57 protein-coding genes, 1 other RNA gene and 3 pseudogenes are annotated in these 57,671 nt (G+C 38.1%); 8 read left to right on the forward strand and 53 right to left on the reverse strand.

The window, feature by feature from the left end; genetic code table 11:
- Positions 1 to 104: 104 nt before the first annotated feature.
- The 8 genes and pseudogenes from gltX to ACEE75_RS09585 form a co-directional block, all read right to left on the reverse strand.
- A complete protein-coding gene (gltX, locus tag ACEE75_RS09550) occupies positions 105 to 1,559 on the reverse strand; it encodes a glutamate--tRNA ligase (protein WP_449164766.1) in 1,455 nt (484 codons plus the stop codon).
- A gap of 223 nt (positions 1,560 to 1,782) precedes the next feature.
- Entirely contained in the window at positions 1,783 to 2,541 is a 759-nt protein-coding gene (locus tag ACEE75_RS09555; protein WP_354367736.1) for a TIGR00266 family protein, read from the reverse strand.
- Positions 2,542 to 3,011: 470 nt separating this feature from the next.
- Positions 3,012 to 3,272, reverse strand: a complete 261-nt coding sequence (locus tag ACEE75_RS09560; RefSeq protein WP_447575003.1) for a type II toxin-antitoxin system RelE family toxin — start codon at positions 3,270 to 3,272, stop codon at positions 3,012 to 3,014.
- A gap of 1 nt (position 3,273) precedes the next feature.
- Positions 3,274 to 3,495, reverse strand: coding sequence for a type II toxin-antitoxin system RelB family antitoxin (relB, locus tag ACEE75_RS09565; RefSeq protein WP_447575001.1), 222 nt, complete (start codon positions 3,493 to 3,495; stop codon positions 3,274 to 3,276).
- A gap of 110 nt (positions 3,496 to 3,605) precedes the next feature.
- Complete coding sequence (locus ACEE75_RS09570; RefSeq protein WP_447575000.1) at positions 3,606 to 4,010, reverse strand: hypothetical protein; 405 nt, start codon at positions 4,008 to 4,010, stop codon at positions 3,606 to 3,608.
- Positions 4,007 to 4,822, reverse strand: a complete 816-nt coding sequence (locus ACEE75_RS09575; protein WP_447574998.1) for a hypothetical protein — start codon at positions 4,820 to 4,822, stop codon at positions 4,007 to 4,009. Before ACEE75_RS09575 ends, ACEE75_RS09570 begins: the two co-directional genes overlap by 4 nt.
- 8 nt (positions 4,823 to 4,830) lie before the next feature.
- The gene (locus ACEE75_RS09580; RefSeq protein WP_449164767.1) at positions 4,831 to 7,611 is read right to left on the reverse strand and encodes a DNA methyltransferase; all 2,781 of its coding nucleotides are present in this window, start codon (positions 7,609 to 7,611) and stop codon (positions 4,831 to 4,833) included.
- A gap of 123 nt (positions 7,612 to 7,734) precedes the next feature.
- Positions 7,735 to 7,944, reverse strand: a pseudogene (locus tag ACEE75_RS09585) (ABC transporter ATP-binding protein); the annotation flags it as partial.
- 21 nt (positions 7,945 to 7,965) lie between these two features.
- On the opposite strand from ACEE75_RS09585, the pseudogene ACEE75_RS09590 reads away from it, so the two are divergent.
- Positions 7,966 to 8,160, forward strand: a pseudogene (locus ACEE75_RS09590) (IS3 family transposase); the annotation flags it as partial.
- A gap of 64 nt (positions 8,161 to 8,224) precedes the next feature.
- On the opposite strand, the gene ACEE75_RS09595 reads toward ACEE75_RS09590, so the two are convergent.
- From ACEE75_RS09595 to ACEE75_RS09615, 5 genes are all read right to left on the reverse strand, one after another.
- Positions 8,225 to 8,725 carry a beta-class carbonic anhydrase gene (locus ACEE75_RS09595; protein WP_447575443.1) on the reverse strand — a complete coding sequence of 167 codons (501 nt, stop codon included), beginning with the start codon at positions 8,723 to 8,725 and terminating at the stop codon, positions 8,225 to 8,227.
- A 106-nt stretch (positions 8,726 to 8,831) separates the two neighbouring features.
- Positions 8,832 to 10,196: a DNA repair protein RadA gene (gene radA, locus ACEE75_RS09600; protein WP_447575479.1), complete on the reverse strand. Its 1,365-nt coding sequence runs from the start codon at positions 10,194 to 10,196 to the stop codon at positions 8,832 to 8,834.
- Between the two features lie 24 nt (positions 10,197 to 10,220).
- On the reverse strand, positions 10,221 to 10,667 hold the full coding sequence (locus tag ACEE75_RS09605) for a dUTP diphosphatase (RefSeq protein ID WP_447575444.1): 447 nt from the start codon (positions 10,665 to 10,667) through the stop codon (positions 10,221 to 10,223).
- A 116-nt stretch (positions 10,668 to 10,783) separates the two neighbouring features.
- A complete protein-coding gene (locus ACEE75_RS09610) occupies positions 10,784 to 12,580 on the reverse strand; it encodes an ABC transporter ATP-binding protein (RefSeq protein WP_447575445.1) in 1,797 nt (598 codons plus the stop codon).
- Positions 12,581 to 12,603: 23 nt separating this feature from the next.
- Positions 12,604 to 14,316 carry an ABC transporter ATP-binding protein gene (locus ACEE75_RS09615; protein WP_447575446.1) on the reverse strand — a complete coding sequence of 571 codons (1,713 nt, stop codon included), beginning with the start codon at positions 14,314 to 14,316 and terminating at the stop codon, positions 12,604 to 12,606.
- Positions 14,317 to 14,518: 202 nt separating this feature from the next.
- Here ACEE75_RS09615 and ACEE75_RS09620 point away from each other — a divergent pair, with 202 nt between their 5' ends.
- Positions 14,519 to 15,535: an NAD(P)H-dependent glycerol-3-phosphate dehydrogenase gene (locus ACEE75_RS09620; protein ID WP_447575447.1), complete on the forward strand. Its 1,017-nt coding sequence runs from the start codon at positions 14,519 to 14,521 to the stop codon at positions 15,533 to 15,535.
- A 57-nt stretch (positions 15,536 to 15,592) separates the two neighbouring features.
- On the opposite strand, the gene ACEE75_RS09625 is transcribed toward ACEE75_RS09620, so the two are convergent.
- The 4 genes from ACEE75_RS09625 to ACEE75_RS09640 all read right to left on the reverse strand — a co-directional run bounded on the left by ACEE75_RS09625 (position 15,593) and on the right by ACEE75_RS09640 (position 20,210).
- A complete protein-coding gene (locus tag ACEE75_RS09625; protein WP_447575448.1) occupies positions 15,593 to 17,077 on the reverse strand; it encodes a nucleotide sugar dehydrogenase in 1,485 nt (494 codons plus the stop codon).
- Between the two features lie 101 nt (positions 17,078 to 17,178).
- The gene (locus ACEE75_RS09630) at positions 17,179 to 18,579 is read right to left on the reverse strand and encodes a sugar transferase (RefSeq protein ID WP_447575449.1); all 1,401 of its coding nucleotides are present in this window, start codon (positions 18,577 to 18,579) and stop codon (positions 17,179 to 17,181) included.
- A gap of 59 nt (positions 18,580 to 18,638) precedes the next feature.
- Positions 18,639 to 19,430, reverse strand: a complete 792-nt coding sequence (locus ACEE75_RS09635; RefSeq protein WP_447575450.1) for a glycosyltransferase — start codon at positions 19,428 to 19,430, stop codon at positions 18,639 to 18,641.
- Between the two features lie 9 nt (positions 19,431 to 19,439).
- Entirely contained in the window at positions 19,440 to 20,210 is a 771-nt protein-coding gene (locus tag ACEE75_RS09640) for a glycosyltransferase family 2 protein (RefSeq protein WP_447575451.1), read from the reverse strand.
- Positions 20,211 to 20,296: 86 nt separating this feature from the next.
- Here ACEE75_RS09640 and ACEE75_RS09645 point away from each other — a divergent pair, with 86 nt between their 5' ends.
- Both ACEE75_RS09645 and ACEE75_RS09650 read left to right on the forward strand, forming a co-directional pair.
- Complete coding sequence (locus tag ACEE75_RS09645) at positions 20,297 to 21,223, forward strand: glycosyltransferase family 2 protein (RefSeq protein ID WP_447575452.1); 927 nt, start codon at positions 20,297 to 20,299, stop codon at positions 21,221 to 21,223.
- A gap of 244 nt (positions 21,224 to 21,467) precedes the next feature.
- Positions 21,468 to 22,835, forward strand: coding sequence for a hypothetical protein (locus ACEE75_RS09650; RefSeq protein ID WP_447575453.1), 1,368 nt, complete (start codon positions 21,468 to 21,470; stop codon positions 22,833 to 22,835).
- Between the two features lie 16 nt (positions 22,836 to 22,851).
- On the opposite strand, the gene ACEE75_RS09655 is transcribed toward ACEE75_RS09650, so the two are convergent.
- Entirely contained in the window at positions 22,852 to 24,051 is a 1,200-nt protein-coding gene (locus tag ACEE75_RS09655; protein ID WP_447575454.1) for a hypothetical protein, read from the reverse strand.
- A 20-nt stretch (positions 24,052 to 24,071) separates the two neighbouring features.
- Entirely contained in the window at positions 24,072 to 25,475 is a 1,404-nt protein-coding gene (locus ACEE75_RS09660) for a polysaccharide biosynthesis tyrosine autokinase (RefSeq protein WP_449164768.1), read from the reverse strand.
- 128 nt (positions 25,476 to 25,603) lie between these two features.
- On the opposite strand from ACEE75_RS09660, the gene ACEE75_RS09665 reads away from it, so the two are divergent.
- Positions 25,604 to 26,536 (forward strand): glycosyltransferase family 2 protein, encoded by a 933-nt coding sequence (locus ACEE75_RS09665; protein ID WP_447575456.1) that lies wholly within the window; start codon positions 25,604 to 25,606, stop codon positions 26,534 to 26,536.
- A gap of 65 nt (positions 26,537 to 26,601) precedes the next feature.
- Here the strand turns inward: ACEE75_RS09665 and galE are convergent, their stop codons facing one another.
- Positions 26,602 to 27,618, reverse strand: coding sequence for a UDP-glucose 4-epimerase GalE (galE, locus tag ACEE75_RS09670; protein ID WP_447575457.1), 1,017 nt, complete (start codon positions 27,616 to 27,618; stop codon positions 26,602 to 26,604).
- 195 nt (positions 27,619 to 27,813) lie between these two features.
- Here galE and galU point away from each other — a divergent pair, with 195 nt between their 5' ends.
- The gene (gene galU / locus ACEE75_RS09675) at positions 27,814 to 28,728 is read left to right on the forward strand and encodes a UTP--glucose-1-phosphate uridylyltransferase GalU (RefSeq protein ID WP_447575458.1); all 915 of its coding nucleotides are present in this window, start codon (positions 27,814 to 27,816) and stop codon (positions 28,726 to 28,728) included.
- 53 nt (positions 28,729 to 28,781) lie between these two features.
- Here the strand turns inward: galU and ACEE75_RS09680 are convergent, their stop codons facing one another.
- The 18 genes and pseudogenes from ACEE75_RS09680 to ACEE75_RS09765 all read right to left on the reverse strand — a co-directional run.
- Positions 28,782 to 29,459 carry a rhomboid family intramembrane serine protease gene (locus tag ACEE75_RS09680; protein WP_427895618.1) on the reverse strand — a complete coding sequence of 226 codons (678 nt, stop codon included), beginning with the start codon at positions 29,457 to 29,459 and terminating at the stop codon, positions 28,782 to 28,784.
- Positions 29,443 to 29,982: a 5-formyltetrahydrofolate cyclo-ligase gene (locus tag ACEE75_RS09685; RefSeq protein ID WP_447575459.1), complete on the reverse strand. Its 540-nt coding sequence runs from the start codon at positions 29,980 to 29,982 to the stop codon at positions 29,443 to 29,445. Before ACEE75_RS09685 ends, ACEE75_RS09680 begins: the two co-directional genes overlap by 17 nt.
- 78 nt (positions 29,983 to 30,060) lie before the next feature.
- Entirely contained in the window at positions 30,061 to 31,191 is a 1,131-nt protein-coding gene (locus ACEE75_RS09690) for an N-acetyldiaminopimelate deacetylase (protein ID WP_447575480.1), read from the reverse strand.
- A gap of 108 nt (positions 31,192 to 31,299) precedes the next feature.
- The gene (gene dapD / locus ACEE75_RS09695; protein ID WP_427895614.1) at positions 31,300 to 31,998 is read right to left on the reverse strand and encodes a 2,3,4,5-tetrahydropyridine-2,6-dicarboxylate N-acetyltransferase; all 699 of its coding nucleotides are present in this window, start codon (positions 31,996 to 31,998) and stop codon (positions 31,300 to 31,302) included.
- Positions 31,999 to 32,085: 87 nt separating this feature from the next.
- Entirely contained in the window at positions 32,086 to 33,201 is a 1,116-nt protein-coding gene (locus ACEE75_RS09700) for a glycoside hydrolase family 3 N-terminal domain-containing protein (RefSeq protein WP_427895612.1), read from the reverse strand.
- Between the two features lie 134 nt (positions 33,202 to 33,335).
- A complete protein-coding gene (locus tag ACEE75_RS09705) occupies positions 33,336 to 33,884 on the reverse strand; it encodes a DUF4352 domain-containing protein (protein ID WP_427895610.1) in 549 nt (182 codons plus the stop codon).
- A 130-nt stretch (positions 33,885 to 34,014) separates the two neighbouring features.
- On the reverse strand, positions 34,015 to 35,364 hold the full coding sequence (locus tag ACEE75_RS09710) for a glucose-6-phosphate isomerase (protein ID WP_354367784.1): 1,350 nt from the start codon (positions 35,362 to 35,364) through the stop codon (positions 34,015 to 34,017).
- Between the two features lie 126 nt (positions 35,365 to 35,490).
- Positions 35,491 to 36,039: a hypothetical protein gene (locus tag ACEE75_RS09715; protein WP_427895606.1), complete on the reverse strand. Its 549-nt coding sequence runs from the start codon at positions 36,037 to 36,039 to the stop codon at positions 35,491 to 35,493.
- Positions 36,040 to 36,211: 172 nt separating this feature from the next.
- An RNA gene (gene ffs, locus ACEE75_RS09720) (signal recognition particle sRNA small type) lies at positions 36,212 to 36,297 on the reverse strand.
- A gap of 32 nt (positions 36,298 to 36,329) precedes the next feature.
- The gene (gene tadA, locus ACEE75_RS09725; RefSeq protein WP_447575460.1) at positions 36,330 to 36,830 is read right to left on the reverse strand and encodes a tRNA adenosine(34) deaminase TadA; all 501 of its coding nucleotides are present in this window, start codon (positions 36,828 to 36,830) and stop codon (positions 36,330 to 36,332) included.
- Complete coding sequence (locus ACEE75_RS09730; protein ID WP_447575461.1) at positions 36,827 to 37,603, reverse strand: MBL fold metallo-hydrolase; 777 nt, start codon at positions 37,601 to 37,603, stop codon at positions 36,827 to 36,829. The genes tadA and ACEE75_RS09730 overlap by 4 nt, the downstream gene beginning before the upstream one ends.
- A 64-nt stretch (positions 37,604 to 37,667) precedes the next feature.
- Positions 37,668 to 38,192 (reverse strand): biotin transporter BioY, encoded by a 525-nt coding sequence (locus ACEE75_RS09735; RefSeq protein ID WP_354367792.1) that lies wholly within the window; start codon positions 38,190 to 38,192, stop codon positions 37,668 to 37,670.
- Between the two features lie 188 nt (positions 38,193 to 38,380).
- Positions 38,381 to 39,667, reverse strand: coding sequence for an iron reductase (locus ACEE75_RS09740; protein ID WP_447575462.1), 1,287 nt, complete (start codon positions 39,665 to 39,667; stop codon positions 38,381 to 38,383).
- Complete coding sequence (locus tag ACEE75_RS09745; protein ID WP_447575463.1) at positions 39,660 to 40,415, reverse strand: FAD:protein FMN transferase; 756 nt, start codon at positions 40,413 to 40,415, stop codon at positions 39,660 to 39,662. Before ACEE75_RS09745 ends, ACEE75_RS09740 begins: the two co-directional genes overlap by 8 nt.
- Positions 40,416 to 40,418: 3 nt before the next feature.
- Positions 40,419 to 40,886, reverse strand: coding sequence for an FMN-binding protein (locus ACEE75_RS09750; protein WP_447575464.1), 468 nt, complete (start codon positions 40,884 to 40,886; stop codon positions 40,419 to 40,421).
- Between the two features lie 158 nt (positions 40,887 to 41,044).
- Entirely contained in the window at positions 41,045 to 41,809 is a 765-nt protein-coding gene (locus ACEE75_RS09755) for a hypothetical protein (protein WP_447575465.1), read from the reverse strand.
- A gap of 176 nt (positions 41,810 to 41,985) precedes the next feature.
- Complete coding sequence (locus ACEE75_RS09760; RefSeq protein WP_354368455.1) at positions 41,986 to 43,275, reverse strand: adenylosuccinate synthase; 1,290 nt, start codon at positions 43,273 to 43,275, stop codon at positions 41,986 to 41,988.
- Between the two features lie 184 nt (positions 43,276 to 43,459).
- A pseudogene (locus ACEE75_RS09765) lies at positions 43,460 to 43,590 on the reverse strand (ABC transporter permease); the annotation flags it as partial.
- Positions 43,591 to 43,725: 135 nt separating this feature from the next.
- Here ACEE75_RS09765 and hslO point away from each other — a divergent pair.
- Both hslO and dusB read left to right on the forward strand, forming a co-directional pair.
- Positions 43,726 to 44,592, forward strand: coding sequence for an Hsp33 family molecular chaperone HslO (gene hslO, locus ACEE75_RS09770; RefSeq protein ID WP_447575466.1), 867 nt, complete (start codon positions 43,726 to 43,728; stop codon positions 44,590 to 44,592).
- A complete protein-coding gene (gene dusB / locus ACEE75_RS09775; protein WP_354368451.1) occupies positions 44,585 to 45,562 on the forward strand; it encodes a tRNA dihydrouridine synthase DusB in 978 nt (325 codons plus the stop codon). Before hslO ends, dusB begins: the two co-directional genes overlap by 8 nt.
- A 39-nt stretch (positions 45,563 to 45,601) precedes the next feature.
- Here dusB and ACEE75_RS09780 read toward each other — a convergent pair whose 3' ends face one another.
- The 15 genes from ACEE75_RS09780 to rpsB form a co-directional block, all read right to left on the reverse strand.
- Positions 45,602 to 45,970: a hypothetical protein gene (locus tag ACEE75_RS09780; protein WP_447575467.1), complete on the reverse strand. Its 369-nt coding sequence runs from the start codon at positions 45,968 to 45,970 to the stop codon at positions 45,602 to 45,604.
- 12 nt (positions 45,971 to 45,982) lie between these two features.
- Positions 45,983 to 46,297 carry a bacteriocin immunity protein gene (locus tag ACEE75_RS09785; RefSeq protein WP_427895580.1) on the reverse strand — a complete coding sequence of 105 codons (315 nt, stop codon included), beginning with the start codon at positions 46,295 to 46,297 and terminating at the stop codon, positions 45,983 to 45,985.
- Between the two features lie 16 nt (positions 46,298 to 46,313).
- Positions 46,314 to 46,526 carry a bacteriocin gene (locus ACEE75_RS09790; protein WP_447575468.1) on the reverse strand — a complete coding sequence of 71 codons (213 nt, stop codon included), beginning with the start codon at positions 46,524 to 46,526 and terminating at the stop codon, positions 46,314 to 46,316.
- 216 nt (positions 46,527 to 46,742) lie between these two features.
- Positions 46,743 to 46,880: a hypothetical protein gene (locus tag ACEE75_RS09795; RefSeq protein ID WP_447575469.1), complete on the reverse strand. Its 138-nt coding sequence runs from the start codon at positions 46,878 to 46,880 to the stop codon at positions 46,743 to 46,745.
- 16 nt (positions 46,881 to 46,896) lie between these two features.
- Entirely contained in the window at positions 46,897 to 47,076 is a 180-nt protein-coding gene (locus ACEE75_RS09800; RefSeq protein ID WP_447575470.1) for a hypothetical protein, read from the reverse strand.
- Positions 47,077 to 47,395: 319 nt separating this feature from the next.
- Positions 47,396 to 47,596 (reverse strand): helix-turn-helix domain-containing protein, encoded by a 201-nt coding sequence (locus ACEE75_RS09805; protein ID WP_447575471.1) that lies wholly within the window; start codon positions 47,594 to 47,596, stop codon positions 47,396 to 47,398.
- A gap of 2 nt (positions 47,597 to 47,598) precedes the next feature.
- Entirely contained in the window at positions 47,599 to 48,615 is a 1,017-nt protein-coding gene (locus ACEE75_RS09810) for an HlyD family efflux transporter periplasmic adaptor subunit (protein WP_447575472.1), read from the reverse strand.
- 11 nt (positions 48,616 to 48,626) lie between these two features.
- Positions 48,627 to 50,771 (reverse strand): peptide cleavage/export ABC transporter ComA, encoded by a 2,145-nt coding sequence (gene comA, locus ACEE75_RS09815; protein WP_447575473.1) that lies wholly within the window; start codon positions 50,769 to 50,771, stop codon positions 48,627 to 48,629.
- 73 nt (positions 50,772 to 50,844) lie between these two features.
- Positions 50,845 to 51,162, reverse strand: a complete 318-nt coding sequence (locus ACEE75_RS09820) for a bacteriocin immunity protein (protein ID WP_449164769.1) — start codon at positions 51,160 to 51,162, stop codon at positions 50,845 to 50,847.
- Positions 51,141 to 51,344, reverse strand: coding sequence for a leucocin A/sakacin P family class II bacteriocin (locus tag ACEE75_RS09825; RefSeq protein WP_447575475.1), 204 nt, complete (start codon positions 51,342 to 51,344; stop codon positions 51,141 to 51,143). Before ACEE75_RS09825 ends, ACEE75_RS09820 begins: the two co-directional genes overlap by 22 nt.
- Before the next feature lie 283 nt (positions 51,345 to 51,627).
- Positions 51,628 to 52,539 (reverse strand): helix-turn-helix domain-containing protein, encoded by a 912-nt coding sequence (locus ACEE75_RS09830; RefSeq protein WP_447575476.1) that lies wholly within the window; start codon positions 52,537 to 52,539, stop codon positions 51,628 to 51,630.
- Between the two features lie 56 nt (positions 52,540 to 52,595).
- A complete protein-coding gene (locus ACEE75_RS09835) occupies positions 52,596 to 55,025 on the reverse strand; it encodes an ATP-dependent Clp protease ATP-binding subunit (protein WP_447575477.1) in 2,430 nt (809 codons plus the stop codon).
- A gap of 1 nt (position 55,026) precedes the next feature.
- Positions 55,027 to 55,485 carry a CtsR family transcriptional regulator gene (locus ACEE75_RS09840; RefSeq protein ID WP_447575478.1) on the reverse strand — a complete coding sequence of 153 codons (459 nt, stop codon included), beginning with the start codon at positions 55,483 to 55,485 and terminating at the stop codon, positions 55,027 to 55,029.
- A gap of 146 nt (positions 55,486 to 55,631) precedes the next feature.
- Positions 55,632 to 56,672 carry a translation elongation factor Ts gene (gene tsf, locus ACEE75_RS09845; RefSeq protein WP_354368441.1) on the reverse strand — a complete coding sequence of 347 codons (1,041 nt, stop codon included), beginning with the start codon at positions 56,670 to 56,672 and terminating at the stop codon, positions 55,632 to 55,634.
- Between the two features lie 129 nt (positions 56,673 to 56,801).
- The gene (rpsB, locus tag ACEE75_RS09850; protein WP_354368439.1) at positions 56,802 to 57,581 is read right to left on the reverse strand and encodes a 30S ribosomal protein S2; all 780 of its coding nucleotides are present in this window, start codon (positions 57,579 to 57,581) and stop codon (positions 56,802 to 56,804) included.
- Between the last annotated feature and the right edge of the window lie 90 nt (positions 57,582 to 57,671).

Raw genomic sequence — 57,671 nt, forward strand, 5'->3', positions numbered from 1 at the left:
TCATATCATAGATTTTCAGAAACTGGTTATATCGTTTTCAACGTAACAATTATAACTGAAAACTATAACAAATCCCCACCGTCACAGGACAGCGGGGATTGTTTTTACAAACTCTTCAACATATTATCAATATGCTGGATGGATTTTTCACGACCGAGTAGGTAAATGGTATTTGGTAGCTCTGGTCCGTGCATTTCACCTGAGACGGCGATACGGATTGGCATGAAGAGGTTTTTGCCCTTGATGCCTGTTTCTTTTTGGACTGCCTTGATTTGTGGGAAGATATTGTCTGGTTGGAAATCTTCGTCGGTCATGGCTTCCAATTTTGCCTTAAGGGCATTCAGGACCGTTGGAACCGTTTCGCCTGCCATGACTTCTTTTTCAGCCTCTGTCAACTCTGGGAAATCAGAGAAGAAAAGATCTGTCAATGGCACGATTTCATCCGCAGATGACATCTGTGGCTTGTAGAGCTCTACTAATTTTTCTGCCTTATCTGTCAAACGACCAGCCTCTTCCAAGAATGGCTTAGCAAGATTAAAAACAGTCTCCAAATCAGCATTCTTGATGTACTCGTTGCTCATCCAATCCATTTTCTTCTGGTCAAAGGCTGCTGGCGATTTGCTGAGACGATTTTCATCAAAGAGTTGAATAAATTCCTCACGCGAGAAGATTTCGTCTTCGCCACCAGGGTTCCAGCCCAAAAGACCGATAAAGTTAAAGACAGCTTCTGGCATGTAACCTTTACGGCGGTAGTCTTCGATGAACTGAAGAGTATTGGTATCACGTTTGGACAACTTTTTACCAGTCTCAGAGTTGATAATCAAGGTCATGTGACCAAACTCTGGTGCTTGCCAACCAAGTGCTTCATAAACCATCAACTGTTTTGGCGTATTGGCAATGTGGTCATCCCCACGGATAACGTGCGAAATCTGCATATCATGGTCATCAATAACCACGGCAAAGTTGTAAGTTGGGTAACCATCACGTTTCTGGATGACCCAATCACCACCGATGTTAGCCCCTTCAAACTCAATGTCACCCTTGACCATGTCATTCCACTTGTAGATGCCTGCTTCATTAACTGCAAGACGTACCGTTGGAACAATGCCTGCTGCTTCACGCTCTGCAATGTAAGCTGCTTTTTCATCCTCAGACATGCCTAGAAACTCATTGATATAACGTGGTGTTTCCCCAGCTGCTTCTTGGCGCTCACGCTCTGCTGCCAGCTCTTCTTCGGTCACATAAGATTTATAGGCCTTGCCTTCTGCCAAGAGTTGATCAATATACTGTTGATACAGTTCCAAACGCTCTGACTGACGGTAGTTCTCATGAGTTTCTGGACTTTCATCCCAATCAATCCCCAACCAACGTAGGTTTTCCAGCTGAGAACGCTCACCATCTTCAACATGACGTTTGCGGTCAGTATCTTCGATACGGATGATAAAATCACCACCGTGATGACGAGCAAAAAGGTAGTTAAATAACGCTGTACGGGCATTACCGATGTGTAGTAATCCTGTTGGACTTGGTGCATAACGCACGCGAATAGTATTTGACATAATGTAAGATACCAAGACTAACTAAAACAGAAAACAAGCCGTTAATAAAAGTCATGCTCTAGCTACTTTTATTAATCATTGCAACTGATTTAGTCCCTTTCTCCTTAAAAGTTTCAATCTTCACTATTATAACATACCTTGAAAGCTTGCGACAAGAAAGTAGGATAAAACAAAAAGGAAAGAAAGGCATTTCAATCATTCCTTACTTTCCTACTATACTGTATTACATCAAGGCATCTAAGATAGAGGTGCTTCCACCGCCACCATCTCCTCCACCTGTAACAATGTGATTACCGATCACTTGAGCGAAGGTTTCAATATTTAAACTCTGAACATAAATTTCACCGTAGCCCGAGAAGGTATTAACAATTCCCTCACCAGTACCGATAGACTGCAGGAAGCCATTTTCAAGGTGGATGTCATAATTAAGATCACGACTCCAAGCGACCACATGCGCATTATCAATAGTAATCGTACCACCTGTCAGCTCTAACTTTTTGATAGAACCAAAAGCGTTAGCTAAGAGAGTTCCCTCACCTTCTGTCGTCATGACAAAAAGACCTCCTTGCCCGCCAAAGAAAGCTCGTCCAACACTTTGACGTTCCATCTTATATTGAGCAGAACCATCAAGAGCTAAGAAAGCTCCATCATTAAGACGATATTGCTTAGCCCCTAACTCAAGAGCAATCACTTGACCTGGGGTTGATGGAGCTAACGCTAACTTCCCGTCTGCTGCATTTGACACTGCCTGAGTGATGAACATAGATTCTCCAGAAGTCATAGAACGTCCGATCGCTCCCAGTAACTTCCCTAGACCTGATCCCCCACGCGCATTAAGACGTGTATTTAAGCTAACACTAGGAGTATGGTAAACCATAGATCCTTGTTGGATATAGGCAGATTCACCAGCTTCAAGAGCAATTTCGACAAGTGGAAATTGCATATTACTATCAATGGTATATTTCATTCGATTATCTGACATGAGAGGTTCTCCTTTTTTGTATTGTTAATGTAATACAATTATACTTTTCAAATGACCACTTGTCAATCAAAAATAAGGTTTTATAGCGAAAAAAGCACGGCTTATGCTTAAGCGCAATAGAAACAACACTTTTAAAAAAATTGAGCTATAATTAATTCATAAAGTTAAGAAAGAAGGTCAGAGATGGCTAGGCATAAGTCAAATAAAAAAGAGCCTTGGTTAGACGGACCAAAAGCTCTAGTTATCTCAACTGGCATTACGGTGATTGTTGAGTTAATAAAACACTTATAGTATAGCACATCTCAATGCTGATGAAAAAAAACAATTTTGGAACATCCTCTGCTGGATTCTAGTTATCTTAATTTGGATGTATTATTTTATCAAATGGTTTTAGAGAGAAAAGGTATTAACTGAATAAGTTCAGCGGGCAAGAAAAATAGCACCTCCACAGGTGCTATTTTTCTTGATGTTTAATAAACATCTTTCCTATGTCCAAACTCAAGGGCTAAGATAATCATCTTGTCATCTTGAATGTCACAAATAAGCCTATAATCACCAATACGATAACGCCACTCGTTAGCGTGATCCCCTGTCAGACCTTTACCGCTAGAGCGTGGGTTATCTGTTCCCTCTAGGTGCTTATCAATCCAAGCAAATAACAACCGCTGTATCTGCCTATCTAACTTCTTAATCTGCTTTTGAGCCTTTTTAGAATACTCTATACGATACATATTACAAGCCTAGCTCTTTCTTAAAATCAGCATGGCTAATTGTCTCTGGGTCTGCTTTATACTCAGCGTAGGCTTGATGATAGATTTTTAAATCATATTCATCTTCAATATCACGTTCAAGAGCTTTCTTAAACAAGCTTGAAAGACTTTGACCTGTTAATTGAGCATAGCTTTTAAAAAACGTCTCTTCCTCTTGGTTTAATCTGATAGTCACTGTTCCCATAGTTATTTACCTCTTTTCTTTGTGTTACATTGTAACACATTTTAAACTATTTAGCAATTCTCACAGAGGTGACCAACTCATCATACATCATTTTATAATTTATACCCTAGTCAATCTCTTGTTCTTATCAATAACAATTCATGTAATTCATAACCCACTATGATTGTTTTGAGGATAATCATAGCAAATAGAGATAACGTAATAAATTTTGGTATTGCCATTATATTTATTATTAGTATAACACTCAATATTATGGATAGTAACAATGTATGAAAGTATGTTGCAACTAATTTTTCCCATTTTGAAGTATAGCTTTTTACTCTCTCTGCTAATAAAATTTGTCTCACAGATGAAGTATATAATATTGATATTGCTGATAATAAGGCGCCGCTAATAATTGATACAAAGCTAATCATGTCCGATGAATTAAAAGACAAACAGCTTCCGTATCTATAGAATACCACAAGAAATATGCTGAATAATATAAAATCCACTAATTTCCAAATTTGTTTCATTTATCCTCCTTTCTTATAATATTATTGATAAGATGTTCCTTGACCTCACTTGCTGATACGCTACCGTCTTCCTGCAAACGAACATTGATTTTGATTTTCCTAATAAAAGTTTCTTTGTTAAATACAGTTTCAAATCCATCTTCATCTATCCCACGAATCAGAAGGCCATCAACAATATAGTTTCTTTTATCTTTGAATAATTGATTTATCATAGGACTAAATTGCCTGTGTGATAGTTTCTTATTAAACTTCACATTTAGTGTAAAATCAGTCAAGTGGGGAGTATTTAATAACTTTTCTAAACCATTTTCTCTCTCACTATTGCCTGCAAACATATCACTTACGGAGGTAAACTGTAATTCAGAAACTTCCCGTAGCGAATTTTGAAATTTTTGGGGATCGTTATATAATCCAACTATATTGAACTGACTTTGAAAAACTTCATTTAAAATATCTAAAAGAATTTTTCTATTATTGGCATTATTGAAATAAAGTATTGATGTCTTGAAATCATATAATACAAATAATTGATTCACAAGTTCTGTTTGATTTTTCTGCCTTGGATTCTTCTGAAACTGTTCTAACTCAAAATTCAAAACTGTATCAGGTCTTGGATTAGTTTTTCCATAACTAATTTCAATAAATACATTTCTATCCGTCTTTTGAGCATTAATATTATAAACTGTTTCATTTCGTTGAATAATCTTTTTTTCAACACCAAAAAAGTCATTCATATCGGCCCGAATATTTTCATAGCCTCTCTCTTTATTTTTCTTAATTAAAAGCCACATTGCAAAAATTATTTCTCGCATTTTCCCTCCTACTTCACCAACTCCTCATACATGTCAAACAATCTTTCAACAGTTTCGCTTTCAGTCAGCCATGTTTTCTTACCATCGACAACTTTGGTCATGCCGTAGGCTCGCATGACAGCTTTATCGTTTTCTTGATGGGCTTTGACAAGAGCTGGTGGCATAGCGATATCATCGTAGAGATCAGCTAAGCTATTGGTTGGAAACTGGGATCGTGCCTCTAAAATCCCCTGAGCTGTCCGTTCAATCGCCTGTCTATCAGCATCTGATAAGTCCAGCCACGGGAAGTTATTGTAAACGGCTGGTGAATAACTGTAACGTTCTTCTAAACGCCCTGCAACCGTCCGCACCCAAGCCATGTGAACATTGGAGATAAGAATACCAAAGAGATAAAGGTCATTTTCAGGGATAATGTAGAGCTTGTTGCTTGCAATGATCTCCTTATCCAAAAAGCCGATAGGGATATAGCGACGGCGTTCGGAGGAAACTTCAGGGACAGCAATATAGTCTACGTCAGGTTGACGAATTTGGGTAAAAAGCTGAGGGGTGAGGGCCTGTTCCTGTACGGACTTGGTCGGACTTGCCAGACGCATAGCACGGACTGCCTCCAGACGCTCACGGAGTTCAGGAGATTTCTTGATTAGGGCTGGATCAGCATCTACCAGCCAGAGACAGTAGCGTTCTTTCTTGTTGATAAGTTCGTTACTTCCAATATAAGGCTTAATAACTGTTGATAGGTCAGGGTATTTTCTCAAAAGCTCAGCCCGTTCACTAGTAGATAGGATAAGATTACCACCGTCTGTTGGTTGACTACCTTTGGTCATAATTGGCATAACAGGATTAAGAGGTTTACCTCGGGATTGGATAAAGTAGTTGTCCCCTTTGACCAGATAGGCGTTGATATTATCGCAAAGTTCCTTATTATCGCCATTGAAGAGGATTTTGGACTTTTTAGTTTCAAACATTGTAAAACCAATAATTACAACAGAAACCCCAGCTTTTTCTTTGGCTTCACTCGTCCATTTGAAAGATTGATAGGCAAATTGGATTTCAACCCCTTTATCAAAGAGGTATTCCCAGAGTGTCCGCACTGCTTCGCCTTGGACGATAGAGTTTGTCGAAACAAAAGCCGTCATAATTGTAGTTCCTTGCATGAGTTGGCTAGCCTTAGCAAACCAAGAGGTCACAAAGTCTAGCTTTCCATGTTTTTTAAGGTCATAAAAAGCCTGTGCCATACCCTCCTTTTGCTCCTTAGTCTGCCACTGGTGACCGACAAACGGCGGGTTTCCGATGATATAGTTGAGCTTATCCTTATCCACCACTGTTTCCCAGTCAGTCGTTAGGGCATTGCCATGATGGATATTGGTATAGGACTTGAGGGGAAGAAAGTCGAGCTCGGCATAGATGATTTCCTTGGTCGCTTCTAGCATCTGACTTTCTGCAATCCAGAGTGCCGTTTTGGCAACAGACACCGCAAAGTCGTTGATCTCGATACCGTAGAACTGATTGAGCTTAACCTTGACCAAGTCTAGCTCTTCAACGTCAAGTTTGACAGAATCTCCCATGTAAAGTTTAATGGCTTCATTTTCCAAGCGTCTGAGGGAGATATAGGTTTCGGTCAAGAAGTTTCCAGACCCACAGGCAGGGTCAAAGAAGGTCAGGCTAGCCAGTTTGGCTTGAAATTGCTTGGCTTTTTGCTCCACCGTTTTAGCCTGCTTAAACTGACGAATGTCATTTAACTCGTCTTTTAAGTCATTCAAAAAGAGCGGATCGATGACCTTATGGATATTTTCAATAGAGGTATAGTGCATACCGCCAGAATGACGGGTCTCAGGGTTGAGAGTGGACTCAAAAACCGCCCCGAAAATCGTCGGACTGATGTCTGACCAGTCAAACTGAGAACTCGCATGCTCCAAAATCAAAGCCCGCAAGTCATCGGTAAAATTAGGGATTTCAATCTGCTTCTCCGCAAACATGCCTCCATTAACATAGGGAAAGGCTACTAAATCCTCATCTAGATAGGGATCTCGCTGATTGACAGGTGTGTCTAGCACATCAAACAAGTCTATCAAGGCTCTCCGAAAATCTCGACTCCCAAAACGCGACAGATAGTCGTGGAAAGCCAGTTTGTGCCCAAAGAGACCTGAATCTTCTGCATAAAGACAAAAGACCAGACGGACAATCAATTGGTTGATGGCATGGAGTGTTTCAGGACTATCAGGAGCGATGTACTGTTTGAGCAGTCCGTCATACATCTCATGAACAATCTCACCTGCCTCCATAGAAATCTGCATTTCCCGCTCTAGATGTTCATTTGACTTATCTACCAGAAATTCTAAACGGTAAAATTCTTGTTCCAAATCCGCCAACTTGACTACCGTTGCTTCAGCATTTGGCTGCTCCATATCGTAGATATAGAACTCCTTGAAATTTGACGTCACAATCCAGCGTGGACGTTTTGAGTAGGGAAGATTAGCAGAATAGCGCTTAGCTTGTTGAAAGGGGGTCAACAAAGAACCATCAGACTGTTTAATCGCCTTGTTCAAGTCCTTATCCGTACCTTTTTGCTCTATCATGACCTTGGTTTTATCAATGTAGCCATCGATGAAACTCGTATGGTCAAGCATGACCTTGTCTTCAAAAGTGATATACTCGGCAGGATTTTCGATACCATAGACCGACCCCAATAAATCCAGCCAAAATGACTGACTATCCTGGCGCTCATTGCCACGATTTGACCAACGGTCCATAAAAGCCCTTGCCGCCTTTTTTTGCTCACTAATCTTCACAAGTTCACCTCATCTGATTTTTTTAATAATCTTAATAATAAGTATAACAAAAAGAAAAGACTTTGGGATTTTTTCTCCAAAATCTTTTTAAAACGACTGATAACAGCTAGCAAAAACAGATCATTAAGCCTGTGACTGCTGCATATGGTAGTAGATACCTTTTGTAGCCATCAGCTCTTGGCGATTGCCATGCTCAACGATATCGCCATCTACCATGACAAGAATGATATCTGCGGATTGTATGGTTGATAGCCTATGAGCGATAACAAAGCTCGTACGTCCTTGCATCAGCTTTTCAAATACCTCTTGCACTAACATCTCAGTGCGAGTATCCGTCAGCGTAAGAGATACAAGTCTTACAAGGGGGATGGGGCAAGAAATTACAGCATGATAGAGTCCTTCTTTTGCATCTTGAAAACAGAAATGTTACGGATTTGAGAAGACTTTCAAGTCTCTAGAACAAGCTATTTTTACTACAACAATAAGCGTATTAAAGCAAAACTAAAAGGACTTAGTCCTGTTCAGTATAGAACTAAATCCTTCTACTAATTATTTTTATCTAACTTTTTGAGGTTAGCTCAATCGCCAACCTTTTTTCTATCAACAGCTTCTATTAAGCACGAATAACTGGTAAAACACGTCCAGTATCCACATCATAAATTGCCCCACTAATCACAATATCTTTAGGAATCAAGGGGCTATTTTTTAGTAATAGAACATCATCTGTCACACTGGCTTCAATGTCTTCAAAGGGAAGAAAATCCACCGATTTGACCTCATTACCTAAAACAGGTGCTAAATTGGTCCACAAGGCTTGATTATCCTTTTTGTGCAAACCACAATCGGTATGGTGCATTACGATAATCTCCTTTGTCCCAAGTAACTGCTCTGAAATCACCAACGACCTGATAATATCATCTGTAACACGTCCACCAGCATTACGAATAATATGGGCATCCCCCAAACTCAAACCAAAAATCTGAGCCACATGAATCCTTGCATCCATACAAGACACAATGGCAACCTCTTTTCTTGGCGGTGTCGGGATATGACCATTTGGAAAAACCCTCGCAAAGTTTTGGTTATTCGTCAAAAAATCATCAAATCGTGTCATTTCTTCATCCTCCTTTTTTGTGCAATGAAAAGCATGACGGTTTCACATTAGTTTCATCTATCTTATCATGTTTTTCTGAAAATGTCCCTGATAAAGACAGAAAAAGCTAGCTATTGAATACTTTCTGCAAGACTTCACTGACTGTTGACACACCTATTACTTGGATACCATCTGGAACAGTTAGACCATGTAGGGAATTTTTCGGAGCATAAATCTTAGTAAAGCCTAATTTACTTGCTTCATTTACCCTTTGTTCAATCCGATTGACCCGTCTGACCTCACCTGTCAATCCAATTTCACCAATAAAACAATCTTGAGGGTTAGTTGGCTGGTCCTTATAACTAGATGCCAAGGCTACAGCAACAGCTAAATCAATAGCAGGTTCATCCAACTTCACTCCACCAGCTGATTTTAGGTAGGCATCTTGATTTTGTAGCAACAAGCCACAACGCTTTTCCAAGACTGCCATAATCAAACTTGCCCGATTAAAATCTAATCCTGTTGTGGTCCGCTTAGCATTTCCAAATACCGTTGGTGTTACCAAGGCTTGAACCTCAGCCAAGATAGGCCTTGTTCCTTCCATTGTTACCACAATAGCCGATCCTGTTGCCCCATCAAGACGCTCCTCTAAAAAGACTTGACTCGGATTCAAGACCTCTACCAGACCAGCTGACTGCATCTCGAAAATACCAATTTCATTTGTCGAGCCAAAACGGTTCTTTACCGCCCTCAAAATCCTAAAAGTGTGTTGACGTTCCCCTTCAAAGTATAAGACAGTATCCACCATATGCTCTAGCATCCGTGGTCCTGCCAGTGTACCCTCCTTAGTCACATGACCAACAATAAAGGTCGCAATATTATTGGTTTTAGCAAGTTGCATCAACTCAGCTGTCACTTCTCTGACTTGTGAAACAGATCCCTGAACACTGGATATGTCTGGACTCATGATAGTTTGGATAGAGTCAATAATCAAGAAATTGGGCTGAATTTTTTCGACCTCGGCTCTAATCGATTGCATATTGGTTTCAGCATAGAGGTAAAACTCATTATCAATATCACCCAAGCGCTCACTGCGTAGTTTGATTTGCTCCGCTGACTCTTCCCCTGATACATAAAGCACGGTGCCTTTATTGGCTAACTGAGTCGAAACCTGTAAAAGCAAAGTGGACTTTCCAATCCCTGGGTCTCCTCCTATCAGCACTAAGCTCCCTGGGACAACACCTCCACCTAACACACGGTTGAACTCCTCCATATCCGTTTGTGTTCTAGCAACCTGACTAGAGGTTACCTGATTTAATTTAACAGGTTTGGTTTTCTCGCCTGTCAGGCTGACACGAGCATTTTTAACCTCGGTGACTTCTACTTCTTCAACAAAAGAAGACCAAGACGAACAATTGGGGCAACGCCCCAAGTATTTAGGAGAGTTGTACCCACACTCTTGACAAACAAAATTGGTTTTCTTCTTAGCTATTCTTCTATCCTCCCCAACTCTTCTTTAGTTTCCAGTACTTCCAAATCCACCCGTTCGTTGACCAGTTGCTAGATCACCATCCGCAATAAGAAAGGGCGCAAAAACACCTTGTACTACGCGTTCACCAACTTCAAGGACCACGTCTTGCTCCGTAATGTTTTGCATTTGTGCAAAAATATGCCCCTCATTTGCAGCATTACCATAATAATCCCCATCTATCACACCAACAGAGTTAATCAAGACCAAACCTTTTTTTCTTGGATTGGACGAGCGATCATAAAGGTAGAGGACTTCTCCTGCTTGCATATACGCCTTTACGCCTGTTGGGACCAACTTGATCTCCCCTGGGGAAATAATGGTTTTTTCTGCAACCTTTAGGTCATATCCAGCTGCATGTGCTGTTTCTCGCTTAGGCAGTAAATCTTCGTTGTGATAAGTTGATACCAATTCAAATCCACGGATTCTAGACATAATTTTCTCACTTTCTACTCAATTCCTCTATTATAGGCTATTCGTAAAAGAAAAGCAAAAAGCCTGATAATTTTCTTTTTTCAAAAAGACAAGGTCTCATCACCTTGTCTTTTGTGCTATTCAAATACAAATTGATTATGATAAAGTTCAGCGTAAAAACCTTTTTGTCTAAGCAGTTCGTAATGGTTTCCACGTTCTAGCACTTCACCGTCTTTTAAGACAATAATTTCATCAGCATTCAAAATAGTTTTTAAACGATGGGCAATCACAAAGCTCGTGCGCCCTGCCACAACAGCTTCCATAGCTTGCTGAATCTTGCTTTCTGTTACCGTATCAACGTTTGACGTTGCTTCATCCAAAATCAAAACTTGAGGATCTGTTAACAAGGTACGCGCAATGGAAATCAATTGTTTCTGACCTGTCGAGAAGATGTTATTTTCATCATCAACCAAGGTTTCATACTGATCTGGAAGGCTCTCAATAAATTCATGGATATGGGTCGCTCGAGCAGCAGCTTCCACCATTTCTTGACTGGCATCTGGACGACCAAAAGCAATGTTATCTCTAATGCTGCCACTAAAGAGAACAGATTCTTGTAACACAATCCCAACATTTTCACGTAGGCTATCAAGATCGTATTCACGAATGTCACGACCATCAAACTTGATCGCACCCTTATCCACATCATAAAAACGGTTAATGAGATTCATAATAGTGGTCTTACCAGAACCTGTTGGTCCCACGACCGCCACCATTTTCCCTTTAGGAGCAGAAATCGTCACATCTTTCAGAACACGCTGACCTGGTAGATAACCAAAGTCAATCCCTTCAATTTCAACACTTTCTTTCAATTCTGTAAATTTAGGAGCAGAGACAGGACGAACTTCCTCTTCTTGATCAAACATTTCTTGAATACGCCCTGCACCAGTAAAGGCTAATTGCAACTCTGCCCAACTAGAGGCCACCTGCATGATTGGTTGATAATATTGTTGTGAATATTGAACAAAGGTAACCACTAAACCAAGTGCAGCTGCTGTTGTCATTGACTTATCATCCAATACTAGAGTTGAGCCCACAAAGATGACAATAGCTGTATTAATCAAGCTCATACCATTCATCACTGGGAAAAGCAAACCAGCAAAAAGACGACCTTTAAAAGTTGCTCTTCTAACATTATCATTTAATACTGTAAAACCTGCAATCGTCTCTTCTTGCAAACCTTGCACAATAATGGCTTTTTGACCTGAAATTTTCTCATCCATATAAGCATTGAGTTTACTTACTTCTGCCTGTTGAAGATCAGTGTATTTTCTAGCCATACGAACAATAAAGATCAAGAATAAAATAGCAACTGGGGTACTAGCTACTGTCACCCAAGCTAGCTTGGTATTTTGTGAAAACATCATCCACACAAGTCCAATATAAAGGGCAATATTAGATACCACTTGCGTTAAACTCTGGTTGAAAGAGTTTTGAATATTGTCTAAATCACTGGTAAAGCGAGATAAAATGTCACCATCTTTATGACGATCAAAAAACGCTACTGTCAGGCGCTCTAACTTCCCAAATAAGCCTTTTCTCATTCGGTTAGTTGAGTGTGCTACGATACGTGAAAAAAGTACCGTATAAATCAACATTGACAAGGCTGTAAAAGCATAGGTTAAAAAGAGTTTCCACATGACTGAGCCAAAGGCATCCATACTTGGACGTACCAAGTCTTGTCCTGTTGCCTCACTGATTGCCTTAGCTTTAAAATAGTCTTGTACCCAAGTCCCAAGCTCTGTCAAAGCCTCCCCAAGATAAACAGGGGCTTTAACTTGTAAATAAGTGGATAGAATAATCGCTAAAAAAATCACGAAAAAGGATAACTTATAACGTTTAAAATAAAACCAGAAAAATCGTGCTGTTTTCATTATACATAGAGGTTAAGCTCAGCTTATTCCTCTTCCTCCTTTCCTTTTTGTGTTTCATAAATTTCTCGGTAAACGGCATTGGTCTCAACTAACTCAGCATGCGTTCCCTCACCAATTAAACGGCCCTCATCTAAAACCAAAATTTTATCTGCTTTAACCACTGAAGAAATCTTTTGAGCAATGATCACTGTCGTCGTCTCTTTTAAATCTTTATTTAAAGCTTCTTGAACTAACTTTTCAGACTTAGCATCAAGAGCAGAAGTGGAGTCATCTAAGACCAAAACTTTAGGATTTCCAATCACACCACGGGCAATACTCATACGTTGCTTTTGTCCGCCAGAGAAGTTATTCCCACGCTCTTCAACTTGACTTTCGTAAGTCTCATCCATACGATCAATAAACTCTTTAGCTTGAGCAATTCCTGCTGCACGCTCCATTGCCGCAATGTCTGCACCAGCACTTCCTTGACGAAGATTATCAGCAATCGTTCCACTAAACAAAATAGCCTTTTGTAAAACAATAGAGACTGTCTTTCTTAAAGTCGTCTGATTAAGGTCTTTAAGATCACGGCCACCGATTGTAATACGTCCTTCTTGAGGGTCAAATAGACGCGGAATCAACTGCGCAAGGGTTGATTTCCCTGCACCTGTTGCTCCTACAACTCCGACCATCTGACCAGATTTAATTGCAAAACTGACATCTTTGAGTGTTGGCTCGGTATCATGTGGATAAGTGAAACTCACATGCTCAAAGACAATATCTCCTTTAAGATCCTCATCTGCATGTTCTTTGAAGGTCATAGCAGGCTCAGTATCCAATACTTCTTTGATACGGTTGAGGGCTACAAAGGCACGACTAGCTTGCATCCCCATAAAGCTCACCATGATAATTGAGAACATAATTTGCATCATATAGGTCATAAAAGAAGCAATGTTTCCGATAGCCTCTGGCTCAGTATCAACCATTTTAGATACCATGTAAATAGAAACAAATGTTGCCATATAAGCGATAAAGGTCAAGACAGGCATCATAATGGAAAAGCCATACCCAATAAATAAATTGAGATCAAGCAGATCATTAGAAACTTCCTTGAACTTAGCATATTGTGACTTTTCCTGTACAAAAGATTTAACCACTCGGACACCACGAAGGTTCTCTTTAGCAATGCTGTTAATCTTATCCATCAAGCTTTGGAAAATCCCAAAACGCGGCCCCATCAATCCCATGATAACAGCCATTACTGCTCCAATCAGGATAACCATCAACACCAAGACCCACCATAAACTTGGTAGCGTTCTTACTGCCATGATGAAAGCACCAATAAACAAAATAGGAAGACGTAGCAAGACTTGGAAAATCATCATCATCAAGTTTTGAATCTGCGTGACATCATTGGTCATGCGAACAACCAAGTTCCCTGCATTAAATTCTTCAATATTGGCATAAGAAAAAGTCTGGATTTTTCTAAATGTTGCCTCACGCAAATCAGCAGAAACACCTTGTGAAATTTTAGCGGCTAAGACGGTATTGACAATACCAGCTAGGAGACCTGCACCCGCAATCCCCAATAACCAAATCCCAATTGATGTAATCTTATCCTTATCGTTTTCCATCACCGCACTTAACACATCTTTGAGGTAGTTCGGTTGTAAAAGCGCACTTAATACGATTACAATCGTCATCAATACAGAAGCCATAACATACCACTTGTACGGCTTAAGTGCTTTTTTAAGCATATTTTCCTCCTTTTTCATGAAAAAACTCCTGGTTCAAGGTGTGAACAGGAAGTATTGCATTATTCAATGCCTATCATTCTAACACAAACACCTTAACTTTGCTAGTCTTAAGATTGTTTTAATCCAACTCCTTCCAATTGTACAAGTTTAGCGTAAATATGGTATAATATGAATGGTTTTCTATCATTAAGAGGAGAAAAATATGACAAAACAAAAAATTGCAGTTTTGGGCCCAGGTTCTTGGGGAACAGCCCTAGCGCAAGTATTAAATGACAATGGGCATGATGTTCGTCTTTGGGGAAATATTCCTGAACAGATTGAAGAGATTAACACCCATCATACGAATACACATTATTTTAAAGATGTGGTGCTAGATCCATCCATCAAAGCCTATCTTGATTTAAAAGAAGCTTTAGATCAGGTTGACGCCATTCTTTTTGTCGTTCCAACAAAAGTGACTCGTCTAGTGGCCAAACAAGTTGCTGAACTTTTAAACCATAAAGTTACCATCATGCATGCTTCAAAAGGTTTAGAGCCTGGCACACATGAACGTCTGTCTACTATATTAGAAGAGGAAATTCCTGCTGAGCTTCGTAGTGAGGTTGTGGTAGTCTCTGGGCCTAGTCATGCGGAGGAAACTATTGTACGTGACTTGACCCTAATTACTGCAGCATCAAAAGATTTAGACACTGCAAAGTATGTTCAAAATCTTTTTAGCAACACCTATTTCCGTCTTTATACCAATACGGATGTGATTGGTGTCGAAACAGCTGGTGCGCTTAAAAACATCATCGCGGTTGGAGCAGGAGCGCTACACGGACTTGGTTTCGGAGACAATGCCAAAGCTGCTGTCATCACAAGGGGGTTAGCTGAGATTACAAGACTCGGTGTCAAGCTCGGAGCTGATCCACTCACTTATAGCGGTCTGTCTGGCGTTGGGGACTTGATTGTCACAGGAACCTCTATCCACTCACGAAATTGGCGCGCTGGAGATGCCCTAGGACGAGGGGAGAAACTAGAAGACATCGAACGCAATATGGGAATGGTGATTGAAGGTATCTCAACAACCAAGGTTGCTTATGAGATTGCACAAGAACTTGGTGTTTATATGCCTATCACTACTGCTATCTATAAGTCTATCTACGAGGGCGCAGACATCAAAGAAAGCATCCTAAGTATGATGTCAAACGAATTGCGCTCAGAAAATGAATGGCACTAAGCCTTATATGAAAAAATGAATGCTCATCTTCTGAGCATTCATTTTTTCATATAAGGCTTAGTCACGACCAAAAATATCTCTTGTATAAACTTTATCGCGGACATCATCTAAGTTGTCATCGTAACGATTTGCAATAATAGCCTGACTTTTTTTCTTGAATTCTTCTAAATGATTGACCACTTCAGAGCCAAAAAAGCTAGAGCCATTCTCCAAAGTTGGCTCAAATATAATGACTTTAGCACCCTTGGCTTTAATCCGTTTCATGACTCCTTGTATCGAACTTTGTCTAAAATTATCGGAATGACTCTTCATGGTTAAACGATAAACTCCGATAGTTACTTCTTTTTCACTTTGAGAGTGGAAGGTATCATGCTCACTATAATCGTAATACCCCGCTATTTTTAAAACTTGATCTGCTATAAAATCCTTTCGTGTTCGATTAGATTCTACAATAGCTGTCATCATATTTTGAGGAATATTATCATAATTAGCTAGTAACTGTTTACTGTCTTTTGGTAAGCAATAGCCACCATAACCAAACGATGGATTGTTGTAATAAGTTCCAATACGAGGATCTAGACCAACCCCTTCGATAATTGATTGTGTATTCAATCCCTTAATTTCAGCATATGTATCTAACTCATTAAAATAAGATACCCGTAAAGCCAAATAAGTATTGGCAAACAACTTAACCGCCTCAGCTTCTGTCGCCCCCATAGATAAAACACTGACATCTTCCTTCAGAGAAGCTGTTTTTAAAAAAGAAGCAAATTTTGAAGCCGCTGCTTTTAACTCTACCGAATCATTTAATTCGCTAGAAACAATGATACGCGAGGGATAAAGATTATCATAAAGAGCTTTTGATTCTCTCAGAAATTCTGGACTAAATAGAATATTTTCTGTGCCATATTTTTTTCTCATAGAAAGTGTAAACCCTACTGGGACAGTAGATTTAATCACCATAATTGCTTGAGGGTTCACAGCAAGTACTTGTTTAATAACAGTCTCAACGTGTTGCGTATCAAAATAATTTGTAGCACTATCATAATTTGTAGGAGCTGCTATGACGATAAATTCAGCAGCCTCATAAGCCTTTTTAGCATCTAAGCTTGCCTTCAAATTTAAGTCCTTCTCTTTTAGATACCGTTCAATATAATCATCCTGAATAGGAGAAACTCCCTTATTAACAAGAGCCACCTTTTCTTCCAAAACATCTACAGCTATTACTTGATGATACTGAGCTAGTAACACCGCCATTGACATTCCGACATAGCCTAATCCCGCCACTGCAATAGTGCTACTGGACTCAATATTTTGTACAGTTTTTTGTTCAACTGAAAAAAAATCTTCAATTTTATGGTTGGTTAATTCAGCTAGGCTTTCTAATTGAGCAATGCTGGGAACAAACTTTTCTTGTTCTATTCGAGAAACTAATGAACGATTGATACCAACTTTGTTAGCCAGATCTTCCTGAGTTAATTGGTGCCTTATCCTATAATCTTTAAGAACAGTTGCCAAAATTTCTTTAGAAAACTTTTTCATATGTCCCCTCCTTATCTTTCTGTCAGTATAGCATTTGTTCAAAAAAAAAACAAGAATGCAGAACATTCTTGTTTCTAATTACTATTTTGTTATTTTTAATATCATAATATCTTTACTATTCGCTCAAGTTCTGTCAAATTTAGCTGATCTGATGCTTGCTCCTCTTTTCCTTGTGAACTCATCTTATCAAAAATAATAATAGCCGTTTTTAAAAGAAGTTTGATGTCTAATAACAAGGAATAATTTTTGATATATAAGAGATCAAATTTCAACTTATCTCTAAAATCCGAGGTATACTTACCATAGACTTGAGCATAACCTGTTAAACCAGCCCTAACATGATGTCTCCAAGGATAGTGCGAGTCTTCTTGTGAAAATTGATCCACAAAAAACGGACGCTCAGGTCTTGGACCAACAATCGACATCTCTCCTTTTAGGACGTTAATCAACTGAGGAATCTCATCAATCCTGGTTGCTCGAATGAATTTCCCAACCTTTGTCACACGTTGATCATTGGCTTGTGCTAACACTGGACCAGAGTGTTTTTCTGCATCTACCGTCATTGATCTGAACTTTAAAATAGAAAATACCTTGTTATCACGTGTCACTCTATCCTGTTTATAAAATATCGGCCCCTCACTTTCTAACTTTATCATACAAGCTGCTAGTAGGGTCAACGGCAGACTTAACACCAACATGAAAAGGGCTAATATAATATCAAACAAACGTTTAACGATATCTTGTCCCTTGGAGAGCGAATAAGGGGCTAAACGAAGCATATTCTCATCAGAAATATTAAAGAGATCTGAATCACGGACAAGCGTACTTTCTACAGTCGCTGTTAAATACATGTCCTTCTTTTCCCTCATCAGATAATCGTAAATCTCTAAAACTTCTGATTGATCGATAGGACCAACAAGGTAAACAACATCTATCTGATCAATCACTTTTTTTATCTTCTCAAGGTAGTCAGAAAAGGCAACATAACTAAGCTCATGAAATGAAGAAGCCGAGGACTGAAAATTAGCAATAGCTGCTAGTACGTCTTTTTCTTTTCCTAAAATCAAAAGACGTTTCTGACCAATAACGAGCTTATACAGGCTAGAAACCATTATATAAAAAGATCCAGAAATACTTGTGCTTAAGATAATATAGGCGAGATAAAACCATCCTGTAACATGGAGCTGATGAAAACTTCCCCACTCTACTATTAGCATGACAAGTGAAAAGAATAATTGAATAAAAAAAGCATTAACAAATAAAGAGCTCTTGGAACGATTATAATACACATGTGAATCAAACATGTTACAAATGATAAGATAAATCAGTACTAACCAAGGAAGAACACGGCTAAAACCACTCAACTCTAAAAGATCATTATTTAAATTAGAAAATTGACCAAATAGATCTTGAAACTGCAAAGATACAAATATTCCTGCTAACATTAAAATAACTTCAACAGCATAAACTATAATGGACCATAAACTTTTTGTTTTTATCATTCCATCTCCTTTTTCATTTTGTAGCATCAAACAACTGCTACAACGCTTCTACTCCTGATTTATGTCCTAGCTTTTCGAAATTCCCTAGCTCCCTGAAACATATACTTTATATTAGCTAAAATAGAAATTTCTGGACGCATCATCTGACGTTTACGGATGGCAAATTGTATAATCAAGAGCCAGTACCATTTTGGCGACATGCGCTTAAAAATAGCTCCTCGTTTCTGACACAAAGATGGGGTCGGGGTACGATCCCAATGCGATTCCCTATCTCTCAAGGTCGCTATTTTTTCTGGGTAGCTATAAATCTTTAACCCTTTCCTCAAGGCATCGAAAAGTAAAATATTTTCTTCTCCAAAGGTATACGGAGCTCCAATACCAAACCGTTCATCAAATGTAATCCCTCTATCTACTAGGCTTGACTTTTTAAAGCTGATTTGAACAGAGGAAGTCTTCATAGCAGTGATATGATTCATTTTTCCCTTTTTTAACGGTTTTTTCGATAATTCACTACGCTCTTGATCGACATAAAAAACGATCATATCCGCATCTGGAAACTCTTGATAGGCTTGATCAACAAGTTTTTCATAGTCTTCCACAAAGACCATATCATCATCAGCAATCTGACAAATTGCAGTATCTGGAGCTAAATTTAGAGCATCATTGCGGCTAGCACTAAGTCCAAGACGATCGCTATATAAAATTTTAGTTTTACCATCTTCCAACAGTTGTGAAGCCAGTCTTCCTTGCCTTGATTGGTTGACAACAATGGTCTCAAGATTTTCTAAATTCATCTCCTCAACCAAGCCTTTAACATTTTCAGTATCTAAGGTTGCAACTAGTACGACCATACATTCTCCTTACATCCTTCTTTTAACAGCATTATAAGCATATCCTATAAATGGACCAACAGTCTCTATAACTGACAGTCCTTCCACTTTTCTAAATAAATACCATGTTCTTTTAATCGCAGCAAACTTATTAGCTGATAGTGATTGATTGGTCCTTCTATAAATGGAAAGGGGTTGATTGATGCTATAAGCATACTTAACAACTTTTAAAATTTTCCACCATGTAGCTGTATCTTGGCCCCTCCTGACATCAGGCATTGCAATCTCTTCTTTACTAAGTTGCTCTAGATCAAGCATAACTGTCGAGGTCCAAATGGTATGGTTCCTCAATGCCTGCTGATAGGAAATTTTTTCTGGAACAGTTATAGGAGCTTTGATGGGTTTACCTGTCTCATCTGCAAATTGATATGATGTAAATGAAAAAGCATAACCATATTTTAGCATAAAAGCAACCTGTACTTCTAGCTTGTTTGGTAACCACAAATCATCCGCATCTAAAAAACAAATGAAGCGACCTTTAGCACAGCTTACTCCTTTGTTTCTTGAAATCGCAACACCCGAATTTTGCACATTCTTTAGCAAACTAAGATTTGAATAAGCTGATAACATTTCTGATACCAGTTGAGAAGAATTATCGGTGGACTGATCATCAACAACAATAACTTCAAAATTTTGAAAAGTTTGTTGAAAAACAGACTGAAGCGTTTCTTTTATAAAACTTGAAGCGTTATACATGGGAATAATAACACTAACTAGTGGTTGAGATAATTGAGATGGCATTATAAAAGCTCCTACATAAGTATTGTTTGAAAATTATTGAATCATATAGTAATATAAAAAGCGACTAAAGTTAGAAAGAAAAAAATATGAACCAGCCACTTATTTCTGTTGTTATACCTAATTTTAACCGTGGGCACCTCATTGAAGAGGTCATTAGAAGTATTACCAGTCAAACTTATCACAATATCGAAATTATTGTCGTTGACGACCATTCAACAGATGGATCTATGAACACATTAGAAAGACTCAAAAGTCAACTTTCTAATCTAACCTATCTCCAACTTCCCAAAAATCAAGGCGCTAATGTCTGCCGTAATACGGGAGTTAAGTTGGCTAAGGGAAACTACATCGCTTTCCTAGATTCTGATGATTATTTCTTACCAACTAAGCTAGAAAAACAAATCCAAATCTTTAACCAATTTCCAGAAATTGGGTTTGTCGTAACTGGATTTGGAGCTAAGACATTCACCACCCTGGGCGAAGGTATTATTCCTATCAAAGATACCATTAAGCAAAATAATCTAGGTGGATTCTCTACCCTCATGGTAAAAAAAGATATTTTTCTTGCTGTTGGAGGATTAGATGAACAACTTTTAAGTTGTCAAGATTGGGACCTATTTTTAAAACTCTTGAACATCAGTCAGGGTTATAAAATAGCAGAGGACCTCGTCATCTATGAAACACAAGAGGACAGCATCTCTAGAAACAGTACCAAGGTTATCCAAGGCTATCAAATCGTGTCAAAACGTGCCAAAACCCTTAATCACCAACTCAACCTCATTCCCCAAAAAGAATTAGAGGCCTACCAAGACTATTACCTTGCTATGCGCTACTTTGGTCTAAAAGATATAAAACATACTCGAACGTATCTCAAACAGTCTATTAAACGATCTCCAAAACTTGTACCAATCGTTTATTTTATTTTTGCTAGTTTTGGATACTCTTCCCTACGCCAATTGATGAAATGTAAGGCTATGTTACGAAATGTTAAAACCCTTGTTAAAAGAAGCTGATAACATCACTTCTTACACAAAAGACAATAGTAAAAATCCCCTTTAAAAGATACTACCTCCATACTATTTTAACAAAAAATAGTACAATGCAAACATATTTTATCCTGAAAGTCATGCCGTGAATACAAAATCTTTAAAATTAAATGGAATTATCTCTTTACTGAATAAACTAGTCTCCATTATTTGCAGTCTCATCCTTCCAAGACTTTATATTGAAGCCTTTGGCTCTGAAGTTAATGGGTTAATGTCTAGTATTACCCAATACCTGACCTTGATTAGCTTGCTGGACTTAGGAATGGGAGCAGTTGTGCAAGCCAGTATGTATAAGCCATTGCTAGAAGAAGATACTGAAACACTGTCAACCATTTACTATAAGTCACAACAATTTTTCAATAAAGTTGGACTAGCCCTTCTCTTTTACATCGGGATACTCTGCTTCATTCTTCCACGAACCTTATCGAGTCACTTCTCTAACCAACAAATTATCGGCTTGATATTGATTTTATCCTTATCTCAATTATTACAATTTTTTGTGGGAATTACTAGTCAAATCATATTAGGATCTGACCAAAAAGCCTACATCAAAGAGATTCTTCAGGGGTTAGCTAACATTGCCAATCTCCTTCTTTCTCTTGTCCTCATCAATGCTAATCAATCTATCTTTGGAGTACGACTCGGTTCAGCTTTAATCTTTGTTATCCCGCCGATTATTATTAGCTATTATGTGCATCGTCACTATCATATTTCTAAAAAACGAATTGATAAGAACTACAAAATTCAGCAACAATGGTATGGCATAGGACAACATATCGCCTATACCATACAAGAAAGCACAGATATTCTTATTTTATCGCTTTTTGCTAGCTTACAAGAAGTCTCTATCTACGCCATCTATAATACTGTATTTCAAGGGATTAAAACTTTTTTAAATGCAGCAACAAGTGGATTACGCCCCTTCTTAGGAAAAGCTTTACATATTGCAGATAAAAAAGAATTGGCAAGACAATTTAATAAGATTGAATGGTTAATTCATACTGGTTCAACCATTGTCCTAAGCACTACCTTTCAACTGATTACGCCATTTGTCATCCTTTATACAAAGAACGTTAAGGATACTGACTATAACCAACCAATCTTTGGCTATATGATGACACTAGCATTATTTTTATATGCCCTTCGTCTTCCTTATCGAACCTTAATCTTTGCTTCAGGTCAATTTAAAGATACACAAATAGGAACTTATTTAGAAGCTTTATTGAATTTAATCATCTCTCTCTTACTAGTGTCTAACATGGGATTAGTCGGAGTAGCTATCGGAACTACTATTTCATTTCTTTATAGCTTATCTTACTATATCTGGTATAGCTATAAGCATCTTTTACAAGCCAGCTATCAATTTGTCATAAAGCAATTACTCATTGATATCAGTGTCTTTAGCTTTTCAAACCTTTTAGCCTTTCCTTTTCTACACCATATAACCTCTACCATATCATGGGTGGTATTTGCAATTATAAGCATTATGATCACAACTAGTATTAGTTGTTTGATAAATTACTATTACAATAAACAGCTATTCTTCATGATCGTTAAAAGAAAAAAACTCGGTACTTAAAAAGCCGAGTTTTTATTTAACGTTTTTTATCGTAAATCACTAATTTATCAGGATGAGATTGTTTATAAACGGCATACATTAACGTTAGATAGATAATAAAGGTATAATCATCATAGATACTGCCTGTTAAAAAATATTTGAGAAAAAAACTAGATGTCAAAAAAACGACAACTTTCTTCCCAGTTATATCAGTTTTAAAAAAGGTTTTCCCTATAAAGTAAAATAAGGCAAGAATAATTAAAGATCCCAATAGCCAACCAAAAGATAAAAATGTTTCTAAAAAAAGATTATGCACATAGACACCATCTGGCATGATTGTACGATCAAAAAACATGCCATTAAAATCTACACCCATGCCCTTCAGATAAGTCAGAGCAATTTTTATCATGTTATCTCTACCCGTACTCTGCGTCAACACTCCTGTTGCTGCACGGTTTAAGATATAGGAATTTGCGACATTGAGGCGTGTTAGAATCTGAAATAACACTATTACAAATAAAACTAATCCCAAACCTATACCAGTAACTGTAAACAGTGACCTCATTGAGATTGTGATGGGTTTTTGATTATCGAATCGTTGTAAAATATAAAATACCAGGATACTAATCACTAACCATATAAGAGGACCTCTGGCACCGTAGACAACACCTTCCACTAACATCACTAATAAAACTCCCAGTTTTATTAGTGTAGGTTTCTTTAGGAAACTAAATGATGTCAGAATCCAAAACGGCAATAGATTATAAGAAAATGTCATATATCCTGTTGCGTCTTTCAAAATAAACTTTACAAGAAAAGACCCAATGATCAAAAAGCTATTGATACTATCAATGATTTTATTGTCAAACAAGGGAGAAAAGTCAGAAATCCGTGACAAAATTAGCATAGCATAAGGCAGATAGAAACTATAAATCATTACCATATCACTATCTAAGTATCTACCTTGAACAGATTGATGTGATGTTAAAAATAGAAAAACATAAACTAAGTAGACAAAAAATAAAGATGAGAGACGCTTCAAAGAAACTGGAAATCTCAAAAGAATAAAGAATGCTACTAAAGCAACTAAACCGTAGCCTAAAAATATGGTCTTTGAGGCAAAAAAATCTAAACTCAGTAACCGTAATACTGCCGCTAGAATAACACTAAAAGGATAAATAGACAGACTTAAATAGAGTAGCGCGACATCCCAGCTGTTTCGATTTCGATCATACATATCAACGGCTCCTATAACCTCTATTTATAAAATAGTTTCTGAAATGTTGATTCCCTATCACGGATCTCACCATTAAAGACATAACCTAAAACCTGTATGTCATAATCTACAATAAATCGATTACTCTCAATTAAATCGTCAGTTCTTGTATAATCTCTTTTTACTAACATGACAACATTTTTTATTTTAGTGGCCAAAATCTGTGCATCAGGAATGCCATTTAAGGAACTAGCATCAAAAATAATATAGTCAAACTGTTCCTCTAGTTTGATTAAAAGTTCATCCATTTTTTTACCAGTCAATAAATCTGTGTTATGAGCTAGCTTTGGACCAGTCGTTAATACGTTCATTTTTTCATGAGACATGAGTGGTAGCTCTACGTCATCCAAACCTTCTAAATAGGTTGTCAAACCGGTATCATTAGGCAGGGATAAAATGTGATGTAAACTTGGATTTCTAAAATTAGCATCCACCAGTAAAACCTTCTGACCATCACGCGCAAAACTCTTAGCTAAATAAGTTGCAAAAGTGGATTTCCCTGTTGCTGTTTCTGGAGAAGTAATAAGGAAAGATTTTGCCTGATGCTTTTTAAGTTGGAGTTTTAACTTAACTTTAATGCCCTCAATGTTATCCAAAATCGCCTTATCATGAATGACCTCTGGTTTGAATAATTTTTTACGTGTTTGCTTCCGCTTGGCTGACGAAGTTCGCTGTGTAAAAGTTCCTAGTTGAAGACTTCCTAACTCTAACCACTTAAAGCGTTCTAATAATCCTGTACCTCCAACTGTTGGAGTCAATAGCTCAAATAAGATGATGGCTAAAAAACTAACGACAAGACCTAAAGCTATTGAAAAGGCTAAATTTTTTAGTAAGTTAGGGGAACTTTTCTGATTTGCTACCTTAGCTGCTGAAATTACTCTTATTTTTAAGTTAAAAGCATAATAACTATCTAGCTTATCTTGAAAAATCTCAGCGACAGTATTTGCAATTTCCGCTGCCAAGGCTGGCGAGGAATCCTCTGCCTTAATGCCAAATGTTTGAGAATCAGCATCTGTGGTAACTGATATCTTACCTCTTAAATCTTGACTAGAATAGTCTGCTGATATTTTTTTATTAACCAGGGTTAAAATATCATCTGATAGAATAATATTTTCATATGTCTTTATCAACTTGGCATTCGTATCTAACTGGTTTAAGGTCAATTGTTGACTGGAAGCGGATTTTGGACTCACAAGTAGCTCTGCAGTTGAACTATATAGTGGTTTCATCACAAAAAGACTCAACACTACTGCACTGACCATAAAAACCAGAATAGTTGAAATAATCCAACGAATCTTATTTTTTAATAACCTAAATATCGCTGGCAAACTTAATTCTTTATCCATTTTTATTTCCTTTATCATTTCAATTTTTATAATTTTCATTGTACCATTATATTTGATAAAAACATACCCTGCCATCTCATTTCATAAACACTTTATTGAGTTCCATTTTAGGTTTATGGTATAATGACCTAAACATCAGCATTTACTATTTCATCAAGGAGAAAAACGTGGCAAAAGTTTCTATTATCATCCCAGTTTATAATACCGAAGATTACTTAGCAGATTGTGTCAAATCTTTACAGAAACAGTCCTTACAAGATATTGAAATTATACTTGTCAATGATGCTTCAACTGATCGTTCTTTGGAAATCATGACAGATTTTCAAAAACAAGATCCTCGCATAAAGGTGATCTCTCTAGATAGCAATCAAGGGGTAGGAGAAGCCAGAAATCAAGGGCTAAAAGTAGCTAGTGGCGAGTTTATTGCCTTTGTTGATTCCGATGATTTTGTAAAGGCTGATATGTTTGAAAAACTTTATCAAAAAGCTTTGGAAGAGCAGGCTGACATTGTCCTCTGCGATACAGATAGTTACTCATCAAACGGTAAGAAGAAAACGGTTTGGTATAAACCAATTTATGGAAAACCTACCTTAAAAGATCTTTTCCATAACACACAGCCAAGCAGTCGGATTTTTTCAAAACAACTGATTGACCGCGTACAGTTTCACTTTCTACCCGGAATGGGAGAGGGGATTATTTTTGAATTGATGATAGCAGCAAAAATGATTACAACTGTACCTGAAAAACTCTATGTCTATCGGTCAAGAGATGGCTCTCTTAGTACTACACCAAATCCTCAAAAAAATAGAGAATCTCTCGAAAATAATCGCATCATGGGAGAACGAAATCCTGAATTTAAAGATTATTTTACCTTTAAGATGATCGAAGATTTATTGCAGATGGTTGCAAATGCTGTAAAAATCAATGATTATACGACTTATAAGGTAGCCGTAAAAGAACTCAAGGAACTTAATTACCTTAAAAATCCTTTTATCCCTACTTTCTACAAAGATGAGTATGCTTTGCATCGTTATATTATTAAAGTCTATCTACTTCCTAGTAACTTCTTGTTAGCCCGCTTGATTTCAAAGCTAAATTAACTAGTTTATTATGGTACTAAAGAGCCTGGCTAGCCTAATAGGTTGCTAGGCTTTTTTATTCTTCCCTACTCATTGAAGCCGTTAGGATAGTTTTCTTGCCAACGCCAAGCATCTTGGCACATATCTACGATTGTAAACGTAGCCTCCCATCCTAACTTATCTTTTGCCTTTGTGGGATCAGCAAAACACGTCGCAATATCTCCTGGACGACGTCCTTCAATTTGATAAGGAATAGCTCTGCCCACAACGTCAGACATGATGTTGATTAAATCTAAAACAGAATAGCCTTGACCTGTGCCAAGATTGTAAACTTCTAATCCTTCATTCTTCTCTAGGTGATCTAAGGCCGCAAGGTGACCTCTAGCTAAATCAACTACATGGATGTAATCTCGCACCCCTGTCCCATCTTTTGTAGGATAGTCCTGACCAAACACCTTAATAAAAGGAAGCTGACCAATAGCAACTTGCGTAATATATGGTAATAAATTATTCGGAACAGATTGAGGACTTTCTCCTAGCTCACCAGATGGATGCGCCCCTATCGGATTAAAATAACGTAATAAAATAATATTCCAACTCTGATCCGATAGATAAACGTCCTCTAAAATTCTTTCCGTCATTAGTTTTGTTTGTCCATAAGGATTAGTTGCAGACACACTGGCATCTTCTTTAATAGGATTTGTTTTAGGGTGACCATAAACAGTGGCTGACGAGCTAAAAATAAGATTTTTACACTCATGTTTCTTCATCACCTGTAGTAGAGCTAAGGTACCACTGATATTTGTTTCATAGTAGTCTATAGGGCGAGCAACTGACTCTCCCACAGCTTTCAAAGCTGCAAAATGAATCACAGCATCTATTTTTTCTTTTTCAAAAATACTATCAAGAAAACGTCTATCACAGATATCTCCTTGATAAAAAGTCACCGCTTTTCCAGTCAACTTTTCCACATTTTTTAAACTCTGATAGCTAGAATTACTTAAGTTGTCAAGAACCACAACTTCATAACCAGATTCTAATAATTCTAAGCAGGTATGTGAGCCAATATAACCACTTCCACCTGTCACTAGTACTTTTCTCATATTTTCTCCATATCCTTCTACTTCTAAATAGCTCAAGCATCACTAGTCTCGTTCATTCTAACACCCTTATATTTACTTGTAAAGAAAATCATCTCTATTTCCTTCGCATCATTGTTCTTACCAGCTTTTTTTGATATAATATCACTGTGTTAATTAATTTAAAAATTTTTTAAAAAAACAACCAAGGAGTCTTACATGAAAAAAGTCAGAAAAGCCGTTATCCCAGCTGCAGGTTTGGGGACGCGTTTCCTTCCTGCTACAAAGGCACTCGCCAAAGAAATGCTTCCGATTGTCGACAAACCAACTATCCAATTTATCGTAGAAGAAGCTCTTAAATCAGGAATTGAAGACATCTTGGTTGTCACAGGAAAATCCAAACGTTCTATCGAAGACCATTTTGACTCAAACTTTGAACTGGAATACAACCTAAAAGAAAAAGGAAAACACGATCTTTTAAGATTGGTTGACGAAACAACTGGTATCCGTCTTCACTTTATCCGTCAAAGTCATCCTCGCGGTCTTGGAGATGCCGTTCTTCAAGCCAAAGCCTTCGTTGGAAATGAGCCATTTGTCGTGATGCTAGGCGATGACCTGATGGATATCACAGACGATAAGGCGACACCTCTTACCCAACAACTCATTGACGACTACGAAACTACCCATGCTTCAACCATTGCCGTAATGGAAGTTCCACATGAAGAAGTTTCTGCCTATGGGGTAATTGCTCCTCAAGGTGAGGGGGTCAATGGTCTTTATAGCGTTGAAACCTTTGTTGAAAAACCAGCGCCAGAAGAGGCACCAAGCGACCTTGCTATCATTGGACGCTATCTCCTCACACCTGAAATTTTTGATATCTTAGAAAATCAAGAACCAGGTGCTGGAAATGAGATTCAACTCACTGATGCCATCGATACCCTCAACAAAACTCAACGTGTCTTTGCGCGTAACTTCACAGGAAACCGCTATGATGTTGGTGATAAATTTGGCTTCATGAAAACATCTATTGATTACGCCCTCAAGCACCCTCAAGTCAAAGATGACTTAAAACAATACATCATTGAACTTGGCAAACAACTTGATGGACAAAAGACTTCAAAAACAGAAGAATAAAAATACGTTTGAGCTAAGATAAAGCTCAAACGTATTTTTTTATTTGACTAGATTTATCCCCACAAGGAAAGCCCAATCATCCCCAAACTTAAACCTATAAACACTAGACTGGCTGTGACACGTTGCTCTTTTTTAAACGCAAAAGGATCTACTTGAGTTTTCAACATAACACTCAAAAGCAAACCACCTACTGCACCACCTAGATGCCCAGCTAAACTCGTATCTGGAGAAAACAAACTAAAGACCATATTGATGACAATTAATGTAAAGTAACTTCTTCCAATCTGATTTAAATAATGGTTTTTAGATTGATAACCCAAAAAAGCAACTGCTGCAAAAAGGCCAAATAATGAGGTTGATGCTCCTGCTGCAACAACATTTGGCGTCAAAAATAGTGTAAAGACATTCCCCATCACACCCGACAATACATACAACAACAAATAATTTTTAGAACCAAAAATATCCTCAACCATTCGTCCCATAAAATAAAGCGATAACATATTAAGAAGAAAATGCTGCCAACCAATATGGACAAATATCGGACTTACCAAACGCCAAAGCTGTGTAGGATCATACTTGACATAAGCTCCCAGCATCCCTCCGACATTAAAAATCGTTTGAGCACTTGTTGCCTGCCCAAAATAAACCAACTGAGTTAACAAAAAGACAACTGTCGTTAACCCTAGCAATAAGCTCGTCACGGGATAATTTCTATCAAAAATCTGTTTCATCACGCATCACCTCTCTAACTGCCACATCATATTCTTTCTCCTCAAAGTTGCAAATTTGAAACGGATAAATCAAGCTTACTGTCATCCCTTGATAATCTGCGAGATAACGATCATAGTATCCGCCCCCAAAGCCAATTCGAAATCCAGCTTCATTAAAGACTAGCCCAGGTACATGAATAAGATCAATCGCAGACTTATTCACAGGCTTTCCATTTGGAATCTCCCTTAAACCAAAATGAGTCTCAACTAGCTGATCAGGTTCATAAACAACAAAGTCCATTTTTCCCTTTGGATAGGTTTTAGGGATAAGGATTTTCTTTTTATCCTTTTGCATTTGATGGATAAGAAGACTAGTATCATACTCAAATGGAAAAGATAGGAAGGTAGCAATCGTCTGAGCATTTTTATAAAACTCACTTTGGCAAAGTTGCTCCAGTAAGCGCTGATCGGCTTGCGCTTTTTGGATAGGATCTTGAGCTTTCAAAAGAGATAGGATCTCTTGTCGCAGTTGTTTTTTTAACATGTTACTATCATACACTATTCTTCTATTTTTTTGAAAAAAAGAGTAAGAAAATAGACACTTTTCTTACCTCTTATTGATTTATAAAACACGTGATTTCAAGAATTGGCTGATTTCTCTGACGGCAAAAGGCAGAGCAGATTCATCTGGACTCATCTTAGGATGGTGAAGGGCATAAGGGGTATCAATTCCTAACCAGAACATCACTCCAGGGATTTTATTTAAGAGATAACCAAAATCCTCACCTGTCATTGCGGGCAAACAATCAATAAGGTTGACACCCTCTTGCTCCTCAAAAAACGCCATTAAATTTTTGGCTAAGTCTGGATTATTCTCAACAGGCAGATAGCCTCCTTGAATTAACTCTATCTCAACATCCATATCAAAGCTAGCAGCGACACCTTCTGCAATGGTTTTAACCCGCTTTTGAATATGAAGGCTCATCTCTTGCGTTAAGGTCCTGATCGTTCCATGTAAAAAAGCTGTTTCTGCAATAACATTATTGGTTGTCCCTGCATGTAGGGAGCCAAAAGTGACCACTCCTCCTTTTATAGGATCAACATTACGACTGACCACAGATTGAACTTGTGTCACAAAATAAGCTGCTGCCACAAGAGCATCATTAGCCTCATGGGGAAAGGCCGCATGACCTCCTTTTCCTTTAAAGGTTATTTTAACCTCACAAGTCCCTGCAAAAAGTGTTCCAGTATTCGTAGCAATATCGCCAACCTTTAAATCGGGACGAACATGAAGCCCATAAAACTCATCTGGTAACCAATCACCAAAGGCCCCATCTTCATACATTAGCATACTTCCCGCAAAATTTTCTTCGGCAGGTTGAAATAAAAATAACACATTATCTTTAGGGCGAACTTCTAAAAGAGCTTCCAAAAGCCCTAATGCCACTGTCATGTGACAATCATGCCCACAGGCATGCATACGCCCTTCATGTTGACTAGAAAATGCCAATCCTGTCTGTTCCACAATCGGAAGACCATCAATATCTGTACGCCAACCAACTGTTTTTTCTGGATTGGAACCCTCTAGGTAAACCAAAATCCCTGTACGCCAAGTTTTTTGTTGGACAAAGTCATACCCTGCTGTTAGCTGAGCAATTTTTTCTAGCAAGTAGGCTTGTGTCTTAAACTCTTCAAGGCCAATTTCTGGAATTTGGTGTAAGTCACGTCTGGTTTGGATTAAATCAAGCATAATATCCTCACAATAAATATAAAAAGCTGGAACAAAGTGCCTAGCTTCTTATATCTTTATCTTTCATACAGATCAACCTAATAGAGCATTAAGTTGAAAACTTGTCTTATCTTAAAGGGTACGAAGGGCATCCTCAAGGGCTGTTTTTTGTTGTGTTTTTTCATCAATTTCCTTGATCACACGTGCAGGAACACCAGCTACCACAACGTTTTCAGGAACATCTTGTGTCACAATAGCTCCTGCCGCAACAACTGAACCATTACCAATTTGTACCCCTTCAATCACAACAGCATTGGCACCGATTAACACATTATCCCCCACACGAACAGGCTCGGCAGAAGCAGGCTCAATGACACCTGCAAGAACAGCACCAGCACCAACGTGGCTATTTTTTCCAACAATGGCGCGGCCACCAAGGATAGCACCCATATCAATCATCGTTCCTGCACCGATTTCAGCACCGATATTAATCACAGCCCCCATCATAATCACCGCATTATCACCAATCTCAACTTGATCACGGATAATAGCACCTGGCTCAATACGCGCATTGATGGCACGTTTATCTAATAAAGGTACGGCAGAATTGCGAGCATCTTGTTCAACCACATAGTCCTTGTTCTCAACTAAGTTAACTAGCAAAGGTTGGATATCTTTCCAATCTCCAAATAAAACATTACCTAATTTGGTCACATTTTCTGGAGTAGCGCCAGCTAAGTCACCTTCAAAGGTCACTTTAACACTGGTTTTTTTCTCTGCTTGAGCAATAAATTGAATAATTTCTTGTGCTGACATTTTTGTTGCTGTCATAAGGTTCTCCTATACTTCAAAAATCTTATGTTCTATTATAACAGAATTTTCAGATTTTTCATGCCATTTCACTTATTTTTATGGTTTTTATGATTTTAAAATCCCCAGATTCGCCTTCATGGTTAAAATTCTAGTCACTGCCTCATCAATTCGATCTTCACTGAGATTACCTTGTCTCACTTGTTCAACCAAGTAAGGAATCTGACTGGCGTAATGCGAACTTAATATCATGTCTGCACCTGCTGCAATCGCTTGATAGGCGGCATCTTCTTGTGTGGTAAAATTTTCTAAACCATCCATATCAAAATCATCCGTCATGACAACACCTTGAAAGGACAAGTCTTGTCTTAGGGTTTGATAAATGGTTGGCGAAAGCGAAGCTGGCAAACCATCTATCTGAGTCATAATATTGTGTGACACTAAAATACTATCAGCACCTGCTTTTATTCCAGCCTCAAAGGGCTTAAAGTCTTGAGCTTTTAGCTGATCCAAACTGCGATTATCATAAATCAAGTCCAAGTGGGAATCACCATTATCCCCATAACCTGGGAAATGTTTGAGAGTAGAAGCTGAGTGCTTCTCCTTCAAGACTCTGACACTTTCTGCAACATAGTCAGAAGTTGCCTGAATATCTTTTCCTATCGTCCGAGAATAGATAAAGCTGTCTGCACTACTCGCATAATCTGCAACAGGAAATAGCCCAGCCTTGATCCCTAGCTGATTGAGCTGATCAGCTTTATTTGCCGTATCTTCTTTAATCGCCTCTAATCCACCTGCTTGATAAAGGTCAAAAGCAGAGCTAAAAGATTGCTCTAATAGAGCGCTAAGACGACTAACCTGGCCACCTTCCTCATCCGATGCGATCAATAAAGGAACCTGACTCGCAGCTTGATAGGAAGAGAGCTTGGCTTTCAAACTTTCAAGGCTTTGTCCTTCCATATCTCGTGCAAACAACAAATAACCTCCAGGATGGTAGGTCTTAATGTCCTCAATCTGATTGTCTATAGGAACTCTAGCTAAAAAGAGTTGCCCGACCTTCTCTTCCAAAGTCATCTTAGAGACTTGCTCTTGCACCCGTGGCGTTGAGACATCAACAGGAAGGGTTCTTAATTGGGGTTGATTAAAAAAATAGACTCCGATAATGGCTAGCCCTACTAAAATAATTAAAGATGAGAATAGCCATATTAAACGTTTATATATCATAAATATATTATAACGTAAAGACTAAAAAAAGAAAATGCTATCGCTAACTTATAGTCATTTTCTAATGCTTTAACAAAAAAAGGACTAAAAATATCTTTCTTAATCAGATATTTTTAGTCCTATTGATCTTGTTTTTACTGATTCAAAGCAATTTTTGCTGTCTGTGTTCCCCAGAAGCCTGTTTGTACCTGTAAGACTAATTCAGGATCATTAGCAGCAGCCTCAGTAAGATCAAAAACAACCTTACCAGTCACTGTACTACCTGGGTTGAGTTCAGAGTAAAAGAAGTTAGCAGATGAGTCTTGATTCGCATAAACACCTGCTGCAGAATCAGATTCATATTCTGTTTCTCCTTTGTATAATTTGAAGAAATCATCCGAAATCGTCAAAGCTTTTTTACCATTATTTTTAACGGTAACATCTACTACAAGAAAAACATCATTAGCCGTTGCACCAAATTCGCCCCCGACATTTGTGGTCAGTTCCTTGCCATTAACTGTGTATTCAACACTTTTAACCGTCACCACTTCGCCAACTTTGTAAGTTTTTTCTTTTTTCTTGTTTTTCTTTGCCAATTGAATCACTTTTTGACTCTCAGCCTTCACCTCAGTTGTCGTAGAAAGCGTTAGAGTTGACAAAACAAAGCTTGACAATACCAATAATCCTAATCCTTTACTTTTCATCTTCATTCCTCCGATTAAACTTAATGGTCTTTTTATAGCGGCTGTATATATTTATATTATCAATATTATTTTAATTTTTCAAGAGAAGTTATTAAAAAGAATCGACAAAAATGAGTCGATTCTTTTTTGATTATAAACGAGCGTTAAGCTCTGCGGATAGGTCTTCAAAACCTGGTTTACCAAGAAGGGCAAACATGTTTTTCTTGTACGCTTCAACTCCTGGTTGATCAAATGGGTTAACAGCATTGAGGTAACCAGAAAGTGCGATAGCAATTTCAAAGAAGTAAATGATATAACCAAGTGTAAACTCATCTTGCTCTGGAAGCGTGATGTACATGTTTGGCACATCGCCATCAGTATGGGCAAGAAGTACACCATCTGTTGCTTTTTTGTTAACAAAGTCAACATCTTTACCTTGAAGGTAACCAAGGCCATCTAAGTCTTCAGCCAATTCTGGAATGATGACATTTTTACGTGGTTTTTCAACACGAATAGCTGTTTCAAAGAGAATACGTGCTCCTTCTTGGATGTATTGACCAAGAGAGTGTAAATCAGCTGAGAAGTTAGCTGATGATGGGTAAATCCCTTTTTGATCCTTACCTTCTGACTCACCTGCTAATTGTTTCCACCACTCTGAGAAGTATTGAAGTGATGGCTCATAGTTCACCAAAATCTCAGTTGAGTAACCTTTACGGTACAAGACGTTACGAACAGCGGCATATTGGTAAGCTTCGTTTTCTGATAACTTATCTGATGAGTAAGCCTTACGAGCTGCTGCTGCACCTTCCATAAGTGCTGTGATATCTGCACCAGATGCTGCAATTGGAAGCAAGCCAACAGCTGTTAACACTGAGAAACGGCCACCGATATCATCTGGTACAACGAACGTTTCCCAACCATTCGCATCTGCTTCAACCTTAACCGCACCTTTTTGGCGGTCAGTTGTCGCATAAATACGTTTGTTTGCTTCTTCTTGTCCGTATTTTTTCACTAAAAGCTCTTTGAATACACGGAAAGCAATGGCAGGCTCAGTTGTTGTTCCTGACTTAGAAATCACGTTCACAGAGAACTCTTTGTCAGCCACATAGTCCACAAGGTCTGCTAAGTAGCTTGATGAAATTGAGTTTCCTGCATAAAGGATTTGTGGAGCTTTACGATCTTCTGCCGATAGTAAGTTAACAAAGTTGTTGCTCAAAAAGTCAATCGCTGCACGCGCACCAAGGTAAGAACCACCAATACCGATCACCACAAGGACTTCACTGGTTTCTTGGATTTTCTTAGCTGCAGCTTGAATACGAGCAAACTCTTCTTTGTCATAGTTTTCTGGAAGGTCCATCCAACCAAGGAAGTCTGATCCTGGTCCTGTTCCTTCACGCAAGAGTTTATCTGCTTCTGTCACTTGACCTTGCAAGTAATCAATTTCGTGTTGGCCTGCAAATTTTTCCAACACTTTTGAATAATCAAATTTAATATGTGTCATTTTGTCTTTTCTTCCTCCATAAATTAGGGTCCTTACTATCTTACCCCTTTACGTTTAATTTTTCAATGATTTTTGCTGATTTTTAACAAAAAAAGCAAACGATTGCGTAATTTTGCCAGACCTAAACTATTCATAATCGTAAAAGAAGCGTTTAACAGGAGAATAGCTGACTTTTGACATGGAAATATTCGCATAATAATCCTCTAAAGTTTCTCCTTTTGATAGCACACTGATACGCTGGGGGAAAAGTTTAGCTAAAAGACCTAAGCTGATAAGGGTTGGGTACCAAATTGCCATCACCTCAAAAATAAACTTATTATTATTGCCACGACCAATATAGCGCTTTTTATATTCTTTTCTCAATCGATAATGAGGAATAACAATATGAAAATCACTTTCTCCTAATGCCAACAAGGCAAACAAAATGGGAAATAAAAAATTTAAGGCAGCTAAGACAACCTTACCATCTTGATGATAAGAAAGAGCCCTTTGAACATAAATAGCTTTGTAATCCTTTGACTTTAAAGGGCGTTTGATAGATTTTCGTTCTTCTTTATTTAAGTGGCTAACCCCACTATTGTCATATTTGATTTCTGATAATTCTAAATCTACAACCTCTTGGCGATGGGCAGCCAGTGTGGTCTTTCCTGTTCCTGGAAAAGCAAATAAAATCATTTTCACTCCTATTCTCTCTACTAGTATAAGAATCCTGACTTAATTAGACCTTAATCATAGGGTATTTTGTCCTATTTTAGCAAACAAAAAAAGCTGATTTTCAAAAAATCAGTCTAAAGATGGAGATTAAGAACTCAGAAAGTCTCTTGACACCTCCTAGTGACAATATGAGACAAAAAAAGAGCACACACTTGATGTCGCTTAGGGCTGCTGGATTCCTCCCCTGACCCGCTTCACGCACAAATGTTGCTCCAGATAATATTATAGCACAAAAGAAATTTTTAGCAAGTTTAAACTGCAGGCTTTTTCTTAGCTTCTTTTTGTTTCTTACGACGTTGCTTAAAAAATTCTTGCATGATACTTGCACAGCTTTCTTCTAAAATGCCAACTTCAACTGCGACCCTATGATTTAGGCGCTCATCTGTTAAGATATCATAAAGGCTTCCTGCACCGCCAAATTTTTGATTTTTCGCCCCATAAATCACTTGAGGTATTCGTGCTAGGCCAATAGCCCCGCTACACATGACACAGGGTTCGATTGTGACAAATAAGGTACAATCTAGTAAGCGCCAACTTTCTAAAAACTGATTAGCTTGGTTAATGGCCATGACTTCTGCGTGCATCACAGCTAGGTTGAGTTCTTCTCTAGCATTATGCCCACGACCGATAATTTTTTTGTCCTTTACAATCACACAGCCTATCGGAATCTCATCTTTTTCTAACGATTTTTCAGCTTCAGCTAACGCTTGAGACATAAAGTAGGCTTTTTCTTCTTCGGTAAATACTATCATAGCGCCCCTAAATCCCAAAAACGATGTGGACTTGCTAAATCAACAGGAATAGCACCACTATAAGAGGCTGCTTGCTGGCGTAAAACTTCTAAGTAGCCTGATTCTTGAATTCCTTCTGCTGGGAATTGTGGTAAATGGGTTAGAACCAACTTTTTAACCTTAGCTTCCTTGGCAATCAGACCAGCTTCCTTACTGCTAAGATGAGCAAAATGGTTTTCTGTTCCCTCAAAGAAATAGACATCCGCTAAAAATAAATCCGCCTCTTTAGTAAAGTCTGCTAAGTCCTCAAAATAACCCGTATCACCTGTAAAGACCAAAACTTGCCCAGTCTCACGTTCAACAATACGCATGGCATAACAAACCACAGGATGAACAGTCTTGATAAAGGTAATATCAAAAGGTCCAATTTGTTCCACACCATTGACATTATAAGCGCGAGCCTCTGTTACCCCATCTAAATGAAGTTTGGCGAACTCCTCCTGATCTTCATTGTGACCATAAGTTGGTAAAACTTTTGGTGTCCACAGGTGTTTGGGATAAAGTTGACGATAATGACGCAGCACTCCTAAATCAGCGATATGATCAGGATGATAGTGACTAATAATGACAGCATCTAAGGCTAAAGGGCTAATTTCTTTTTCTAATTCGTTTAAAGCACAACTGCCTGCATCAATTAAAAGTTGAAAACCATCTTGTCCTGTTAGCAAAAAACTTGTTGTTCCAGCATCTTTGTAGGGATAGCCTCCCCAACAACCTAATGTCGTTAATTTCATAGTCTTACCTTCTTTACTTTAGATAAGACTATTATATCAAAATTTCAAGCCATAGCAGACAGACTTATGCTCGAAAATCTGATAGACGATAGGCTAAAATGGTTGCTATCAGTGCTTTCACAGTGTCTCCAGGTATAAAAACAAGATTAGAAACCAGAGATTGACTAAGCGCCATCTCTGTCACTTGAGATAACCAGACCGCACCAAGTAGATCTACAAACAAAACTCCTGCTAGCCACATCATCCCAAATAATCCTAAAAAGCTCTGCTTTTTCAAGAAGGATGACAAATATCCAAATAATAAAGGGACTAACAACCAAGCCAAAACATAACCTCCTGTGGGTCCCATAAGGGTTGGAATAGACGTTGCTTTTCCGGAAAAAACTGGAAAAATTAGGCCCAAAAGAAAAAATAATAGCATGGAAAGACTACCGTTTTTGGATCCTAAAAACAGGCTTACTAGCATGACCCCAAGATTTTGCAGGGTTAGAGGGACAGCAATAAAAGGAAGAGGAATAGCTGGAATAAATCCTAATACCACTAATAAGCTCGTCATTAACGCAATTTGTGATAATTCTTTTGTTTTCATCTGTAACTCCTAAATATCATAAATAGCAAGGACTGCTAAAGTTCAAGCCATCGCATTAAAATGATTATCTACAAGTGACTTTGTTTCTTAGTTTATACTAAGAAATTTTATTTGTCAACCTATATATAAAAATAGGTTAACTGTTATGTCAAAAAAAGAAACTCAGACTGACTGAGTTTCTACAAAAATTACCATCCAAATTCTTCATAAAAAATCTGTCCTTTGGGGACACCATTGGCTTTCATAACCTTCTCCCAATAGCGAGCCATTGCGGGTGGTCCACTAATCAGAACAGTAAAATCTTTTTTATCCTCTGGTAGATAAGCTAAAACGTCCTCTTCTTGATACATCCCAACCACACGGTTAACTATAAAATTATCACGCTCAGCTTGCCACTTGGCAAATTTATCACCATAAATCAAGGCTGCTTGCGTTGAAGCACCGTGAAAGACTGTCGTTTTAAGGTCAGGATTTCCCTCAATCACTGACAAAATAGGAGTTACCCCAATTCCTCCTGAAATCATTAAAACCTCTTGAGGTTTTTGATCATCAATAATGGATTGATACATGCCATAACCACCATCAACATGAAGTTTAGCTGGTGCGGTAACACGTTGCAATTGCTTTGTAAAATCACCATCGCCACGAATCGCCAAGACAAGCTCACTCGCCCCCCTAGGATCATTGACAATAGAAAAAGGTTGCGGCTCTGTCAGACCCTTAACCTCTGGAAAAGAAATGAAAATAAAATCTCCTGGTTTCATTTGTTGAGAGCGTACTTTTGGGACCTTGATCCGTAATTCATAAATATTGGGACCAATCTCTTGATTAGCCAGAAGTTCAGCTGGAAATCCTGTAGCAGTTGGTTTCAACTTTGCCCAAAGGTAGCTACCAAAAACAAAGATGCTTGACAGATAAAAGACTAGCATAAAAGCTGTATTACTGCGAATATCAGGGATTAGCTGAACATGAAGAAACACAAGTAATGTCGCCAAAATATTGAGCCTGTGTAGCCAAACTGAAATTTCATGCTTAAACACTTTCTCCAAATAACGCTTAATGGTCAATAAAAATGGGACTCTACTTGTTAGCCAACCAGCCATAAAAATCATGGAGTAAAGACCAATTCCAAGGAAAATATTAAAGGCAAGATCACCTGTGGTACTGATTAAACCATAAGAGGGGCTCAAACTCTTATGCATAAAAGCTAATAAAATAGCTACCAGACTTAAAATCCCATGAATCATGTAAGCCGCAGGAAGTCCAATTAAACGATCAAGCCACTTTGGCTTTGTCCCAATATAAATCGCCAATAACATCCAGACATAAGCGATAATACCATAGGCAATCCCAATTCGTCGCTGACTACTTAAAGTTGACATCCCATTAACAAACGTATAAATAAAAGGCGTCGGCAAGATAAAAACTGCCGTTAGCCAGGCCAAGCCTAGAGCATAATTATTTTTCTTAAACATTTTTTAGTTCTCCATATTGAAAAAATTGTTTCTTGGTATCGGTCACATAAAGTCCGCTTAATTTTTTATCAGCAATCATTTGACAAAAATCAGATTCTGATAAAACTAAGGCTGCCGTTGCCCAAATATCAGCCTGAACTAAACTCGCATCTAAAATAGTGACCTGTTTGATGGTTGACTGTGATAGAATATGACGACCACGCTTGCTATAACCTGAAGTGGCTAAAGCACCTGTTTTCATTTGAAATCTCGCAATCATTTCTTGCAAATGGTCTGGATTTTCGATGCCAATTTTCCAGATAAACGAACTATTGTCTCTGGTTTCAAATTGCATGTCACCTCCACCATTTAGGCAGACTGCCTCTATTTCAGACAGTCGCAACAAGGGCTTCAAGTACTGCTGAAATACCTTTTCTACAGCCCAGCCTTTCACCAGACCAGTGGGATTATAGACACCTTGAAAATAAGGGTCAAAAGCACCTCTAGTTTCTGTTTTTGCAATGGTAACACGCGCAAAAATCTCTTGAAATTCAGGATCAAGCATCACCGTCTCATCCCCTTTCTGAAAGCGACTCACTAAAGAAGTCGCACGAAAGGCTGAGAATTTTTGTTCGATTGCTTCTAGAGCAGATAAAATATCTTGACTAACCTTTTCTAAAAGGTCCTTTGAAGAGACTTTATCACGCGTAACCAAACTAATGGTGAAAGGAAGCGTCATCGCTTCTACGGTTTGACTAACAATCTCCATAGATTAAGCCTGAGCTTGATTTAAGGCATCTTGAAGAGAGCCTGTAAAGCCTTTATAAGCTTCGGTTGCACCTGAGATTTGATTAACTTCTGCGGATTGATTCGATAAAGCTTCGGCTGTGTAAGTTGGAAGGGCGTTATCATTAATAGATTGAGATTCTGGATTATCATTTGGATACTCTAGAACGGTAATATCATCAATTTTACCACTAGCTACCGTGATCTGTACCTGGTAATCACCACGATTGGTTGAGGTAACCGCACCAGAGTACGTTCCATCTTTCAAACTTGAAGTAGCAGCAGATGACGTAGCTAGAGTTGTTTCTGAACTTGAAGTGTTAGTACTAGCAGATGAGCTAGTAGCTGGTGTTGCCATTTGGCTCGTTTCTCCTTTAAAAAATAAGAGATAGGCATTAAATACTGCAGCCACAACCGCTACAATTCCAACCAATAGAGAAATAATTTTTTTCATCTGAAATTCCTTTGTGTTTTTTTAATTTTCCTAAACTTTTCAATCCATTATAGCAAAACATACAACTAATTAGTGGGAATTTTGCAATTTTAACAGACTTGTTATATTTGTCATAGAAATACAAAGAGACTGGATAATCCAATCTCTTTTATCTCTTCTTAATCTTTATCCTCATAATCATAATCTTCTTCATGGTCCCATTTATTCTCTAGGCGATCAAAGGCATCGCTGGATTCAACGGCATCATCTCCATAGATGGCTTCGAGCATCTGTTCTGTGACTCCATGTTTTTTATAAACTTGGCTAATCTTATCTTCCTGAACTTTAATATCTGACTTGATACTAGCTACTGCAGATTGATATTTACTGGCTTGTGCTTGCCACTCTTTCGCCAAACTTAAACGCTCATCAACTTCTTTTGTCAGCTTGGTCTTTTCATCAGCTGTCAAAGCTGTCGAGGAAGCAATTTCAGATTTTAATTCACTAGCATCTTGATCTGTAAAATCATCTAAGTCATCACGACTGAGGGCATCTGTCTCACCAAATTTCGCCCATAGACTAGCAGTATCAAAAGCCATAAATTTCTTTTCAATCGCTCCAAAATACTCTGTATATAATTTTTCTTTCTGTGTCTCTAGGTCCGCAATTTTATTGTAATAAGTCGCTGCTTCTTTTTCTGCAGCTGTTACCTTTGCTTTATCTGCTGAAGATAAACTTGATGCAGATAAGCGATTCGTTTTATCTGTCAAGCTAAGTTTTGCCGTTGAACTATTTGTCTCTACACGAACTTGACTGGTATTCGCTTTAACATAAACACCTGCTCCGACACCTAGAGCACCTGTTAAGGCAAGTGCTGATAAGCCTATAATAACAGTTTTTTTCGATGGCTTCAAGTTTCCTAAAATTTCTTTAACAGTTTTCATTTTATAGTACCTCTATTTATTTGATTGATTAATTTTATTATAAACTAGAGGGCTCTTTAAAATCTTGGTCAAATTGAGCCAAAACTGTGGCAAAACTGTGGCAAAAAATTTTTAAAAATAAAATAAAAAAATAGGCTGACTGTCCCTCAAATGGACAATCAAACCTACTTTAAATCTTAATTACTCCAAACACTCTCAAGAATGTTGGTTTGTTCACGACCAGGTCCTACAGAGAAGGTTGAAATGCGAACACCCACCAACTCGCTAATACGACGAACATAATTACGTGCATTTTCTGGAAGTTCTTCAAGGCTGCGCACACCTGTAATATCTTCTGACCAACCTGGCATTTCTTCATAAATTGGTCGGCAACGTTTTAACTGTTCAAGACTGGCTGGATAGTGATCAATACGCTCACCATCTAAATCATAAGCCACACAGATTTTCACAGTCTCTAAACCAGATAAGACGTCAATAGAGTTTAAGCAAAGATTAGTGATTCCCGACACACGACGAGAGTGGCGCATCACAACAGAGTCAAACCAACCTACACGACGTGGACGGCCTGTTGTTGTCCCATACTCTTTACCAACTTCACGAATACGGTCACCAACTGCATCAAAAAGTTCTGTTGGAAATGGTCCGTCACCAACACGGCTAGTATAGGCTTTACATACCCCAACTACCTTATCAATCTTACTTGGACCAACACCTGAACCAATCGTCACACCACCCGCAACTGGGTTTGATGAGGTTACAAATGGATACGTCCCTTGATCAATATCAAGCATCACACCTTGAGCTCCCTCAAACAAGACACGTTTTCCTTGATCTAAGGCATCATTTAAGATAACAGAAGTATCAGTGACATATTTTTTAAGTTCTTGCCCGTAAGCATAGTATTCTTCAAAAATCTCATCAAAAGATAAGGTTTCTGCATCATACATTTTTTCAAAAAGACGGTTTTTTTCTTCTAGATTACGTGCCAGACGGTCTCTAAAGATATCACGATCAAGCAAGTCAGCGATACGGATACCAACACGCGCCGCTTTATCCATATAAGCTGGCCCAATCCCTTTAATCGTTGTACCAATTTTATTGTCACCTTTCGCTTCTTCTTGTAAGCGATCAAGATGAATGTGATATGGCAAGATAACATGGGCACGATCTGAAATGCGTAAGTTATCAGTTGTCACACCTTCTCCATGCAAGTACTCCAACTCCTTAACCAAAGATTTTGGATTAACTACCATACCATTTCCAATAACAGAGATTTTTTCTGGGAAGAAAATCCCTGATGGAATCAAATGTAACTTAAACTTTTTACCATCAATCACGATAGTATGTCCTGCGTTATCTCCACCTTGATAACGTGCAATGACTTCGGCATTTGCAGACAAGAAGTCTGTAATCTTACCTTTACCTTCATCCCCCCACTGGGTACCAACAACAACAACTGATGTCATAATTTCGATTCTGAACTACAAATCTGTAGTTCCTCATCCTTTCTCAACTCTCTAGGGCAGGAATCTCACCTGCAAGAATGTCTTACACTCTATTATATGAAATTTCTGATAATTTTTCAAGAAAGCTCTGTGACTTTAACACCGTAAAAGGTACAAATAGTAGTAGAGACCGCTCAAAATTTTATGACACAGCTCTCCCTAAGCCATTAGCCAAACCAGATAAAAAATAACCATAAAAATCATTACAACCACTAACAATTCAACCAGAGCATACTTTTTTAATGAAAATATCAATTCTTTCAATGCAAGTTTCATCATAAACCTCCTTTTGGTGCTGATGTACCACACTAATATGACCTTATGATGACTTTTACAAAAATAATTTCAAGTAAGCCTATTCAAAAATGCATCCGACTGGTATTTTATAAGGGGTATGCTATAATATTCTTTATGGATAAGATTATAAAAACTATTACAGAATCAGGCTCTTTCCGTGCCTATGTATTAGACGCTACTGAAACGGTCAAAACAGCTCAAGAAAAACATCAGACCCTGTCAAGCTCAACCGTTGCACTAGGGCGTACCCTTATCGCTAACCTCATCTTAGCTGCTAACCAAAAAGGAGACAGCAAGGTTACCGTTAAGATCATCGGAAACAGCTCTTTTGGTCACGTCATCTCAGTTGCTGACACTAATGGACAGGTTAAAGGCTACATCCAAAATAAAGGTGTTGACATCAAAAAAACAGCAACTGGTGAGGTCTTAGTTGGGCCATTTATGGGACAAGGTCACTTTGTTGTTATTACAGACTACGGAACAGGTAACCCTTACACTTCAACCACTCCTCTTATCACAGGAGAGATTGGTGAAGACTTTGCCTACTATCTCACTGAAAGTGAGCAAACCCCATCTGCTGTTGGGCTAAACGTCCTCTTGGACGAGAACGATCAGGTCAAGGTAGCAGGAGGCTTTATGTTGCAGGTCCTACCTGGCGCTAAAGAAGAAGAGATTGCACGCTTTGAAAAACGTATCCAAGAAATGCCAGCCATCTCAACCTTGCTAGAGTCTGATGACCATATCAATGCTCTACTCACTGCTATCTATGGAGACGATAACTACAAGGTGCTCTCAGAGGAAGAGATTGGCTTTGTCTGCGACTGCTCACGTGAGCGATTTGAGGGGGCTCTCATCACTCTTGGAAAAGAGGAACTAGAAGCTATGGCAAAAGAAGATCACGGTGCCGAGATCACCTGTCAATTTTGTGAAACCACCTACAAATTTACTGAAGAAGACTTGGAGGGCTTGATCAATGACTAAATTAAACTCTTCTTTTATGATCGGAAATGTCGAGATTCCTCATCGTACTGTCTTAGCTCCAATGGCTGGTGTCACCAACTCAGCTTTTCGGACTATTGCTAAAGAATTTGGCGCTGGGCTAGTTGTGATGGAAATGATCTCTGAAAAAGGGCTCCTCTATAACAACGAAAAAACCCTTCACATGCTCCACATCGATGACAATGAACATCCCATGTCTATCCAATTGTTTGGTGGAGATGCCGAAGGGCTAAAACGTGCCGCTGACTTCATTCAAAACAATACCAAGGCTGATATCGTTGATATTAATATGGGCTGTCCTGTCAATAAGGTCGTTAAAAATGAAGCAGGTGCCAAATGGCTCAAAGACCCCGATAAAATTTACCACATTGTCAAGGAAGTAACATCTGTCCTAGATATTCCGCTAACCGTTAAGATGCGTACGGGCTGGGCTGATAGTAACCTCGCTGTAGAAAATGCCCTTGCTGCTGAATCTGGTGGGGTCTCTGCCCTTGCTATGCATGGCCGTACCCGTGAACAGATGTACACTGGCACTTGTGATCACGAGACACTCTCTCGCGTATCAAACGCTGTTACGACTATTCCGTTTATCGGAAATGGCGATGTTAAAAGTGTGCAAGATGCTAAATTTATGATTGAGGAGTTGGGGGTAGATGCTGTCATGATTGGACGCGCTGCCTTGAACAACCCTTACCTCTTTACCCAAATCAATCATTTCTTTGAAACAGGTGAAGAATTGCCTGACCTTCCTTTTATCAAAAAATTAGATATCGCAGAGGAACACCTGCGCCGTCTCGTTGACCTGAAGGGTGAGAAAATCGCAGTTCGAGAATTTCGCGGCCTAGCACCTTATTACCTACGTGGCACATCAGGTGCTGCCAAAGTCCGCTCTGCCGTTGCTAAGGCAGAAACTTTTGAAGAAGTCCAAGGACATTTTAATAGCTTAAGATAAAAAACAAGACTGGATTAAAGTATCCAGTCTTGTTTTTTATTATTTTCTCTGAATAAAAGGATTGCGATAAGGATAAAGAATCACAAACAAGCTATTGATTACCATAAGCACAACTTCCCAGTTTAAGCCATCAGAAAGCATGATCCCTAGCCATAACAAGAGTAAACCAAGCACGCCAGCTAACCAGAGCTTTAGGTTGCCTAGAAGTACTGACATACCAGTCATTTTACCGACTAAAACATAAGCTAGCACAAACACAATGGTGTGTAAGACACTTAAAACCATCGCCAAGTTCATAAAATCTAGTTTAGGCTGGGCAATATGAATGATAAAGAGAGCAAATACAATGCTATCTATCACAATACTAACAATTTTACCTGATATAAGATAGGGTGATTTATCTCTCATCATTACCTCCAGTTAGCGAAAAAGACCTGATAAACTTTGAGACAACATCAGCCAAAAAGACAGTTTCCCTCGCTCCTTAGGAACGGCACTGGATAAGCAGGTCCCCAACCCTATCACACACTTAGGCGCCTTATAGCGATTAAGCATGAGATAAAGAGAAATCCTTTGGCTGATTTCTGCTTGTAGTCTTAGGAGCTCATCCTCTCTTTGAATAGACTCACACGTTTTCAAAGCCTCTTCAAAATAAGCGTGTAACTCTCGATTAGCCCTGACATCACTGTCCTCACAAACAGCTGTCAGCTGATTTAGCAACTCTGTTTTTGTCATAGAAAATACACCTTAATTAGGGTCTTGGGTACCATGGTCCATAATTGACCCAACCATTGACAATAACGCGACCAGTATAAGCCCAAAGTTCTGATTGATCCACACTACACTTTGCCCTACCATTAACATCCCTACAATAAACTCCAGGTCCTAAGTTTCCTCCCCCACCTTTAATCATTGAAAGTTCTTTTAATGTTAGAACGTTATAATTTGTCACTGTTTTCACCATAATAACATTACCTCTTGTTTTGTTGTGATCGATTACATCTGTTGATACTTTTATGATAAACTGACTTGTACTTTATCCAGCAATTATAGGTAGCATTTTTACAACTGACAGCTGTAAACACCATATTAAATAGAATTTATAAAAAAGCGAACAACCTAATATCATTCACTTGTTATATTCAAAATTGGACTATTATCTCATCTTTACGTATTACATTTAAAATGAATCTAAAAATCCCTGACCAAAATCAATGACAGGCTGATACCAAGGTTTCTTCTTCACACCTTCTGTAAGCATTAAATCCTCTTCTGAAAGATCAATAAATTTTTTCTCCAATTCTTCAAACGTTGTCATTTTCTGCCCCCTATATTTATTTATTCAACTTTAGCATTTTTATTTCATAATTTTTAACACCTATAATTCCCAGAGTAACTGCTACAATAGAAGATACATGAATATCTTGATCAAGGAATGATTTTATGCTTATCGCTACTAGTGTGATAATCAATAATATTTTTATTAAATAATATACCTTACGATTTACTAACATATAAGATCCTCCTATATCATTTATAAAACAAGTGGGGCAACTGCTAGACCAACTTGAACGACTTTACCAACATAGTAACCAGTCGTATATGCTACACTGTGTCCCCCAGATACTTGCTCTAATTGATGTTTAGCCAACTCATCAAATTTTGAAAAGTCTACACCATTACTAAATACTGCCTAATTTATCATAATATCCTCCTATAGTTTAACAAAAGTTGTAACCAGTAATTACAATTCTAGTTTAGCCTATTGTTAGATTTGCGTCCAGCAACCATAAGTAGCATTTCGGCAACTATTAGTTGCGAAAATAAATTCTCTCATTCTTTATAAACCAAGTGATTGATATCAACCTCAAAAAATTGGCTTAAAGATACTAAACTTAATAAATCAGGATAATTTTCTCCTCTCTCCCATTTAGAAATAGCTTGATGACTAACTCCGATAATATCAGCTAAATCCTGTTGAGAAAGCCCTTTTTTCCGTCTATACTTCCTGATATTTTCATCAATCTGAATCATAGCTACTCCTTTCCAAACCATTGGTCTAAATAGTAAGTCAAATAGTTTTTCTTTCCTATTATCATCATAGCATTGCCCTGAATGCCATAACGTAGTTTATCCATATCCTCATTAGTAAGTTTTTGGAGGGCTTGAACCTTAAAAACATTTCCAGTTTCTGTTACAGTTGCACTATTATCAATACTAGTAATCTTGCTTGTCAGTGTCATATCCTTATTCGTCTTACTTTGAGTGACAAATCTAAGTGTGTCTCCAATAGCAATAGCAGTGATATCTTGGCTTGAAACATAGGCTGTAATAAGAACTTCTTTCTGCTTTTTTAGATCAGGGTAGATATAGGCAATAGTCGTACCGGGTGTTATAACCACAGCGTCAGATACCTCATTATTAAGATGTACAACACCTGACCAAGCTGAAATGAGAGTGTTGTCCGATACTACTTCTCCTTGTACAGATAAACTCCCCTGCAACTCTACAATAGCCTTATCAAGGCTAGTTTTTTCCTCTCCAATCTCTGAGAGAATTTGAGATTTTAAGTTAGCTACTGCGGTGTCGCTACTTTCTAATTGGTAAATTTGATTAAGATAGTTGAGAAAACGCTGGTGATAGCCAAAACTATCATCCTCCCAAAATTGGTCACTACCATAATTCACACTATCTTGCAATAAGTCTAGATTGTAGCGCTGATCTTCTAAGTAGCTTAATTGATTTGAATAAACTGTTTCTTGAACCCTTTCTTGATTAGATTGGTACTGGAGTAAGAGGTCTCCAACTTGTATCTCTTTATTTTCCTCTAAATTATTAACAATAATCGGACTAGCACTATAAGACTGAATGCTAGCCAAAACTTGAGTAGGCTCTAGGCTAGCTGTTGTCTTAATAGCAATTTCTTTTTCAGCAATAGCTAAAAAAGCTATACAGACTATAAAAAGAATCAGAGTCGGTAAAATAATGCGACTAGCAAAATTATGATATCTAAGGCGATAAAACTCTGCACTCTCAAGCAACTGATTGTTCATGTCATCCCTCCCTAACTATTAACTAAATTGGCATAAAATCCATTTTTTTCCAAAAGCTCTTGATGACTTCCCACTTCGACAACTTTGCCTTTGTCTAAAACCACTACCTGTTCCGATCGTTCTGAGATAGTCAAACGATGTGCAATAAATATGATTGTTTTATCTAACTGTAAGAGATTATCAACTATTTTCTTTTCAGTTAAAACGTCTAAACTACTAGTCGCTTCATCTAAAATAAGAACAGGAGCATCGGTTAATAAGGCACGCGCCAAAGCAATACGTTGTTTTTGACCACCTGAAATACCAGAACCATCACTAGTTAACTCTGTCTGATAATTGAGTGGCATATGCTCAATATCATGGCGAACCTCAGCTAATTCAACTGCACGCACAATATCGTCTTGAGTTGTTCCCTCCTTAGCACCTAATAAAAGATTTTCTAAAATTGTTCCATTAAATACATAAGGTTGTTGAGGGAGGTAATTAACATGATGTCGAAGAGCTATTTTATCAATTTCTGATAAAGGGTGTCTATTAAATTTGATTTTCCCCTGGCTAGCTTCAAAAAAGTTGACCAAAAGCTTTGCCAAAGTTGTTTTTCCTGATCCTGAAATCCCAACAATGGCAAGTTTTGCTCCCTCTTTGATTATCAGATTAAGATCTGATAAAACCTCTCTACCAAAACCATATTGATAAGATACTCCCTCAAGTTCAATATCTCCCAATAAATCAGAGTTTAAGGCCCTATCTTCCTTAAACTCTGACTCAACGAGATATACCTCATTAAGTCGGTCATTGGCAACACTTGCTTTCTGAAGTTTTGTTTGAAGATTGATGATATTTTCTAAAGGATTGGTAAAATACACCAAAAGTGTATTATATGTAATCAATTGCCCTATAGTCATCTTGGCCTCCATGACAAGATTAGCTCCCAACCACAGAACAGCTAGATTAAGCACGAGTTGTATCAGTTTTTTGAGAGCTCTCTGCTGACTCTCCGCACGTCCATATGTGAAAGATTTTTTTAGATAATCTACAAACTCTTTGTCAATTTTTTGGTAACGCTGTCTCTCGCTTGTTAGAGACTTAATCGTCTCAATGCCGTTGATATCCTCTATAATAGATGACGACAAAACACTATTAGCTTCCATGGTATCTTGGTTCATCTTTTCAAAAGGTTTCATAAATACCAAGATAATAATGCTATATATAGGTAAAACAAAAAGCGTCATAAAAAACAAGGTCATATTTTGAGAAAATAATACCATACCTAATATTAAGACAATAGAAACATCCAAAAAAATTGATAATAGCGTGCTAGCTAGAGCATCGATAATACTGTTAGCATCTGTAAAACGTGACACAATCTCACCTGTCTGTCTCGTTGCAAAGAAGGACATAGGTAAGTTAAAGATATGGCGAATATAAGAAAGAATAACATCAATTGATAAACGCTGACCTAAAACCAACAATAAATAGTCTTGCGCATATGAAATCACCTGTTGAAGACTATAAACAATCACCAAACCTAGTGAGATGATTCCCAAAGTATTTTTCATTTGGCTAGGTACATAAGTATCGATAATCGACTGCAAATAATATGAACCTAAGATATTGATAAGCGTTACTAGTAAAGTTGCTATAACAATATGAGAAATCAAGCCCTTTTGATTAATTAGAATAGGTAGGAAGGATAGGAGATTAGATTTCTTTTCTCTATGAGGTTTATAAGATGGTGCTGGAGCCATAAAAAGTGCCACACCTGTCCATTCCTTTTCAAACCTCTGACGGGACATCTTTGTCATTCTAACTGATGGATCTGGATCCGCAATATAGATAGACTTTTTATCCTGACCTGTTACTACATAGTAATGGAGAAGCCCACCGTCCTTAATCACATGAACGATAAAAGGATAAATTAATTCCTCATCAAAAAGTGACATATCTGCACGTATGGCTCTAGTCTCAAAATTCAAATCTTCTGCCACTTTTACTAATCCATAGGCAGTTGTCCCTTCCATGGTTGTCTTTGCCATATCACGTAAAGTAGCTAAAGAGTAATACGACCCAAAAGACTCAAAAATCATAGCTAAGGCTGCTACACCACAATCTCTAGTATCAACTTGTGCTCTATAATGACGCTTTTTAAACGACATATGACTCCTTTTCTTTCCCTATATAAGAAAAAACTCAATCTCCATAAACTTTGACAGATTGAGTTAGTTTCCTCTAAAATCCATATCTAATTTGAGACATTTTTCGCAACTCTCTAAAGAGTTCTTCTTGATGACTTGTCAAACTAATGTTATTTGCCATTAAATGGTTAGATAACTCCACATTCATACGACTAAGTACATAAGGAACTGCAGTTCCCCCACTTAGTTCATTCTTATAAGCTTCTAGAATAGGTAAGATTGAGAGCGCATTCCCCTGATGATTAATATCAATGCTCAACTCTCCTAAAAGTTCTACAGCTCCTTGACTCCTCTCCTTACCTCCAGAAAACCATCTTAATTTAGATGTCATCATTTTGCATGAGGATTCCATCCTGCTGCCCCTCCTGTTGCAAGATTCATAGCGGAATTATTAGCAATAATCCGAACAGTCTCTGACCAATCTACCCAGCAACGACTACCATTACAATAATAACCGTTACCATAACTAACCGTCTTTCCTCCTACTATGTCTAGCAACTCTTTTGATTCTAAATTTTCAATTATTTTATTCATTTGATTTCCCCTGTTCATTAAAGTTCATAACTTCCTAGCATAAATGATTTAGATAAAACTTCTAAAGCAGTAGTTAGTTGTGACCCTAAGGCATATCATCAAAAGCTATTTCCTTAGTCCGTTTCAATCAATATGTGTAGATCTTTTTTCAAAAGACTCTACCAACCATAAAATCCCCAAGTCAAAATAATAGGTAAAAGTTTAATCCCAAACATAACTTGCTCCTTTCATTTTGATGGGCATATTATAACAAAAAAATAAAAAATCACCTATGACATATATGTCATAAATGATTTTCAAAATCCTTTTTCCGCTCTTCTCTTACCATATCTAACAATATATCATTGTTATAGATTTTGCACAGTTGCTCTGCAAGGTTATACAAATTACTCGCTTTATCCCTATCCCCCTTTTCATAAAAATAATATTTTGCTTCGCTAGATAAAAGCTGCGGTTTTAAAGCATAATCTTTAATCTTATTGATTATTTCATTCATTCTATCTAAGAGAGGTTTCATAAACGAGTAGTCATTATGGAGAACTCCGACTGTGGTTGCGTTACCTAAAGTATTTAATAACGCTCTGTTAAAATCATTATCTAATGATATCTCTATAGATAACAAGATATCACAAATTTGTTGTAACTCCGTTTTATCAAAATCATTTTGTACCTGTGTATACTGCAAATAATAATTAGCAATTAATACATCATTCAAATCATAAAAAGTTTTATGAGAAAAATGACTGAACCACTCGGAAAAAATAACTTTAGGAGATAAACCTTCTTTAGATTGCCTAATCTGCAATAGACGTTCCATAATTTCCAAAAAAAGTAGTTCCTCTTCTGGCAAGATGTCTATATAATCTTGGTAAATCGTATCTAAAATTTCAAATTTTTCTAATAATAATTTTTTATCAAGATAAGGATTTTCTCTTAACTTTTGTTTAAGCAGCAGATAACTTTCTGGTAATATGGTTTGCTTATCTGATAATAATTCCACTAAGGTCGTCCCCAACTGCTGAGCAATAAACTGTATCTTATCAACACCAGCTACAGAATCTCCCTGTTCTATCCGAATTAACTGACGATGACTAAGTTGACTTTCATCGGCGCACAATTCTGCCCGTGAGATGCCTTTCAATTCACGAAGTTCTTTAATGCGATGCCCAATTTCTTTATTTGATTTAATCGTCATTCCTAGATCTCCCGTATACAACTCGTCACTTAAATTTTCACTCTATATAAGTAGGTTTAGCTGATATCAAACTTCATCTTGCCTTTAGTAATTCCCACTTTTAGCGTTTGACCAGCGGTCAATTCACCTGATAAGAGGAGTTCTGCCAAGCGATCTTCTACCTCTGTCTGCAAGGTACGACGAAGCGGACGAGCCCCCATTTCAATATCATAGCCTATTTCAGCTAAGTGTTTTAAGGCTGAAGGTTGGAATTTTAAGGTTATTCCTTTTTCAGATAATGTTGCAATTAAAGGTTTTACCATGATTTTGACAATCTCGCGCATATTGTCTTCTGTCAAGCTATGGAAAACAACTTTCTCATCAATACGGTTGATAAATTCTGGACGATAGGCTTTTTTCAATTCTTCTAGAATACGTTTTTGCATAGCATCATCATCATGAACAAGCGCTTTTGTCCCAAATCCAACAGTCTTTTCATCACGAAGAGCTGTCGCTCCAAGGTTGGAGGTCATAATGATAATAGTATTTGAAAAATCTACCTTACGACCACGACTATCTGTCAATACGCCATCATCTAAAACTTGAAGGAGAACATTAAAGATATCTGGGTGGGCTTTTTCTACTTCATCAAATAGGAGAACAGAGTACGGTTTGTTACGGACTTTTTCTGTCAGCTCACCACCTTGATCATAGCCTACATAACCTGGAGGCGCGCCATTTAAACGGCTAGCTGCAAATTTTTCCATGTACTCACTCATATCAAAACGGATAAGAGCGGATTCATCGTCAAAAAGGAGTTCTGCCAAAGCTTTCGCTAACTCTGTTTTTCCGACACCAGTCGGTCCCAAAAACATAAAAGAGCCAATTGGACGTTTACCTGTTCGAATACCTGACTGGTTACGACGAATCGCGCGGCTTATACTAGATACCGCTTCATCTTGTCCAATAACACGCTGATGAAGTTCTTGCTCTAACTTAAGATAGCGTTTGGCATCAGATTGTGTCATTTTTTCAACGGGAATTCCTGACAACTTGCTAAGCGTTGCTAAAACGTGCTCCTCAGTCACCATAAGGGCTGGCTTATCTTTCTTTTTATCCTCTTTTTTTAGAGCTGATAGTAAAGCGTTTTGATCACCACTCATCAAGGCATGGTCAACATCTGTTAGAAAACTATATTCTCTTTTAGGACGACTTTGTTGTACCGTTGCACTCGCTTCATCTAATAAATCAATAGCAGAATCTGGTAGCTTCTTACTGGTCAAATAACGATGAGCTAACTTAACAGCCAAACGAGCCACTTCATCTGAGATTGTCACATGATGATAATCTTCATAAGATGTTTTTAAGCCCAAGAGAATCTGGCTAGCATCTTCTACTGAAGGCTCTTCAATCATAACCTTGGCAAAGCGACGTGAAAGAGCGGCATCTTTTTCAATATGTTTTTGATATTCATCTTGGGTTGTTGCCCCCAAAGTGCGTAAGCTACCGCGGGCAAGGGCTGGTTTCAAGATATTGGCAGCATCAAGAGTGGAGTCAATACCACTACCCGATCCCATAATCGTGTGTAACTCGTCAATAAATAAAATAATATGACCGTCTTCTTCAATATCTGAAATGATTTGATTCATCCGCTCTTCAAAATCCCCACGAAAACGAGTTCCAGCAACCACAGACATCATATCAAGTTCTAAAACACGCATTTTAGATAGATTTTCTGGTACATCGCCAGATAAAATGCGTTGAGCCAAGCCATAAGCTAAAGCCGTTTTCCCCACACCAGCTTCACCAACTAATACGGGGTTGTTTTTGGTTTTGCGACTTAAAATCTGGACCATACGCGTGATTTCTTTATCACGTCCCACAACAGGATCAATCTGACCATTACGAGCAAGATCTGTCAAATCGCGTGTAAAATCCGCTAGATCTCCAGCTGTCGATTGTGGTTTCATCATATCCATCATAGCTGGACTAGCTTTAGGTTTATCTAGTTGACGGATAGCTTTAACTTGTGCCTTAGTATAACCCGCAATTTGGTCAATAGATTTTCTAACATCTGCCAATCGAAAAGAAGGTGCCTCAAGATGACTAGATGTTCCAAGTGTCGCTAAAATACGTGCAGGATACAAATCAGGAAGGAGCAACATCGCCATCAAAACATGCTCGCTTCCCACTTCATCTTGATGTACCACTTTTGAAATGGCATAAGCTTTATTCATAATCAGTTCCAAAGCAGGAGATTGTCTAAAAAAGACCATCTCTTCTCTCTGAGATAAGGTCTCCTTCCGAGCAGTTACCGCTAAAGTCGCAGCCATAAACTCTTCAAAGCTAACTTGCAAAGAATCTAAAACCTGACCTGCAATAGAATCTTGGAAATGAAGGAAAGCCAATAATAACTGCCAACTTTCCAAATAGTCCGTATCAAATTTATTAGCTATAAACTGAGCCTTGGCGAAGGCTTGTTCTAGCTTAGTTGAATAGCGTTTCATTCTAATATCCTTTTCTATCTAAACGTTGTAAAATTTTTGCCAAAAGACGTGGACGGATAGTAGCCGCATCGGATCCTAAAACGCTATCCAAACCACTAGCTAAAATAATATTTCCTTCACGCTCACTAATAATAGCCTCATCAAACAATAATTGGATCAAATCCGTAAATTCCTGCTCACTAATCCGATCACCTAAAGAGGCAATTAAACTCCCTAACATTTGATGTTGATCAGAAAATCGAATTTTAGCAATACGGATATAACCGCCCCCTCCTCGTTTACTCTCAACAATATAGCCTCTACTTTCAGTAAAGCGGGTTTTAATCACATAGTTGATTTGACTAGGAACCACTTGAAAGCTATCTGCCAAACTACTACGTTGAATCTCAGCAAAATCGGATTGTGCTAAAAGATCCTTAATGTATTCCTCAATATGATCTGATGCATTTTTAGAAGGCATGACTCTTCTCCTTTCAAGTTTTCTTTGACATTAACTGACTATTATTATACCGAATTTTCACCTATTTGAAAACTAAAAATCCTCATTCTCAAATATCATAAAGAAAAACCCCAGCCTAAAAGACTGGAGTTTCAACTTTTACTCTATTAATTGTTAAGGGCTGCTGCCATAGTTGCTGCAACTTCTGATTCAAAGTCGTTAGCAGCTTTTTCAATACCTTCACCAACTTCAAAGCGTGCAAATTCAACTGCTTTAGCGTTTACTGAGTCAAGGTAAGCTTCAACTGTTTTGCTATCGTCCATGATGTAAACTTGTGCAAGAAGTGTGTAAGCTTGGTCAACTTGAGTATTGTCAAGCATAAAGCGATCCATTTTACCTGGAATGATTTTATCCCAGATTTTTTCTGGTTTACCTTCAGCCGCAAGTTCTGCTTTGATATCTTCTTCAGCTTGTGCAATAACGTCATCAGTCAATTGTGCTTTAGATCCATATTTAAGGAATGGAAGAGCTGGTTTGTTAACCATTGCACGTGATTCGTTATCTTGCTCAATTTTGTGGTTCAATTGCGCTAACTCATCTTTGATGAATTGCTCATCAAGTTCAGTGTATGAAAGCACTGTTGGGTTCATCGCAGCAATGTGCATTGATACTTGTTTTGCAAGTGTTTCATCGCCACCTTCGATAACTGAGATAACACCAATACGTCCACCATTGTGTTGGTAAGCACCAAAGGCTTGCTCATCAGTTTTTTCAATCAAAGCAAAGCGACGGAATGAGATTTTCTCACCGATTGTAGCTGTTGCATTAACATAAGCTTCTTCAAGTGTCTCACCTGAAGGCAATTTGATTGCAAGTGCTTCTTCGTTGTTAGCTGGTTTAGCTGCAACAATAGCTTTTGCAGTTTCTTCTACCAACTCAACGAATTGAGCGTTTTTCGCAACAAAGTCTGTTTCAGCGTTAACTTCAACAACTGCTGCGACGTTACCGTCAACATAAACACCTGTCAAACCTTCAGCAGCAACGCGGTCAGCTTTTTTAGCTGCCTTAGCCATACCTTTTTCGCGAAGTAATTCAATCGCTTTTTCGATATCACCTTCAGTTTCTACAAGGGCTTTTTTAGCGTCCATAACGCCGGCACCTGATTTTTCACGCAATTCTTTAACGAGAGCTGCAGTAATGTTTGCCATTTCTAAATTCCTCCAAAGTTTGATATAAAAAAACGAGAGCAGAGCGGTTTGCTGCTGCCCCGTTTACAAGTTACTTAATTGGGTGGAGAGTTTTTCTCCTCTAAGACCTAATCTTAGTCTGTTTTATGATTAGTTAGAACCTTCTACAACTTCAACGATTTCTTCAATTGAATCTGCAGTAGCTTCTTCACCAGCCAATTCAGCTTCAACAGCTGCAACTGAATCTTCACCTTGACGACCTTCAATGATAGCGTCAGCCAATTTAGAAGTGATCAATTTAACAGCGCGGATAGCATCATCGTTAGCTGGGATGATAACATCGATCTCATCTGGATCAGCGTTTGTATCAACCATAGCTACAACTGGGATACCAAGTTTTTTAGCTTCTTTAACTGCGATTTGTTCTTTGTGTGGGTCAACAACGTACATCACATCTGGGATGCGAGGCATATCAGCGATACCACCTAAGAATTTTTCAAGACGGTCACGTTGTTTGTTAAGAAGTGCAACTTCTTTCTTAGGAAGAACTTCAAAAGTTCCTTCTTCTTCCATTTTGTTGATTTCTTTAAGGCGTGCGATACGTTTTTGGATTGTTGACCAGTTTGTCAATGTTCCACCCAACCAACGGTGGTTGATGTAGTATTGACCAGCACGTTCTGCTTCTTCTTTAACTGCTTCTGAAGCTTGCTTCTTAGTTCCTACGAACAAGATAACCGCATCGTTAGCTGCTGCATCACGAACAAATTCGTAAGCTTGATCAGCCAATTTTACAGTTTGTTGAAGGTCGATAACGTGGATACCGTTACGCTCAGTAAAGATGTACTTAGCCATCTTAGGATTCCAGCGACGAGTTTGGTGACCAAAGTGTACACCAGCCTCAAGAAGTTGTTTCATTGAAATTACTGCCATGAGTAATGTCTCCTTTTTTGTTTTTTTCCTCTCCTAGACTTCGACTTGCAGTCTCACCTTGCGGCAACAAGACCACAATTGGTCCAAGAT

The organism is Streptococcus sp. 11273D007BT (genome assembly GCF_053547195.1).

Excerpts from the sequence above, each read along its gene's own strand:
- gltX (WP_449164766.1), bottom strand. The coding sequence starts at position 1,559 with ATGTCAAATACTATTCGCGTGCGTTATGCACCAAGTCCAACAGGATTA.
- ACEE75_RS09555 (WP_354367736.1), bottom strand. The coding sequence starts at position 2,541 with ATGTCAGATAATCGAATGAAATATACCATTGATAGTAATATGCAATTT.
- ACEE75_RS09560 (WP_447575003.1), bottom strand. The coding sequence starts at position 3,272 with ATGTATCGTATAGAGTATTCTAAAAAGGCTCAAAAGCAGATTAAGAAG.
- relB (WP_447575001.1), bottom strand. The coding sequence starts at position 3,495 with ATGGGAACAGTGACTATCAGATTAAACCAAGAGGAAGAGACGTTTTTT.
- ACEE75_RS09570 (WP_447575000.1), bottom strand. The coding sequence starts at position 4,010 with ATGAAACAAATTTGGAAATTAGTGGATTTTATATTATTCAGCATATTT.
- ACEE75_RS09575 (WP_447574998.1), bottom strand. The coding sequence starts at position 4,822 with ATGCGAGAAATAATTTTTGCAATGTGGCTTTTAATTAAGAAAAATAAA.
- ACEE75_RS09595 (WP_447575443.1), bottom strand. The coding sequence starts at position 8,725 with ATGACACGATTTGATGATTTTTTGACGAATAACCAAAACTTTGCGAGG.
- ACEE75_RS09605 (WP_447575444.1), bottom strand. The coding sequence starts at position 10,667 with ATGTCTAGAATCCGTGGATTTGAATTGGTATCAACTTATCACAACGAA.
- ACEE75_RS09610 (WP_447575445.1), bottom strand. The coding sequence starts at position 12,580 with ATGAAAACAGCACGATTTTTCTGGTTTTATTTTAAACGTTATAAGTTA.
- ACEE75_RS09615 (WP_447575446.1), bottom strand. The coding sequence starts at position 14,316 with ATGCTTAAAAAAGCACTTAAGCCGTACAAGTGGTATGTTATGGCTTCT.
- ACEE75_RS09620 (WP_447575447.1), top strand. The coding sequence starts at position 14,519 with ATGACAAAACAAAAAATTGCAGTTTTGGGCCCAGGTTCTTGGGGAACA.
- ACEE75_RS09625 (WP_447575448.1), bottom strand. The coding sequence starts at position 17,077 with ATGAAAAAGTTTTCTAAAGAAATTTTGGCAACTGTTCTTAAAGATTAT.
- ACEE75_RS09630 (WP_447575449.1), bottom strand. The coding sequence starts at position 18,579 with ATGATAAAAACAAAAAGTTTATGGTCCATTATAGTTTATGCTGTTGAA.
- ACEE75_RS09635 (WP_447575450.1), bottom strand. The coding sequence starts at position 19,430 with ATGGTCGTACTAGTTGCAACCTTAGATACTGAAAATGTTAAAGGCTTG.
- ACEE75_RS09640 (WP_447575451.1), bottom strand. The coding sequence starts at position 20,210 with ATGCCATCTCAATTATCTCAACCACTAGTTAGTGTTATTATTCCCATG.
- ACEE75_RS09645 (WP_447575452.1), top strand. The coding sequence starts at position 20,297 with ATGAACCAGCCACTTATTTCTGTTGTTATACCTAATTTTAACCGTGGG.
- ACEE75_RS09650 (WP_447575453.1), top strand. The coding sequence starts at position 21,468 with ATGTCTAGTATTACCCAATACCTGACCTTGATTAGCTTGCTGGACTTA.
- ACEE75_RS09655 (WP_447575454.1), bottom strand. The coding sequence starts at position 24,051 with ATGTATGATCGAAATCGAAACAGCTGGGATGTCGCGCTACTCTATTTA.
- ACEE75_RS09660 (WP_449164768.1), bottom strand. The coding sequence starts at position 25,475 with ATGAAAATTATAAAAATTGAAATGATAAAGGAAATAAAAATGGATAAA.
- galE (WP_447575457.1), bottom strand. The coding sequence starts at position 27,618 with ATGAGAAAAGTACTAGTGACAGGTGGAAGTGGTTATATTGGCTCACAT.
- galU (WP_447575458.1), top strand. The coding sequence starts at position 27,814 with ATGAAAAAAGTCAGAAAAGCCGTTATCCCAGCTGCAGGTTTGGGGACG.
- ACEE75_RS09680 (WP_427895618.1), bottom strand. The coding sequence starts at position 29,459 with ATGAAACAGATTTTTGATAGAAATTATCCCGTGACGAGCTTATTGCTA.
- ACEE75_RS09685 (WP_447575459.1), bottom strand. The coding sequence starts at position 29,982 with ATGTTAAAAAAACAACTGCGACAAGAGATCCTATCTCTTTTGAAAGCT.
- dapD (WP_427895614.1), bottom strand. The coding sequence starts at position 31,998 with ATGACAGCAACAAAAATGTCAGCACAAGAAATTATTCAATTTATTGCT.
- ACEE75_RS09700 (WP_427895612.1), bottom strand. The coding sequence starts at position 33,201 with ATGATATATAAACGTTTAATATGGCTATTCTCATCTTTAATTATTTTA.
- ACEE75_RS09705 (WP_427895610.1), bottom strand. The coding sequence starts at position 33,884 with ATGAAAAGTAAAGGATTAGGATTATTGGTATTGTCAAGCTTTGTTTTG.
- ACEE75_RS09710 (WP_354367784.1), bottom strand. The coding sequence starts at position 35,364 with ATGACACATATTAAATTTGATTATTCAAAAGTGTTGGAAAAATTTGCA.
- ACEE75_RS09715 (WP_427895606.1), bottom strand. The coding sequence starts at position 36,039 with ATGATTTTATTTGCTTTTCCAGGAACAGGAAAGACCACACTGGCTGCC.
- tadA (WP_447575460.1), bottom strand. The coding sequence starts at position 36,830 with ATGATAGTATTTACCGAAGAAGAAAAAGCCTACTTTATGTCTCAAGCG.
- ACEE75_RS09730 (WP_447575461.1), bottom strand. The coding sequence starts at position 37,603 with ATGAAATTAACGACATTAGGTTGTTGGGGAGGCTATCCCTACAAAGAT.
- ACEE75_RS09735 (WP_354367792.1), bottom strand. The coding sequence starts at position 38,192 with ATGAAAACAAAAGAATTATCACAAATTGCGTTAATGACGAGCTTATTA.
- ACEE75_RS09740 (WP_447575462.1), bottom strand. The coding sequence starts at position 39,667 with ATGTTTAAGAAAAATAATTATGCTCTAGGCTTGGCCTGGCTAACGGCA.
- ACEE75_RS09745 (WP_447575463.1), bottom strand. The coding sequence starts at position 40,415 with ATGGAGATTGTTAGTCAAACCGTAGAAGCGATGACGCTTCCTTTCACC.
- ACEE75_RS09750 (WP_447575464.1), bottom strand. The coding sequence starts at position 40,886 with ATGAAAAAAATTATTTCTCTATTGGTTGGAATTGTAGCGGTTGTGGCT.
- ACEE75_RS09755 (WP_447575465.1), bottom strand. The coding sequence starts at position 41,809 with ATGAAAACTGTTAAAGAAATTTTAGGAAACTTGAAGCCATCGAAAAAA.
- ACEE75_RS09760 (WP_354368455.1), bottom strand. The coding sequence starts at position 43,275 with ATGACATCAGTTGTTGTTGTTGGTACCCAGTGGGGGGATGAAGGTAAA.
- hslO (WP_447575466.1), top strand. The coding sequence starts at position 43,726 with ATGGATAAGATTATAAAAACTATTACAGAATCAGGCTCTTTCCGTGCC.
- dusB (WP_354368451.1), top strand. The coding sequence starts at position 44,585 with ATGACTAAATTAAACTCTTCTTTTATGATCGGAAATGTCGAGATTCCT.
- ACEE75_RS09780 (WP_447575467.1), bottom strand. The coding sequence starts at position 45,970 with ATGAGAGATAAATCACCCTATCTTATATCAGGTAAAATTGTTAGTATT.
- ACEE75_RS09785 (WP_427895580.1), bottom strand. The coding sequence starts at position 46,297 with ATGACAAAAACAGAGTTGCTAAATCAGCTGACAGCTGTTTGTGAGGAC.
- ACEE75_RS09790 (WP_447575468.1), bottom strand. The coding sequence starts at position 46,526 with ATGGTGAAAACAGTGACAAATTATAACGTTCTAACATTAAAAGAACTT.
- ACEE75_RS09795 (WP_447575469.1), bottom strand. The coding sequence starts at position 46,880 with ATGACAACGTTTGAAGAATTGGAGAAAAAATTTATTGATCTTTCAGAA.
- ACEE75_RS09800 (WP_447575470.1), bottom strand. The coding sequence starts at position 47,076 with ATGTTAGTAAATCGTAAGGTATATTATTTAATAAAAATATTATTGATT.
- ACEE75_RS09805 (WP_447575471.1), bottom strand. The coding sequence starts at position 47,596 with ATGATTCAGATTGATGAAAATATCAGGAAGTATAGACGGAAAAAAGGG.
- ACEE75_RS09810 (WP_447575472.1), bottom strand. The coding sequence starts at position 48,615 with ATGAACAATCAGTTGCTTGAGAGTGCAGAGTTTTATCGCCTTAGATAT.
- comA (WP_447575473.1), bottom strand. The coding sequence starts at position 50,771 with ATGTCGTTTAAAAAGCGTCATTATAGAGCACAAGTTGATACTAGAGAT.
- ACEE75_RS09820 (WP_449164769.1), bottom strand. The coding sequence starts at position 51,162 with ATGGAATCCTCATGCAAAATGATGACATCTAAATTAAGATGGTTTTCT.
- ACEE75_RS09825 (WP_447575475.1), bottom strand. The coding sequence starts at position 51,344 with ATGAATAAAATAATTGAAAATTTAGAATCAAAAGAGTTGCTAGACATA.
- ACEE75_RS09830 (WP_447575476.1), bottom strand. The coding sequence starts at position 52,539 with ATGACGATTAAATCAAATAAAGAAATTGGGCATCGCATTAAAGAACTT.
- ACEE75_RS09835 (WP_447575477.1), bottom strand. The coding sequence starts at position 55,025 with ATGAAACGCTATTCAACTAAGCTAGAACAAGCCTTCGCCAAGGCTCAG.
- ACEE75_RS09840 (WP_447575478.1), bottom strand. The coding sequence starts at position 55,485 with ATGCCTTCTAAAAATGCATCAGATCATATTGAGGAATACATTAAGGAT.
- tsf (WP_354368441.1), bottom strand. The coding sequence starts at position 56,672 with ATGGCAAACATTACTGCAGCTCTCGTTAAAGAATTGCGTGAAAAATCA.
- rpsB (WP_354368439.1), bottom strand. The coding sequence starts at position 57,581 with ATGGCAGTAATTTCAATGAAACAACTTCTTGAGGCTGGTGTACACTTT.